General features: G+C 26.5%; 46 protein-coding genes, 7 tRNA genes and 1 rRNA gene (1 of these 54 only partly in view). 22 read left to right on the forward strand and 32 right to left on the reverse strand.

Translation table 4 applies throughout. The features are described 5' to 3' along the window. Positions 1–6: 6 nt before the first annotated feature. From HTZ87_RS00235 to HTZ87_RS00305, 15 genes are all read right to left on the reverse strand, one after another. Complete coding sequence (locus HTZ87_RS00235) at positions 7–867, reverse strand: ABC transporter permease (RefSeq protein WP_174892578.1); 861 nt, start codon at positions 865–867, stop codon at positions 7–9. Then, the gene (locus HTZ87_RS00240; RefSeq protein WP_174892579.1) at positions 860–1825 is read right to left on the reverse strand and encodes an ABC transporter ATP-binding protein; all 966 of its coding nucleotides are present in this window, start codon (positions 1823–1825) and stop codon (positions 860–862) included. The genes HTZ87_RS00235 and HTZ87_RS00240 overlap by 8 nt, the downstream gene beginning before the upstream one ends. 88 nt (positions 1826–1913) lie before the next feature. Next, positions 1914–3263 (reverse strand): trigger factor, encoded by a 1350-nt coding sequence (gene tig, locus HTZ87_RS00245; RefSeq protein ID WP_174892580.1) that lies wholly within the window; start codon positions 3261–3263, stop codon positions 1914–1916. A gap of 48 nt (positions 3264–3311) precedes the next feature. Beyond that, positions 3312–4313 carry an NAD(P)H-dependent glycerol-3-phosphate dehydrogenase gene (locus tag HTZ87_RS00250; RefSeq protein ID WP_174892581.1) on the reverse strand — a complete coding sequence of 334 codons (1002 nt, stop codon included), beginning with the start codon at positions 4311–4313 and terminating at the stop codon, positions 3312–3314. Between the two features lie 43 nt (positions 4314–4356). Next, positions 4357–4431: transfer RNA gene (locus HTZ87_RS00255), tRNA-Trp, on the reverse strand. 147 nt (positions 4432–4578) lie between these two features. Then, the gene (locus HTZ87_RS00260; RefSeq protein WP_174892582.1) at positions 4579–5661 is read right to left on the reverse strand and encodes an Atu2307/SP_0267 family LLM class monooxygenase; all 1083 of its coding nucleotides are present in this window, start codon (positions 5659–5661) and stop codon (positions 4579–4581) included. 19 nt (positions 5662–5680) lie between these two features. Then, positions 5681–6808 carry a trigger factor-related chaperone gene (locus HTZ87_RS00265; protein ID WP_174892583.1) on the reverse strand — a complete coding sequence of 376 codons (1128 nt, stop codon included), beginning with the start codon at positions 6806–6808 and terminating at the stop codon, positions 5681–5683. Between the two features lie 288 nt (positions 6809–7096). Continuing rightward, positions 7097–8164 carry a hypothetical protein gene (locus HTZ87_RS00270; RefSeq protein ID WP_174892584.1) on the reverse strand — a complete coding sequence of 356 codons (1068 nt, stop codon included), beginning with the start codon at positions 8162–8164 and terminating at the stop codon, positions 7097–7099. A 76-nt stretch (positions 8165–8240) separates the two neighbouring features. Continuing rightward, a complete protein-coding gene (gene rplS / locus HTZ87_RS00275) occupies positions 8241–8594 on the reverse strand; it encodes a 50S ribosomal protein L19 (RefSeq protein WP_174892585.1) in 354 nt (117 codons plus the stop codon). Then, complete coding sequence (trmD, locus tag HTZ87_RS00280) at positions 8584–9270, reverse strand: tRNA (guanosine(37)-N1)-methyltransferase TrmD (RefSeq protein WP_174892586.1); 687 nt, start codon at positions 9268–9270, stop codon at positions 8584–8586. The genes rplS and trmD overlap by 11 nt, the downstream gene beginning before the upstream one ends. A 5-nt stretch (positions 9271–9275) precedes the next feature. Beyond that, entirely contained in the window at positions 9276–9503 is a 228-nt protein-coding gene (gene rpsP, locus HTZ87_RS00285) for a 30S ribosomal protein S16 (protein ID WP_174892587.1), read from the reverse strand. A 124-nt stretch (positions 9504–9627) separates the two neighbouring features. Next, positions 9628–13950, reverse strand: coding sequence for a hypothetical protein (locus tag HTZ87_RS00290; RefSeq protein ID WP_174892588.1), 4323 nt, complete (start codon positions 13948–13950; stop codon positions 9628–9630). 170 nt (positions 13951–14120) lie between these two features. After that, complete coding sequence (gene tuf, locus HTZ87_RS00295) at positions 14121–15308, reverse strand: elongation factor Tu (RefSeq protein WP_174892589.1); 1188 nt, start codon at positions 15306–15308, stop codon at positions 14121–14123. A 285-nt stretch (positions 15309–15593) separates the two neighbouring features. Further along, positions 15594–21374, reverse strand: coding sequence for a ZmpA/ZmpB/ZmpC family metallo-endopeptidase (locus HTZ87_RS00300; protein WP_174892590.1), 5781 nt, complete (start codon positions 21372–21374; stop codon positions 15594–15596). 108 nt (positions 21375–21482) lie between these two features. Continuing rightward, positions 21483–24044 carry a DNA topoisomerase IV subunit A gene (locus HTZ87_RS00305; protein ID WP_174892591.1) on the reverse strand — a complete coding sequence of 854 codons (2562 nt, stop codon included), beginning with the start codon at positions 24042–24044 and terminating at the stop codon, positions 21483–21485. A gap of 208 nt (positions 24045–24252) precedes the next feature. Here HTZ87_RS00305 and HTZ87_RS00310 point away from each other — a divergent pair, with 208 nt between their 5' ends. From HTZ87_RS00310 to HTZ87_RS00320, 3 genes are all read left to right on the forward strand, one after another. Beyond that, positions 24253–25848 carry a hypothetical protein gene (locus HTZ87_RS00310; protein WP_174892592.1) on the forward strand — a complete coding sequence of 532 codons (1596 nt, stop codon included), beginning with the start codon at positions 24253–24255 and terminating at the stop codon, positions 25846–25848. A 343-nt stretch (positions 25849–26191) separates the two neighbouring features. Beyond that, positions 26192–27712 carry a hypothetical protein gene (locus HTZ87_RS00315; protein ID WP_174892593.1) on the forward strand — a complete coding sequence of 507 codons (1521 nt, stop codon included), beginning with the start codon at positions 26192–26194 and terminating at the stop codon, positions 27710–27712. 107 nt (positions 27713–27819) lie between these two features. Next, entirely contained in the window at positions 27820–29613 is a 1794-nt protein-coding gene (locus tag HTZ87_RS00320; protein WP_174892594.1) for a restriction endonuclease subunit S, read from the forward strand. A 498-nt stretch (positions 29614–30111) separates the two neighbouring features. Here the strand turns inward: HTZ87_RS00320 and HTZ87_RS00325 are convergent, their stop codons facing one another. Further along, a complete protein-coding gene (locus HTZ87_RS00325) occupies positions 30112–31089 on the reverse strand; it encodes an ORF6N domain-containing protein (RefSeq protein ID WP_217481414.1) in 978 nt (325 codons plus the stop codon). A gap of 407 nt (positions 31090–31496) precedes the next feature. On the opposite strand from HTZ87_RS00325, the gene HTZ87_RS00330 reads away from it, so the two are divergent. The 7 genes from HTZ87_RS00330 (at position 31497) to rsmI (ending at position 37523) form a co-directional block, all read left to right on the forward strand. Further along, the gene (locus HTZ87_RS00330; protein ID WP_174892595.1) at positions 31497–32039 is read left to right on the forward strand and encodes a restriction endonuclease subunit S; all 543 of its coding nucleotides are present in this window, start codon (positions 31497–31499) and stop codon (positions 32037–32039) included. A 387-nt stretch (positions 32040–32426) separates the two neighbouring features. Next, positions 32427–34310 (forward strand): DNA polymerase III subunit gamma/tau, encoded by a 1884-nt coding sequence (dnaX, locus tag HTZ87_RS00335; RefSeq protein ID WP_174892596.1) that lies wholly within the window; start codon positions 32427–32429, stop codon positions 34308–34310. Positions 34311–34348: 38 nt separating this feature from the next. Beyond that, positions 34349–34624, forward strand: a complete 276-nt coding sequence (locus HTZ87_RS00340; protein ID WP_371813977.1) for a YbaB/EbfC family nucleoid-associated protein — start codon at positions 34349–34351, stop codon at positions 34622–34624. Next, entirely contained in the window at positions 34624–35205 is a 582-nt protein-coding gene (locus HTZ87_RS00345; protein WP_174892598.1) for a recombination protein RecR, read from the forward strand. The genes HTZ87_RS00340 and HTZ87_RS00345 overlap by 1 nt, the downstream gene beginning before the upstream one ends. Positions 35206–35223: 18 nt before the next feature. Continuing rightward, positions 35224–35874 carry a dTMP kinase gene (tmk, locus tag HTZ87_RS00350; protein ID WP_174892599.1) on the forward strand — a complete coding sequence of 217 codons (651 nt, stop codon included), beginning with the start codon at positions 35224–35226 and terminating at the stop codon, positions 35872–35874. A gap of 1 nt (position 35875) precedes the next feature. Beyond that, positions 35876–36814, forward strand: a complete 939-nt coding sequence (locus HTZ87_RS00355; RefSeq protein WP_174892600.1) for a hypothetical protein — start codon at positions 35876–35878, stop codon at positions 36812–36814. Then, positions 36807–37523 (forward strand): 16S rRNA (cytidine(1402)-2'-O)-methyltransferase, encoded by a 717-nt coding sequence (gene rsmI / locus HTZ87_RS00360; RefSeq protein WP_174892601.1) that lies wholly within the window; start codon positions 36807–36809, stop codon positions 37521–37523. Before HTZ87_RS00355 ends, rsmI begins: the two co-directional genes overlap by 8 nt. On the opposite strand, the gene HTZ87_RS00365 is transcribed toward rsmI, so the two are convergent. From HTZ87_RS00365 to HTZ87_RS00385, 5 genes are all read right to left on the reverse strand, one after another. Further along, positions 37520–39394 carry a S41 family peptidase gene (locus HTZ87_RS00365; protein WP_174892602.1) on the reverse strand — a complete coding sequence of 625 codons (1875 nt, stop codon included), beginning with the start codon at positions 39392–39394 and terminating at the stop codon, positions 37520–37522. The genes rsmI and HTZ87_RS00365 overlap by 4 nt on opposite strands. Before the next feature lies 1 nt (position 39395). Beyond that, a complete protein-coding gene (locus HTZ87_RS00370) occupies positions 39396–41177 on the reverse strand; it encodes a S41 family peptidase (protein ID WP_174892603.1) in 1782 nt (593 codons plus the stop codon). Further along, positions 41170–42090, reverse strand: coding sequence for an alpha/beta fold hydrolase (locus HTZ87_RS00375; protein WP_174892604.1), 921 nt, complete (start codon positions 42088–42090; stop codon positions 41170–41172). Before HTZ87_RS00375 ends, HTZ87_RS00370 begins: the two co-directional genes overlap by 8 nt. 2 nt (positions 42091–42092) lie before the next feature. Then, a complete protein-coding gene (lysS, locus tag HTZ87_RS00380) occupies positions 42093–43559 on the reverse strand; it encodes a lysine--tRNA ligase (RefSeq protein WP_174892605.1) in 1467 nt (488 codons plus the stop codon). 239 nt (positions 43560–43798) lie between these two features. Then, complete coding sequence (locus HTZ87_RS00385) at positions 43799–44524, reverse strand: hypothetical protein (RefSeq protein ID WP_174892606.1); 726 nt, start codon at positions 44522–44524, stop codon at positions 43799–43801. Between the two features lie 60 nt (positions 44525–44584). On the opposite strand from HTZ87_RS00385, the gene ftsY reads away from it, so the two are divergent. Beyond that, positions 44585–45640 carry a signal recognition particle-docking protein FtsY gene (gene ftsY, locus HTZ87_RS00390; RefSeq protein WP_174892607.1) on the forward strand — a complete coding sequence of 352 codons (1056 nt, stop codon included), beginning with the start codon at positions 44585–44587 and terminating at the stop codon, positions 45638–45640. After that, positions 45633–45848 (forward strand): sigma factor-like helix-turn-helix DNA-binding protein, encoded by a 216-nt coding sequence (locus HTZ87_RS00395; RefSeq protein WP_174892608.1) that lies wholly within the window; start codon positions 45633–45635, stop codon positions 45846–45848. Before ftsY ends, HTZ87_RS00395 begins: the two co-directional genes overlap by 8 nt. A 147-nt stretch (positions 45849–45995) precedes the next feature. Here the strand turns inward: HTZ87_RS00395 and HTZ87_RS00400 are convergent, their stop codons facing one another. The 7 genes from HTZ87_RS00400 to HTZ87_RS00430 all read right to left on the reverse strand — a co-directional run bounded on the left by HTZ87_RS00400 (position 45996) and on the right by HTZ87_RS00430 (position 52310). Continuing rightward, the gene (locus HTZ87_RS00400) at positions 45996–46265 is read right to left on the reverse strand and encodes a hypothetical protein (protein ID WP_174892609.1); all 270 of its coding nucleotides are present in this window, start codon (positions 46263–46265) and stop codon (positions 45996–45998) included. A gap of 61 nt (positions 46266–46326) precedes the next feature. Further along, complete coding sequence (locus tag HTZ87_RS00405) at positions 46327–47106, reverse strand: hypothetical protein (protein ID WP_174892610.1); 780 nt, start codon at positions 47104–47106, stop codon at positions 46327–46329. Between the two features lie 410 nt (positions 47107–47516). Next, on the reverse strand, positions 47517–48782 hold the full coding sequence (gene serS, locus HTZ87_RS00410; protein ID WP_174892611.1) for a serine--tRNA ligase: 1266 nt from the start codon (positions 48780–48782) through the stop codon (positions 47517–47519). Positions 48783–48881: 99 nt separating this feature from the next. Beyond that, on the reverse strand, positions 48882–49817 hold the full coding sequence (locus tag HTZ87_RS00415; protein WP_174892612.1) for an energy-coupling factor transporter transmembrane protein EcfT: 936 nt from the start codon (positions 49815–49817) through the stop codon (positions 48882–48884). Next, positions 49817–50767, reverse strand: a complete 951-nt coding sequence (locus HTZ87_RS00420; RefSeq protein ID WP_174892613.1) for an energy-coupling factor transporter ATPase — start codon at positions 50765–50767, stop codon at positions 49817–49819. Before HTZ87_RS00420 ends, HTZ87_RS00415 begins: the two co-directional genes overlap by 1 nt. Continuing rightward, positions 50743–51558 (reverse strand): energy-coupling factor transporter ATPase, encoded by an 816-nt coding sequence (locus tag HTZ87_RS00425; RefSeq protein ID WP_174892614.1) that lies wholly within the window; start codon positions 51556–51558, stop codon positions 50743–50745. Before HTZ87_RS00425 ends, HTZ87_RS00420 begins: the two co-directional genes overlap by 25 nt. Positions 51559–51704: 146 nt before the next feature. After that, a complete protein-coding gene (locus HTZ87_RS00430; RefSeq protein ID WP_174892615.1) occupies positions 51705–52310 on the reverse strand; it encodes a ribonuclease HII in 606 nt (201 codons plus the stop codon). A 204-nt stretch (positions 52311–52514) separates the two neighbouring features. On the opposite strand from HTZ87_RS00430, the gene HTZ87_RS00435 reads away from it, so the two are divergent. The 3 genes from HTZ87_RS00435 (at position 52515) to HTZ87_RS00445 (ending at position 54451) form a co-directional block, all read left to right on the forward strand. Continuing rightward, positions 52515–53285, forward strand: a complete 771-nt coding sequence (locus HTZ87_RS00435) for a nuclear transport factor 2 family protein (RefSeq protein ID WP_174892616.1) — start codon at positions 52515–52517, stop codon at positions 53283–53285. Between the two features lie 55 nt (positions 53286–53340). After that, positions 53341–53793, forward strand: coding sequence for an Rrf2 family transcriptional regulator (locus HTZ87_RS00440; protein ID WP_174892617.1), 453 nt, complete (start codon positions 53341–53343; stop codon positions 53791–53793). Between the two features lie 127 nt (positions 53794–53920). Then, positions 53921–54451, forward strand: coding sequence for a hypothetical protein (locus HTZ87_RS00445; protein WP_174892618.1), 531 nt, complete (start codon positions 53921–53923; stop codon positions 54449–54451). A 26-nt stretch (positions 54452–54477) separates the two neighbouring features. On the opposite strand, the gene HTZ87_RS00450 is transcribed toward HTZ87_RS00445, so the two are convergent. Then, complete coding sequence (locus HTZ87_RS00450; RefSeq protein ID WP_174892619.1) at positions 54478–54951, reverse strand: hypothetical protein; 474 nt, start codon at positions 54949–54951, stop codon at positions 54478–54480. Between the two features lie 222 nt (positions 54952–55173). Between HTZ87_RS00450 and HTZ87_RS00455 the strand changes: the two genes are divergently transcribed. The 6 genes from HTZ87_RS00455 (at position 55174) to HTZ87_RS00480 (ending at position 55850) form a co-directional block, all read left to right on the forward strand. Further along, positions 55174–55248: transfer RNA gene (locus HTZ87_RS00455), tRNA-Asn, on the forward strand. 8 nt (positions 55249–55256) lie between these two features. After that, a tRNA-Glu gene (locus tag HTZ87_RS00460) sits at positions 55257–55332 on the forward strand. Positions 55333–55337: 5 nt separating this feature from the next. Further along, positions 55338–55413: transfer RNA gene (locus HTZ87_RS00465), tRNA-Val, on the forward strand. 7 nt (positions 55414–55420) lie between these two features. Continuing rightward, positions 55421–55496 (forward strand) — tRNA-Thr (locus HTZ87_RS00470). A gap of 32 nt (positions 55497–55528) precedes the next feature. Then, positions 55529–55613, forward strand: a tRNA-Leu gene (locus tag HTZ87_RS00475). A gap of 161 nt (positions 55614–55774) precedes the next feature. Then, a tRNA-Thr gene (locus HTZ87_RS00480) sits at positions 55775–55850 on the forward strand. 77 nt (positions 55851–55927) lie between these two features. Here HTZ87_RS00480 and HTZ87_RS00485 read toward each other — a convergent pair. From HTZ87_RS00485 to rrf, 3 genes are all read right to left on the reverse strand, one after another. Then, positions 55928–56509 (reverse strand): hypothetical protein, encoded by a 582-nt coding sequence (locus HTZ87_RS00485; RefSeq protein WP_174892620.1) that lies wholly within the window; start codon positions 56507–56509, stop codon positions 55928–55930. Positions 56510–56663: 154 nt separating this feature from the next. Continuing rightward, entirely contained in the window at positions 56664–56975 is a 312-nt protein-coding gene (locus tag HTZ87_RS00490) for a co-chaperone YbbN (protein ID WP_174892621.1), read from the reverse strand. Between the two features lie 130 nt (positions 56976–57105). After that, positions 57106–57211, reverse strand: a 5S ribosomal RNA gene (rrf, locus tag HTZ87_RS00495). A 133-nt stretch (positions 57212–57344) separates the two neighbouring features. Here rrf and HTZ87_RS00500 point away from each other — a divergent pair. Next, positions 57345–57671 carry the 5' end (the start) of an ABC-F family ATP-binding cassette domain-containing protein gene (locus tag HTZ87_RS00500; protein ID WP_174892622.1) on the forward strand. It continues 1302 nt past the right edge of the window, so only the first 327 of its 1629 coding nucleotides appear in the window; the start codon lies at positions 57345–57347; its stop codon lies beyond the right edge, outside the window.

The raw sequence follows: 57671 nt of genomic DNA on the forward strand, positions 1-57671 counted from the left end.
CATTTCTTACCTAATTTTAGGTACTTTAATCGCAAAATTAAGTGTAAACATTAATGCAATTCAACTAGTTGCATATAGTAATGACCCTCACCATTTAATATCTTGTCCTAATAGAATATAGAATTCAAAACTTGCGTTACTTTGGTTTATAAATGACAAGTCTTTTAGTGCGAAATATTTAATTAAATTACTAATTTGGGTGGCAGGTATTAAACTTGATATCTCAGCTAGTGCTCTTGGGAATGTAATTAGTGGGACAAATGCACCAATTAAAAATCCTGCGATACCACTTAAAGAAGCGCTTAAAGCACTAAATGCAGCACTATTTGAAACATAACTGAATATAAATACAAATATAGCACTATTTAAGATACATCCAATTATAACGCTAAATCAGATATACATTCCTTTTTGGAATGGAATGGTAGTTTGGTTGTTTACAATGAATGTTTTGTTACCTAGCATTCAAAAAATACTTATTAGATACATTAGTGTTGTAATTAAGATATTTAAAAATATGTTAAATAGCAGGTAACTTAGACGTATAACACTAGTTTTCACTGGTGTCATATATAAATCATTTAATATTTTTCTCTCAGAGTCAGTAACCATAACACTTGATAAACTAATTGCGTTTGTAAATGTGGTTACTGATAAAAGTCCAATCATTAAACTTATATCGGCATATTGGTTTTTAATGATTTCTGGGGTTTGTTTTGGCATTTGGCCAATGTAAATATTTCTTGCGAATAAAGCAAAACATAAAAGTACAATCATAGGGCTCATGAAGGTAAAGAAAATTCTTTTTTTATCTTTTGCAAAGATTAAAAAATGCCTTTTAAATAAATTGCTTAACTGACTAAACATTTTTACCTCCGAATTGTTCGGTTACATTTAAAAAAACTTCATCCATTGAACCTTTGAAAAATTCGTAATCTTCAATATCTTTGATATGTTCTTTAATTCATTTTGAACCTTCGTTGTAGTCTTTAAATTTAATGGTATAAACATTATTATCTATTTTAAAATCTAAGTTTGATTTTAAAATAGAATCGTTTAACGTACTTGACATTTTATAAATTTTAATATGAGAACTTGAATATTTTGACTTAAGTTCTGAAGGTGTTCCTTCAACTAATTTTTCACCTTTTTGAATAATTATTGCTCTATTACAATTGTTTGCTTCTTCCATGTAATGTGTTGTTAATAAGATAGTTAATTTACGTTCTTTTTGTATTTTATTAAGTATTTCTCAAACTAATTTTCTTGAATTAGGATCTAGTCCAGTGGTTGGCTCATCTAGAAATAGAATTGAAGGTTTGTGAACTAGCGCTCTTGCGATATCAACTCTTCTTTTTTGTCCACCACTAAGTGCTGAATAATTTCTGTCTGCAAAATCATTTAGTTGGAACTCTTCCATAATTTGTTCTACAACTTGTTTTGGGGTTTGATTTTTAAAAAATGATTTGTATAAACTTGCTCTTACTAGTAAATTTTGGTAAACATTTAGACCTGGATCTAAAATGGATTCTTGGAAAACTATACCGATTTGATTTCTTATAGATACTATGTCATCATCGATGCTTTTACCGTGTATTAAAACATCACCGCTATCGCGTTTAAGTAGACCTAAAATAATATTCAGTGTGGTTGTTTTACCTGCTCCGTTTAGACCTAAAAAACCAAACAATTCGCCTTTTTTAACGCTAAAAGAAATGCCTTTAAGTGCTTTATATTTCTTAAAGCTTTTGACCAAGTTTTTAATTATTATAACTTCATCATTTTCATTATTTTTTATACTTGCATTTAATTTATTTGATTCCATATTTTTATTATATAACTTTTAAAATAAATATTATTTAGTTCATAAAAGTTTTAAAAAAATTAGGTTCGAGCCTAATTTTTAAATATTATTAGAAAGTAAATTGTAATTTTAATGCTAATTTTTTAAGTTCTTCAGCATCTTTTTCTTTTTTCAATAATACAAGTAATTTGTAGTTAAATGTAACTGCTTTTACAATTTCTTGTTTTGTTTTTTCGATTTCTTCTTTTGAATTACCTGGGATACCTTTTTCTCCAGTTAATTGTAATTTTTCTTTAAATTCTTGGAAATCTTTATCTTCATCATTTACTTTAAGTTCACCAAATAAGTATTCGTGTACTAATGATTTTTTAAGTTCTGAACTAGCGATTTTATTGAATTCATCGTTTAATTCTTCTTCTGTAGTTTTAACGAATGAAAGGTATTCTTTTCTTTTTAGACCGTATTGTTTTAATGAATTGTTAAAGTCTTCTTCCAATTTAGCAATTCTATCTTTGATTAATTGGTGGTTAATTTGTAAATCAGATTTTTTAATGATTTCTTCAACTGTATCTAATTCAAATTGTCTAATTGAGTCTAAGAAGAATTCTACTTCTTTTTTGTTTTTTAATAATTTTTCGAAATCTTTTAATGTTTCAACACCCTCAATTTTGAAACCTTTAACAAATTCATCGTTAAAGTCAAATTTTGATGGTCTTTTAATTGCGTTAATTGTAACTTGGAATGTAGCTTCTTTATCTCTATATTCTTTTACAAAGTAATCAGATGGGAATTTAACAACAACATCACCTTTGTAACCAACTTTTTTACCAATTAATTGATCTTCGAAACCAGGAATGAAAGTTTTAGAACCTAATAATAAATCATGTCCTTCAGCTTCTCCGCCTTGGAAAGCAACATCATCAATGAAACCTTTGAAGTCGATGTTAACTGTATCACCTTCAACAGTTTTTTCGTTTTTGTCAGTTACTTCAGCTAATCCGTTAAATTTTTCTGAGATTTCTAATTTAGCATCTTCGATTTCTTTTTTACCAACTTTTTTAAAGTTGAATTTTGTTTCAATATCTTTTAAAGAAAGTTTTTTTAAGTCAGGTAAAATTGGGAAGTTGTAGTTAATAACTACATCACCGTTTTCTTCGTTTTTAACGTCTAATTCGTAAATGTGTGCAATTACTGATAATTTATTTTCTGAAATGTGTTTTGCAACTTCTGCAAATTTATTTCTTGCTAAGTCGTTAATAAGAGTTGTGAAAACTTCTTCTTTGTTTACGTATGATCTTAATTTATCAATTGGAGCTTTACCTGGTCTGTAACCTTGTACTTTAACCTTTTGTGCTTTTTTATCTACTAATTCGTTAAATAATTTTTGAAATTCGTCAGATTTAATTGTGTATGAAACAACAACTTGAGAATTTTTATTATCTTGTGTATGTTTAATCATTTTACTCCTTTTTTATATTATAAATATAAATATAATTTTACATTATTTTTAGCTATTTTTAGTTATAAAATCACATATTTTCATATGCTCTTTTTTGTCTGAAAGTATTTGTATAATATTTTCAAAAAACGGTGCATTTATATTGCTATTTTTAATAATTTTATCTAGTGATTTAGCAGTTGTATAACCTTCAACTGTACCATTTGTTTTCTCTAAAGCTTTATTTATACCGAACTCACCAATCATTGTTCCAAATGTATAATTTCTACTTTTAACTGATGTACATGTTAAGAAAGTATCTCCAATACCTGCGAATTGATATACAAAATCATTATTATAATCATTTGTTAATTTCTGATATATAGTTATCATTTCTTGTATCCCAATTGTTATTAAAGCTGCATTAGTGTTTCTGCTTTCTGTCGCAATAGAAGCAATTCCTAAACCTATTGCAAGAACATTTTTAAGTGATGCAAATAGTTCCAATCCTATCTCATTATTATTTTCAACTAATTTAAAGTAATTGTTATTAAAACAATTAACTAATTCATCATTGTATTCTTTATTTTCTCCGACAATATTGATTACAGTTAGTTCTTTATTAAAAATTTCTATAGCGAAAGAAGGACCTAATAGGGTAGCTAAATTTTTTAAATTTTTACTAAATTTTTTCTTAATAAATTGGCTAAAAAAAAGTTCAGTTGATGGTTCGATACCTTTTGATAAATTGATTAAATTTATTCTTTTAAATTTAATCACATCACTTATTTGTTTTAAAACCACTCTTATTGCACTTGAAGGTATAGCTAAAACAATATAACGTGAGTTTAAAACCACTTCTTCTAAGTTATTAGTTGCAAAAATATTATCCTTATTAAAAAAATTATTGGACCCAAAATATTTTTGATTGTGTCCATTATTGATATCTTCAATTTCTTTTTGGTCAATGCCGTACATTGATATTTTTTTATTATTATATGATAGAACATTTGCTAAAGCACTACCATAAGCACCTGTTCCAATAAAACCAAAGTCGTATTTATATTTCATACTATAATTATAGTCTAATAATATAAAAAAAGGTATAAAAAAATGGCAGGGGTAGCAGGATTCGAACCCACAACACACAGGGTTGAAGCCTGTTGTTCTACCGTTGAACTATACCCCTAGCAATTTAAGTAATAATATTATACATTATTTTAATATATACCATAAAAATTTATATCAAAAATATCACTTTAAAGTAATTGTATATAGGTGCTTTAAAGTGATATATAAAAAACGAACACAACTTTATATGTTCGTTTTTGCTTTATTATTTCATGTATTTTACTGCGAAATCTTCTTTATCTTCAAAGTGTTTTCTAACGATTGGTGCTACTTTTTCACCGAATAATCTAATTGAATTCATTATATCTTTATGATCCATTGAACCTACTGGTAAGTGAATTAAGAATCTGTTTAATTCAACTGTTTCCATAACGCTAATAATTTTCTTAGCAACTGTTTCAGGGCTACCTACGAATACAGCTCCTTCTGGACCTATCATTCTTTCGTATCTTTCTTTAGTTAATTCTGTTCAGTGAGGTCTTTCACTTGCGATACGGTCAACGAATAATTTAACAGGGTGTCAGTATTTTTGTGCTGCTAATTCATCTGTTTCATCGATGTAACCTCATGAGTGTGAACCAACTTTCATGTTTTCGAATGAAGGGTTTTTGTCAGCTTTAGAAGCTTCTTTATAAATTGCACGGTAAGCTTGTACAAGTGGTTTAAAGTCGTGTGGGTTTCCACCGATAATTGCGTAAACAATTGGTAATTTACGTGTTGCGATATCAATTGTTGAGTTAGGGTTTCCTCCTGTTGCAACTCAAATAGGCATATTTAATGCTCTAGGATATACTGGTCTGTTTTCAACAGTCTGTGTATATGTTCCTTTTCAATTTAGATTAATGTCACGTTTAATTTCAAGTAACATGTCTAATTTTTCATCAAATAATCCATCATAATCTCTTAATTGGTAACCAAATAATGGGAATGATTCAGTGAATGAACCTCTACCAACCATGATTTCTGCTCTACCATCTGACATTAAGTCAACATGTGCGAAGTTTTGATAAACTCTAACTGGGTCGTTTGATGATAAAACTGTTACAGCACTAGTTAAAATAATGTTTTTTGTTTTAACTGCTCCTGCAGCTAAGATCATTTCAGGGCTTGAAATTGCAAAATCATCTCTGTGGTGTTCACCTACCGCGAAAACATCAAGTCCTACTTCATCAGCTAACACCATTTCTTCGATTAAATCTTTAATTCTTTTGTGGTGTGATTCAATTTTTCCTGTTGATTCTAATTTGGTTGTTTCACCAAATGTTGAGATACCTAATTCTATTTTCATAACTACTCCTTAAATTGATTTATTTTGTTTCAAAATTTTGTTTATAAGTATTTGGTTCATATTTTTGTAAATATACTAAACCTATTTTTTTAATTAAGATTATATCTATTACCTTTCTGATACTAATTCGGCTTGCTTCAGCTGGTGTCATAGAAGCATTTATTTTGTTTATTTCTTCATTCATATCAGTTTGAGATGCGTTTAATTTAAATCTTTTAATTAAAATTCATTGTGCAACAAATCTTTCATAAATAGTACTTGCAACTTCTTCTGGTTTTAAGTTAGCAATTTTTTGTGGGTCTATTTCTGAAATTTTATCTTCTAGAAGTTCGATTGGGAAATTAAATTTCTTTAGGTTTAATTTACTTACTTGGTCAACAATTTGAAAACCGTATGTAACTAAACTTTCATCAACCATTCCGCTTTTTATAGTTCCATATACATATTTCTTTGCATCATCTAAATTTTTGATTTCTGGTATTTGAAGTTGATTTACATTATCATCGCTTAGAGGAGTTTTTACAACTTCTTTAGCATTTAATATATGTATTTCATATGTTTCTTCTTCAGTAAATTTGTAAGTAAATTTATCACCTACTTTTTTACCGATTAATGCATATTCAAGACTTTTTTGATCATTATTATTAGCGATTAATACAATTCTATCTTTTCTGTTGATATCAGCTTTATATATTTCTAATCCAACTTCATTATTAAGTTTAATTTCACCTTTTATATCATTTTTAAAGCTGAAATTTTGAACATAATTATCTACGAATGTATTAATTTGTGCGTCATAATTTTCCGGTAATTTAAAATCTGGTCTATTGGTTAAGTCTGAAGCAAAATCGTTATATTCTTCTTCTGTGATGTAAAAGACTTTAAATTCAAGTCCTGCTTTTTCAACAGTAATGTCTTTATTAATTAAAATTGGTGCTAGATAAACGTTTGGATCATCATATTTAGATAATAATTCTTCGTGTAATTTCATTTTTTCGAAAAATATTATTGTTCTAGTTGATTCATCTAAAATTTTAGCTTGGTTTATCCCTTTTTCTTTTTTAGACTCCAAATAATGTAATGCCTGATTTTGAACATTAATTCAAAATTCTTTTTCTAAAGTTACTTTTCTTGTAATTGATTTCATTTTTACTCCTAATATTAAATTAATAAAAGTATTATAGATTAATTATTATTAATTTACCAAAAATGAAGCTCATAATTAATAATAGTGTCGCTGTTTAATCTATATTACTTTAAATTTAATGTTAATTAAAAAAGTAACTATTGGAGTAGTTCAAAAGACCACTTAAAAACTTTATTACTCTTAACTTAACGTATTAATTATATCACTTTTTAGCAAAAGCGTTATTTTTTTGCTAAAAAAGTGCCTTTTATTGACTTTTTCCTTTTTTGGTGCTTTTTTAGTTCTTTTTTAGTACCCAAAAATAGTATCGGCAATAGAAGGTAATATTTCTTCTTTAATTGTTTTTATTTCTTGTTTTATTTTATTTAGCTTACGACTGTTCAATTTAATGTTTTTCAAAATAAGTGAATTAGATTTAAATTCTGTATTCAACAATGGTAAATAATTTTCAAAAACTTTCTTACTTTGATTATTTTTATTTTCTTCCAATTCAAAGAATTCGTTTGCTTTGTTAACGGCATATTCAACGGTTGAATCTTTATCTAAAGTAACAATATTATTTATTACCTTTAATATACTTTTTAATTTACTAAGTTTTACTTCTTCATTTCTTAATTTATTAGTTTTTCAAATGTAATAATAAATTTGATTTTCAATTATCTCTTTTTTATCTGAATTTTTATGTATGAAAGCAATCTTTTTTACGTCATCTCTATTATATTGTGAGATGCAATCTATTATTATGTTTTTTTCATCATCATTTAGTGGTCTGTCATATGCTTTATGTTGATATGAATTTTTAAAGTTATTTAGTATTAAAATTGCACCTAAAACTGCGCACATTGCACCACTTGAAAAGTCTGGTTTTAATTTTATAGTCGAACCTTTATAAAGAGCTTTTTGATTTTCGATAGCTTCCATTTTTTTGAAGTAGTTTTCATTGAATAATTTAGATGGAACAACTTTATCAATTGAAATACCAGAACCTTTTTGAATATTTTTGGTTTTAAAACCAAACATTGGTTCAATGATGTTATCTTCTAGTGAATTTCCTCAAACTAAAAAATCAATATTATGTGAATTGATTTCAAGGTTTTTTATACCAGTGATTTTTCTAATTGATTTTGTTAACATTCATTTTAGAGTTGTTTTTGATTGGTTAATTAGATTCTCTAAATTTCAAATTTTTTTAAGGTTAATATAACCTGTATCTAAAATTAAATCATCATTTTTATAGTAGCCAACTGTATATATGTAAGGGAACTCGAAATTATGTGGTACATTTTTAAAAATTCTTCTTAAGAAATTGGAGGTAATTGCTTCAAAGTCAATGTAAATTTCTATTTTTTTATCCATTTTTCCTCCTTTGCTTTAATTATATTATGTTTATTTAAAAACACCATCGAAATGGTGTTTATCAAGATGATATTTATTATTTTCTTTTAATTTCTTTAAGACGTGCACTTTTACCTTTACGATCTCTCATAAAGAATAATCTTTTTCTACGAACCTTGTTTGAACGAACAACTTCAATGTGAGCAATTAGAGGTGAGTGAACTGGGAAAGTTCTTTCAACTCCAATACCGTAAGAAATTTTTCTTACTGTAAATGTTTCTCTTGTTCCTGATTCTTTTTTAGAAATTACTAATCCTTCAAAAATCTGAATACGTTCTTTTTCACCTTCACGGATACGTACTGAAACTTTAACGTTATCTCCTGTTGTAAATGCAGGAATATCTGTACGTAATTGTGATTTTTCAACAGCTTCAATTAATTTATTTCTCATTTTTAATCCTTTCAATAATATCTGGTCTATTTTTTAATGTTTTTTTGATCTGAAATTCTTTTTTTCAAGCTTCAATTTCCTTATGATTTCCACTAAATAGTACTTCAGGAACTTTCATTCCTTTGTACTCTCTAGGTCTAGTGTATTGTGGATAATCTAGTAATCCATCTCCTTGAAAGGAGTCATAAATATGTGATTCTGCTTTAATAACGTTTGGCACTAAACGTGCTATAGAATCTGCCATTACCATTGAAGGTAATTCGCCACCTGTTAATACATAATCTCCAATTGAGAGTTCTATATCTACTAAGTCAACAATTCTTTCGTCAAAGCCTTCATATCTACCGGATATAAATGTAATTTGATCATATTTTTTTGCTAAATCATTCGCAATTTCTTGAGTAAATTTTTTACCTTGTGGCGAAACTAATATTTTATAACCACCTCTATTTGGTAGTGAATCAAGCGCTAAATCAATTGGTTCTATTTGTAATAATAACCCATGTCCGCCACCGTAAATTTCATCATCAACTTTGCGATGTTTGTTAGTACTAAAATTTCTGAAATCAACTACATTTATTTCTAATAAGTCATTTTGAACTGCTTTATTAATAATACTTTCATTAATAAAGGGTTCAAAATATTTTGGAAACAGAGTCAAAAAATTAAATTTCATATTAATTATTTAGAAGATTTTAATAAGTTTGCAACTGTTAAAGTAGGTTTAGCACCTTGACTTAATCATTTAGCTGTAGCTTCTTTGTTTAGGACTAATTCTTTTGTTGAAGGGTTGTAGTGTCCAAGTGCTTCAATAAATTTACCATCACGTGGAGCTCTAGCGTCAGCAGCAACTATTTTGTATACTGGTCTGAATTTGCTCCCCATTCTTTTTAATCTTAATTTTACCATATCACCTCCTAATAAGTGTCAAGCAAAAGTGCTTGACAGTAAATAGTAAAATTATTATATACGATATTTTGATAAATTGAAATATTTTTTTTACAAAAAAACACCCAAAATGGGTGTTTCAATATTATTCGTTATTTAATTTTTCTCAGTTAGGCATTTCTGTAAATTCTTTTGGACTATATTTGTTAGGGAATAAATAGCTCAATAATCTCATACGTTCATAGAATGAACCAGGATTTTGGGTTGTTTTACCATCCCCTAAAAAGGCATTACTATTAGTATCAATCATCATAACATTTGAACTAATTGATTCAGTTTCTGTTAGTAACCCTGTTGGATTTCCTTCTGAATCGAACACCATACTTCCTGAAGAACCTTTTTGTAAGTCGAATATTTTTGAGTGTAATGGAACAGAAGGTAATTTTGATCTTGCTCCACCGTAACCTAATTCGTTAATACTTTTATCCGCCATACTTCCAATTATGTATTCACGATATCTTTTGTTTTCGAAACTATCTTTATTTAAAGTATTTTGTTGGATTGGGAACGATGCAATACTTCAATTTAAGTTTACAAGTCTTGATACGTGTAAGTTATGTCTACTTGGTTTTAAGTTTTTTAGTGTTGGAAGTTTTTTAAAGAAGTTGTATGTTCTCATAACTGCTTTATCATTTTGATCGATTGGTCTACCGTTATAATATGCAACATCTCCTACTTGATCAAATGCATTGAAGAAGTCTTTAAAGTCTGCTATACCAACAATTAAATCAGCATTAGAAAGTGAATGAGATGTATTTCCTCTTGTGAAAATACCTCAGGTACTATTGTCATTTATATCACCATAGTTATTTCTAAATTCTCATGCTGAATTAGGGAAAATAGCGTCATTGTGAAAGTTAGCAATTAAATCTACTTTAACTATTGCTTCTGTTCATTCTTTTTCGTATTCAACACGACCACTTGGGTCTGATTTGTCCATCGATCAACCACCTGCAGGTTCAAAAATTTCTAATGGTAAATTGAAATTATTATTTTTAAATTCTTTAGATGAACCAGCACCTCAAACGTGTTGATTTGTAGTTATATAATATCTATAGTCATTTGGATCTTCGGTCACTTTACCAATAACATCTCATGTCCCTTCGGCGGCCAATGGTTTAGGCGCGAAGTTAAATGCTCTTTCTCTAGCGTTTAGTACATTTTCGTGTTTTTCACCAAAGTATACACGTTTTGATGAACCTTCCAATGTAAGTTCTGTATGTACATAACTATCTTTGAAATTAAGTTGATTTAAACCAACTGATAATATATTTGGTTTTTGCTTAGGTACATATGTAATTTGAGTTGGGTTGTTACCTAAATCAGCTCAATGCGCAAAGAAAAGTGAGTTACCTAAAAATGTAGAGTTGTTTATTGATAAATAATGGTCTCCAAGTCTATCAAAAATCTTGGTTTTATCATTTTTTGATTTAATAATGTAAGTTAGTTCCTTTGTAGAATTATTATATTCAATATCAAATTGATATCTACTTGCAATTAATTGTTTTAATTTTAATTCTTCTTCTTTTGAATTTCTAATTGCTAAATATTCAAAACTTACATTACTAATTTTAGATTTTGTCAATAATTCTTTATAAGGAATTGCTAGATAAACAAATGATTTAGACATATTTCTAGTTGAATCATTTGCTGAAGCACGTGTTACGTTACCATATGTAACAAATGGCTCGGGTTCTATTAAATCAATAACTTGTCTTTGTTTTGGATCGAATTCAAAACCAATTTCGAAGTATGCATCATTTTCGTGAGCATCAATCCCGTTGAAAACAGAAATATCTTTTGTTATTTTTGCTTCTGTGAATTTATCATTTATTTTTCATGTTAAATCATTAACAATTTCTCTTGGTGAAATAAAATGAGTTTGAATTTCTTGATTATTTTGTGTTAGGTGAACTTTTGAAGTTAATTTATTTAACTCTTCATGTTTATAAGCTAAAGAATTTGATAATTGACCTTCATAAAGTGTTGCTCTTTGTTTATATCATAATTCTCTATTAAAGTTATTTAACGCGTAATGATTTTGAATAGAATAATCTACATTAATTCCTGATTCATTTACCTTTTCGAATAAACTATTTTTTGTTTCCCCGGTATTAGAACCTGATATATAGTTATTATCGTTGTTTTGGTAGTTAAAATTGTATAAAAATCTTGTTTTATTTTTAAAATCATTACTAAATCTAAAATGATTTTGATTAATAAATTCTATTAGTGAATTTTTATCAACTATTTTAACAGACTTAAGTTGATATTCTGTATTTTCGTAAAACCCATTTAAATTAAATTTTTGTAGTTTACTAAATGGAACAACAACTTTTTGTTCTCTCAAGAATAGATTACGATAGATACTTACTTCTCTTTCATTTTTCTCTTGTCCTATATCACCTTTACGTTCAAATACTATTTCTAAATTTTTATTTTTAAATAATTCATAGTCATCTTTTGTAAAATTAATACCTATTGAACCGTAAATATTTTTATTTTCTGAATCTAAATAAAAATTTAGTTTTTCTACATTGAAGTTTTTTTCAACCTTATGATTTGTAATAATCATATTTGTGTTGGTTGCATTACTTTCAATTAATTTATCACCATATTGAACTCTTGTGAGCATAAATTTAGATATATCTTTAGGTAGATTAGGATTAGTTATAATAAATTGATTTCCATTTTTTGTCCCTGTATAAACTTTTGAAAACGGACTGAACGGATCCATACTTTTAATTTCAAATTTTACTTTTGTAGAATCTATTGAGTTATCTATATTGCTAAAGTTAATTCCTAAGTTATTGTCATTTCATTGAATGCTATTTATTGTTGGTAAATCAGAAGAAGATGAACTTCCTTCTGTGCTTCCGTTTATTTTTATTTCTGGTATTCCGTCTACTTTAACTCAACCTTTTTGAAAATTGTTATCCACAAGAATTTCTAAACCTAAAAATTTATCAATTTTAGATACATCAAAGTAATTTGCGTCAGCAACAACTTTAGCGTAATTACTTTTATTTACAACTCTGTTTCAATCATCTTTTCTTTGGTAACTAAATCCGGCATATTGAATTTCTTTATCTTTAGTAATTCAAATAAATCTTAATTTATCAATAATATCACGTGGTGTTGTTCTGTCTTTCTTTTGGAAAATAAGGTTGAATGTATGATTATTACCATTTCCTGTTGGCCACGTTGTTCAACCGGTGAAGTTTTCAATTTTATATTTAGAAGAATCTAATCATGATTCGTTTCCTAATAAGACATCACCTTTTGAAGTGAAATTTATGTTTTCGTTGTTTTTTGTAACGTTAACTAATCTAATTTTATAGTTTTTATCTATGTTTGATATTTTAGCAATTAAAGTACGTTTTGAATTATTAGATAATGTTAACGGTAGGGTAATTTCTTTGTTATCTGTATCATATTTATATATTAATTTATACTCATCATTTTGTTTTATATCAACATTAGATTTTATTTTAATAGTTAATGTTCTGTTAGAGTAAATATCTGATAAAAGTGAATATTCTGTAAATTGTGAATTATCAATAATTTCGTTTGTATAATTTGTTTCTGTTTTATTGTTTAGCCATTCATTATAAACACCAAAATATGGGTCATTTTTATTGTATGATGAAATATTTGATACATTAATATTATTTTTTTGTTCGTAAACCTCTTCTCTTAAACTATATTTAGAATTAAAATCTGAAGTATTTGTCCCGGTGTTGTTATCTCCGCTATTCCCTGAATTATTACCTGTACTTGGTTTAGAAGGCTTTTCATCTGTATTATTTTTTTTACCCTGATCTGTTGTAGGTGGTGTAACACTTGTATCTCCGCCATTGCCATTTTCAGGTTTTTCAGGGCCAACTTCTGTTTCTCCGCCTTTTTCAGGTTCGCTAGGTGTTTCAGGTTTTGTTAACGGTGGTGTAACTTTATCATCTTGATTTCCGGTTTCTGAACCACCTTGATCTGTTGGTGGATTTGTGGTACCACCATCAGTAGTATCACCTTTATCCGTTTCGCTAGGTGTTCCTGAATTTGTACCTTGATCTGTTGTCGGTGGTGTAACACTAGTATCTTCACCGTTGCCATTTTCAGGTTTTTCAGGGCCAACTTCTGTTTCTCCACCTTTTTCCGGTTCGCTAGGTGTTTCAGGTTTTGTTACCGGCGGAGTAACTTGACCTTCATTATCTATAATGCTTGGTGGTGTAACTTTATCATTTTCTTTACTGTTAGTATTATCATCAACCTTTGGTTTAGGTGTTATTTGATTATCTTTGTTACTTGGTCTGTATCTATTGCTTTGTGTGCCACATGCAACTAACATCGGTAATGCTCCGGAAGAAATTGCAATTGCACCTAAAATTAGTCATTTATTACGTTTTTTCATTTTTAACTCCTTGTAACTATCACAAAATAATTATATAACTTTATTAATTAATAATAAAATTACGAAATAAATAATAACCATTATTTTACACCCTTATTGTTAAGTTTATAAATAAAAAAATAAAAGACATAATGAATTTCACTTTGCCTTTTATTTTGATTTTTGTATGATTATTTAACGATTTTTGTTACTGAACCAGCACCAACTGTACGTCCACCTTCACGGATTGAGAATTTTGTTCCTTCTTCAACAGCGATAGGAGCGATTAATTCAACAGTTAAGTTAACGTTTTCTCCTGGCATAACCATTTCACGTCCATCTTCAAATACAACTCCACCTGTTACGTCTGTTGTACGGAAGTAGAATTGTGGTTTATAGTTTTTGAAGAATGGTGTGTGACGTCCACCTTCTTCTTTTTTAAGTACGTAAATTGCAGCTTCGAATTTTGTGTGAGGAACGATTGAACCTGGTTTAGCTAAAACTTGTCCACGTTCGATGTCTTCACGGTTAACTCCACGAAGTAATAATCCAGCGTTATCCCCTGCAAGTGCTTGTTTTAAGTTTTTACGGAACATTTCAATTCCTGTAACAACTGTTTTTTTAGTTGCGTGTAATCCAACGATTTCAACTTCTTCGTTTAAGTTAAGTGTTCCACGTTCTACACGTCCTGTAGCAACTGTTCCACGTCCTGTAATTGTGAAAACGTCTTCAACAGCCATTAAGAATGGTTTATCGAATTCTTTAACTGGTGTTTCGATGTATGAATCAACAGCGTCCATTAATTCCATAATTTTTTCTTCGTAGTGAGAATCACCTTCTAATGCTTTTAAAGCTGATCCACGGATGATTGGAGCGTTATCTCCATCAAATCCGTATTCTGAAAGAAGTCCACGAATTTCCATTTCAACTAATTCGATCATTTCTTCTTCACCTTCTAACATATCGCATTTGTTTAAGAAAACAACGATACGAGGAACACCAACTTGTTTAGATAAAAGAATGTGTTCACGTGTTTGAGGCATAGGTCCATCTGTTGCAGCAACAACTAAGATAGCACCGTCCATTTGTGCAGCCCCTGTAATCATGTTTTTAACGTAGTCAGCGTGACCAGGACAGTCAACGTGTGCGTAGTGACGTGACATTGTTTGATATTCGATGTGTGATGTGTTAATTGTAATCCCACGTGCTCTTTCTTCAGGAGCGTTATCGATAGAAGCGTAATCACGAGCTTCTGATAATCCTTTTTTAGCTAATACTGTAGCAATAGCAGCTGTTAATGTTGTTTTACCGTGGTCAACGTGACCGATTGTTCCAACGTTAACGTGTTCTTTACTACGATCAAAATCTAATTTTGCCATATTTTAAATCCTTTCTAAAATTTAATTATAATATACTAATTTGTAAATATTTGTTTTAGCGCTAAAACCACCTTAGTCTAGCCTTTCAACTAGAACCCGTCCTTAATTTGTTAGCAAAAATATTTTACCAAAAATAAATAAAATAAAGTTAATTTTTAATTTGCTTTTATTTTTTATATTTTAACATATTTTTAAAAATATTATTTTATATTATATATAACTTGAAAATAGCATTAAAAATAAGCACAATCGTTTTTGATTGTACTTATTAATATTTTATTATTTCTATTTATTTGCTTTAAAAATGCTTGTTCTAAAGTTATCTGTTTGTAAGTTAAATTGTGTTAATATATCTTTTTTAACTGATTCTCTCTTAATAAATCCAAATTTTGGTTTTAGTAAGTCATCATTTATAGCAATTCTTAATAGATCTTGAATTTCTTTTGCATTTGTTAATTTGTATGCTTTATTGTTATAAGTTACTGTAATAGGATTAAAACTATCTTTTTTAGCTAATCTTTCTTGATACATTGCTTTTCTAAAGTCTGAATATTTATTGTATTTTGATCCAAAAATATTTTTGTAAACATATGTATCTGATAATATTTCGCCTTGTTGCAATCCTTTTTCTAAAACATTAGATGTATATTTTACAAATCCGTTATCTCAACCGTATTCTGCTAATAATTCAAATGCATTTCTTCTAAATGTTAAACCACCTGTTACACCTTTGTCGTTTTGATATGCTGCGTAAATAGGATCGAACATAGAAATTCAGTAGTAGTTAAAATCGTTATCACGAACCGCTAGTTTCTTATCGATACCAACGTTAAATTTGTTTCCTTTGAAAATAATATTTTTATCTATTAAGTCGTTTAATGTTCTTAATGAAGAAATATCTTCGATTGTTGCATCAACTCACTTATCGTTTGCGTGGTGATATCCTTTATCAATATCATTTGCAGTAATTTGTTTTCCATCAATTGTTCTATAGAAGTTTCTATCTGTTTTCATATCGTTTGTATCTAGAGACATTTCTAATTTTGCGAAGAATTTAGATTTAGCATCTTCATTCATTGATAACAATACTTCAGCTTCTAATCCGTCAATTAAATATGTAACGTCAAATAAGTTATGTAAGTATGTTTGGAAATCATTTTTATCGTTGAATCTACTAATGTTATTGTTTGTTGTTACAGGACCGTTTATTTCTTCTATGAAATTAAATCCGTAGAAGTATGCATCTTTACTTGAAACTGATTCAAATAACCCTAAAGCAAATGCTTCTGGACCTTGACCTGGTCTATATTCATTATTTTGTAGTCATGTTTTTCTATCGTACGCGTGAGTTAATTCGTGTGTTATTGTAACAGCACCTTCAGCTTCCAACATGTTTACACTATCTAATTTTATAAGTTTTGTAAATTGGTTGGCGTAACCAGATTCTTTACGTGGAGATTGGTTGTAATATCTTCCAATTGGTCCGAAGAAATCGTTTATTGCAGTGTAATTTTGGTCAAATGCAGACGCTCATCTACGTTTAATATCTCAACCATCATGAATAGGTTGACCATTTTCGCTTGATAGAACTCAATAACCATCAAATACTTCAACTATTGTATTTTCTAATTCGTTTCTACCTGCTTCGTTAGAAATAGAGTATAGAAGTTCTGTGAATTTCATGAATTTTTCAGCACTAACTCTTATTTTGTTTTTTGTTTTTTCTAATTCAACATCGTATTGTTCTTTATCGTGTCATATTTTTTCGTCAATTGATCTACCGTAACCACCAAAATACATTGTTGCAAGTGTTGAAATAACGTATACGTTATCTTCTTTTAAGTTTAATAAAGGTAAGATAAATCTGTTTGCACTTGCTTTTTTCTTTAATTTTGAGTAAAGCGAAATATCTAATGTATCAAATTTTGTTGATTTAAGTTCGTAAATATATGCTTTTGATGATTCTTTTAATCATTCACCCATATTTTGATTGTTGTTAAATATTTCGTTGTTCATTTCTAAGAAATCAAATATAGTTCCTGATTTGTCTTTATTTAATTTCGCTAGATGTTTTTTGAATACTTCGTCATTATTTTGTAATAATAAATCTTTGAATTTTAATGATCCTATTTCTTTTAATAAATCAATATTTTTAATATCTGAATTATAGAAATCAGGTCTAAATAACACTAAGTTTTTAATGTTGTATTTACCAAATTGTACTTTATATAATCTATCTAGATATGTTAAAGCAAGCATAATTTGATGTTTATTATCTAAAATTTCTTTTTTAATTACACTTCTAATGTTTTCGTTAGAATAGTCTGCAACATTATAGTTAGCAATTATTGATTCTAAGTAATCTTTTATATTCTTTTTAACTGATGAAAATGCATCGTTTAAGTATAAATATTGCATTGTAATTTTATCTGTTTTATTTTCGGTATTGTACGCAGCAAGATCAACTAAAGTTTGAAATTCGTTTGAATTTAAATCTAATGAACTAAATTCTTGTACTAATTCATTAATTAATTGATCGTTTTTATTTAAGAATTGTCTTGGTGAAAACTTAAGAACATTATTAAATGTATATTCATAAATGTTAGTATTTTCAAATTGTACAGGAGCACTTAAGTCATAAACTTGAATAGTATTATCATTAAATTTAACAAATATTTTCTTAATTGCTTCTTTGTTGTATAAGTTTGTAGCAAAATTATTATTTTCATCTAACGGAACTACATTGTTAATTTCTTTTGTGAATAATACATCTGAAGTACTTACTAAGTTACCTAACTCAACAATAGTATTTCTGTCGTGAAGTGGTAATAATTTAGCCATATTTTTGTATGCAACTTCTCTAGTATTATCATAATTATTTACTTTTGAGTAATTAACTTTATCGAAGTTATTTAATTTTGCTTCGTTTTTAATAATTCCTAAATCAAGTAGTTTTTGATGTACTTTATCTTTCGAAATATGTGTATCATCATTTATATTGTCCGTAACTATGTAGTTGTTTTCCATTGTAGTATCGTTTCAATTAGAGAAAATTTTATTATTATTGTCATTGTAGATTACATTTATTAAGTTTTCGTTTAAAACATCATAATTTCATGTTTTACCTAATAATAAACCAGTATTATTTTTTGTACTTTGGTTATTTGTAATTTCTCCTAAAAAATAGTTCTTATCTAATTTAACACCACCAATTGTTTGAGATGTAAGTAATCCAAAATATTGACCAGGAGAACTAATACCATTAATTATAAAGTTAATATTTATTATATTTCTATTAAGTGATGCTTTAATAGGGTTATCTTTCGTTGTAAATGTTGAACCAAAAAGACCCCCAACATAATCGTTATTTTTTTGTACCGCTCTATAATTTACATTTGCATTAATTTCTAAATTATTAATAATAAAATCTTTGGCAATAACCGCAAGTGCACCACCAGATTTTGTCAATTGGATAGTAGAGTTATCTATCTTAAAGTTTTCCAATGTTGCACCATGAATTTCATTGAATAATGGTTTATTTAGTCCGTGAATTGTGAATTTTTTGCCATCAACACTTTTTAGTTTACCGGTAAATTTATTAGTAATATATGAATCGCCATTTGTATTCTCTGCATATAAATCTGATCCTATTATAAATTCGTTAGATGGGTTTGCGTTTATTTTTGTCACCAACTGACTAAATGATGTTATAACAGAGTTGTCATTGATTATTTCTTCAACTGAAAAAGTAAAGTGTTCAATTGCATCGTTATTAGAGTTAAAATATGCTAATTTCTCGTTATTGACTGTTATATCGTATTTACCATTATTTCTTACTATTTGCTTAACTGGTAATTCGTAAACGAACATAGAATCTTGAATTTTAACTAAATAATTATTTTTATCTAAATCATTACCATTTAAGCCTGCAACTTTTGTGATTGCTCCATTGTTTATTTTAAATAATTCAACGCTTTTAATATCTTTAAAATCTAATGATTTTTTATTATATTCACCACTAAGGTTGTCCATTGCTTCCAATAATAACTCAGTAGATAATGCTACTTCTTCTTCTGTTGCGTTTTCGTTATTGTTTAACTCTTTAGAATTTGTTAATTTTTCATCAAAATCATTTTTAACATCATTATTTTTTTCATAAATATATGTTGACGATTTTTTCTTTTCTTCAGCTAATCTTACAGCTTCTATTAATTTAGATTTATCTACAACTTTTTTAGGTTTCTGTTTGAAGTCAACATAGCTGTTAAACATACTTCCAGATACCACTTTAAAAAAGACAAAATCTCCTCAAATATTTTTTGATACGTCAACAATTTCGTTTAGATTAAATAAATTTGTTATTTCAACTCTTTCTGCTTCAAATAAATCACTTGGACTTTTTATTTTGAATAAAACTATATCATTTTCTCTAAACTTTGTTTGCGCATTAGGATTTTCTATCGTTTGTCCTGATTGGTAAATATAAAGTCTACTTCCATCATTGTTTTTATTTACAAATATAGTTATATTTTGTTGCCCTGAATTTTCTCTATTTTTAAATGTAACATTTACATTCTTACTTTCGTTCATTGTTATATCAATAAACGCTTTCGAATCATCTATATTTGCTAAGTTGTCTTCTCCATTTATTGTTAATGTAGATACTTCTTGTCCTGATGGGATATCGAAAAATACTCTTACTACTTTATCTCCAAGAATATTTTGAAGATCTATATCACTTGATGTAACTAAACCTTCACCTAATGTAAGGCTATATTTTTTTAAAGCTGTAACTGCATCTTTGAATTTAACACTTATTTCTGTATTGTTTTTAATGTTAAATACAAATTTATTTTCACTTGTTACTTGTTTTCTTTTGTTTGAACCATTAACGATTAATTCATCAATTTTTTTACCTTCTGGTACATTTATATTAATTGTAACTTCATTATTATAAGGAATTTCTGTTTTATTAACGTTTGTTTCTAATGATAATTCTGTACTGTTTAATGTTAAAGAATATTTATTTAATGAATATGTAGCACTAACGTTGTGAGTGTCTTTATTTGGTGTAAAGCTAAATTGTCCATTTACAATTTCGCTAGTTTTATCAACACCATCGAACATTAATGTTTCTATATGGTTATTTGCTGGTATTTCTAAATTAAGTGTAACAATTTTATTTTGTTCTACTGTTTTGTTTGTTTCTGTAAATCCGGTTAATGTTAATGTTGATTCTTTTGCTTTTTCTTCTGGAATTTCTTTTTCTATTTCGTTTGTTTCACTATTATTTCCAGTGCTTCCAGAATCTGTACCTGTATCGGTATCAACTTCACTACCTTCAGTTGAATCGCCACCATCGCCACCATTATTAGGTGTTTCTGGATCTACTGTATTTCCACCGTCTGTATTATTGTTAGGGTCAACCGGATCAACTTCTTTGTCTCCGCCTAAATCTGTAGTAGCTTCAAACACAATACTAATAACCGTATTTGAATTTATTTGAACATTAAACGAATCATTGTTTACTTGATTTTTGTAATCTTGATTGTTTACTGTTAATGTTTGTATTTGTTGTCCGCTAGGCACTTGTATATTGAAATTTAAAATAGTATTTTCAACAACACTATTTAAATTAATGTTTTCGTTTGTGACTGTAACATTATTAGGAACATTAACTGAATATTTACTTAAATCTACATAAGTTACTTCAACTTTTGTATTTTTATCTTTTATCACTCAATTAAAGGTATTTTCGTTTGATAAAGTTATTGTTTGAACTTTGTCATTGATACGAATTTCAGAAACTTTTTTACCTGTTGGTATAACTAAAGCAAATTGAACCTGATCTCCTATAATGTGTTTTGTGTTTTTATCATTTGAAGATAAAGTTGCACCATTTAATGTAAATGTTGCATTTTGTTCATTATCTTTATTTGATGTTTGTTTTTTTGTATCTTTTTTAGTTAAAAGATGTGTTGTAACTCCTGCTACAGCACTTACTGATATTACTGATGCAATTACGCTACCAATAACAATTTTTTTCTTTTTTTTGTTTAATGACATAAAACTCCTTATTTAATATAACTAATTATAGCATACAGAAAATTTCAACCCTTTAAATGTATATAAAAAGATAAAAAATTAAATTTTTCATTTTTTTAATTTTTTATCTTATTTTTTGTTTATGAGTTTTTCAACTCTACTTAATAAATCTGTAAGATTCTTTTCGCTTTGACTAATATTTTTTTCTATCTTTTCAACCTTATTATCGACGGCTTTAAGACTCTCATTACTAAAATCAGAATAACTTTTTAAATCATAATCACAGTTTTTACGTTTGTATATACCTACATTATAGTTATCTGTGTTAATGATTTGCTGCTTGTTAGATGTTTTGTAAGGTGTTAAATCGTCTAAATAAGTTCTATTATCATTAGTTTTGACTATTATCTTCTTATCATTATTTAAAATATTTAAATCAATAATATTTCCAAATGATTTGATGTCTATTATTTTTTTACCTTTGTTAGATTTTGAAATTTGTGGAATTTGACTTGAGTTCATTTTCACTATTTTTGCATCTTTAGAGATAAAAATTAAAGTATCTTCTTCATTATTAAGTGTAAAGTTTGCAACTTTATCATCTAAAGATAAATAAACACCTTTAACACCTTTAGCTTTAACACCTTGAACGCTAATATTTAGTTCAGAATATGAAGATACTAGTCCTTTTTCGGTAATAATTGTAATATTATTTTGATCATTACTTAAGTAAGAATTTACTAATAAATCATTATTTAAAAGGTTAATTGCAGTGTACATTTTGTTTAATTTTTTAACCTCAAAATCACCTAATTTTGTTCTCTTAAAGTACCCATTTTTAGTACCTAAAACAACATTAAGTTTACTATTTCAATCTTTTATTTCAAAGACATTAATAACTTCTTCAGTAGGTCCAAGATTTACAATATCTCTTAATGAAGTTCCATAATCTTTTCATTTATTTTCATTAAGTTTATATATTGGGACTATGGCATAATTACCATAATTTGTGAAAATTAATAAGTTATGCATTGTATTTGCTTTTTCGTAATACATTAAATTATCATCTTCTTTTAAATAGTAAGTGCTAATATTATTTGATTCGTATGTTTTTTCAGAAAATCTTTTAATATATCCTAATTTAGAAACACCTAAATAAACATCTTCCTCTTTTATTAAATCAATTTGATTATAAGAAACATCAAATTCATTTTTTTCGATTTTAGTTTTTCTAGGAGTACCGAATTCTTTTTTGATTAAAAGCAAGTTTTCAACTATAAATTCATTAAATTTATCTTCATTGTTTAATAACAATTGAATTCTTTTAATTTCTTTTTCTAATTCATTTTTCTCGTTTAGATAAGCAACTTTATCAGTTTTACTTAAACGATAAAGTTTAAGTTCAGCTATCGCAGTTGCTTGTAAGTTTGTGAAACCAAAATGTTTAATTAAGTTTTCAATAACACCTGCTTTTGAACCTTCAGAATTTCTAATAACTTTAATAACTTGGTCAGGGATTTCAGCTACTTTAATAAACCCTAAAACAATTTCATGTCTAAGTTGACTTTTTTCTAAATCATAGGTAAGTGTTTTTGTTTTGATATCTTTAACATGAGTTATATACCCATTTAAAAGTTGTTTAAGGTTAAGGGTTTTAGGTTGGTCATTATCAATAGCTGTGTTGTTGTATGAATAACTAATTCTTAAATCAGTTTTAGTAAATAAGTATGATAATACACTATCTATGTTTACATCTTTATCAAGTGTAATTAAAATATTAATTCCGTTACGATCCGAACGATCTTTGATATCGATTACACCATCAATATCACCATTTGAAATTATTAAATCAATTTTATAAACTAATTCAGATTTATTTATTCCAAATGGAATTTCGTTAATTTCTATAAATTGATTATTTTTTTCTGAATATGTTTTGTAATTACAGTATAAATAAATTCTTTCATTTTTGTTTTGTCCGTATTCAAAGGCTTCAACAATTCCGGCAGTTCCTTTAATAACTCCGCCAGTTGGGAAATCTGGTCCTTTAATGTATGCCATTAATATTTTTGTGCTTATTTGTGGGTTTTTAATAAGTTCAATTGTTGCATCTATAATTTCTGATAAGTTGTGTGGTGGCATTTCTGTAGCCATACCTATAGCAATACCCTTTGTACCATTTACTAATAATGTTGGGAAAATAGAAGGTAAAATACTTGGTTCAGTTTCACTATCATCAAAGTTAGGAACAAAAGCAACGGTATTTTTCTTTAAGTCATTTAATATGTATCTTGCTACTTTTGAAAGTCTAACTTCAGTATAACGCATAGCAGCAGCAGGGTCATTATCCATTGAACCAATATTACCGTGCATATCTAGTAAAGGAATGTTAGATTTTCATCACTGGCTTAAGTTAACCATAGCTTCATAAACCGAACTATCACCATGTGGGTGATATTTACCAATTACATCACCAACTATTCTAGCTGACTTTTTATAAGGTTTATCTGCGTCTAAACCTAAAACGAACATAGAGTATAAAATTCTACGTTGTACGGGTTTTAGACCGTCTTTTACATCAGGAATAGCTCTATCTTGGATAACATATTTAGAGTACCTTTTAAACCTATCCGACATTATTTTATCTAATGATTCGTTAATTATATTTTCTACAATTTGTTTATTTTTCATATTACCCCTTATTATTTCTAATTATATTATATTAGTTTATTTGATTTTACTAAAATAAGTGTTTTTTAAGTTCTTTTTTAGTTTTTAGGCTTGTATATTTTGTATTTCGATTTTTGATAAATAAAAATATATTTATAATTTGTAAAGCAAAAATGAAAGCTAAATTAATTTTTAAATTAAAAATATAACTTTACAAAAAGGAAATATTATGAAAAAAGTTAAAAAAATTTTTATTTTGGGTGCAAACATAATGTCGATAGGACTAGCACCTTTATTAATTTCTTGTTCAAGTGATAAAACTAATCAAAATGTTTTTAAAAACAAGAGAACAACTGAAGAAAATCAAAAAAGCAGTACAAGCAATAACGAAAAAATAAAAGAAGAATCTAATGAATTAATTAATAAAATTAATGAGAGTTCTAATTCTGTAAACGAGGAAACTAAAAGCAACTCTAACCAAGAAATACATAATAATAATGACTTAAGTGATAATGCCTCAAATACACAAGATGAAAATGAACAAACTACGGGTTCTAATCAAAATGAATCTAATCATGAAGTTAAGAAGGAAACAAAACCAGATTCGGAACCTAATCCGTTTGATAATGAAAACTTAACTTCAAATGTTATTAAGTTTTCAAATTCAAACAGTGATTTAAATATTGAGTTGAAAAATCCATTATTTTATGTCGATTTAAGCCAAGAAAATATTTTAAATTCATTTAGAAACTACGCAATTCAAAAAGATGAAGAGTTCAAAAATATTAAATCTTTTGAGGCTGAATCAAAAAATAAAAGAACACAAAACTATAATGAAACTAATGATTTTAGTGATTTTACTATTTCATATAACAAAGATTCTAATGAGTTAGATTTAACTTTTGATAACTCTATTTCTGCAAGTGAAATAAGAGTTATGATTAAATCAACAAATTATTTAATGCCTTATTCTAAAATTTTTACTTCTAAAAGAAAAGAAGCTAACAAGTTTGTGTTTGACTTAAACGAACTTCCAAAACATATAAATAACTTTATTATTACTTCTTATGCTTCTACAAATAATGCTTATTCATTGAGTAATAATCCAAAATACGAATTTGCAAAAGAGTTCAAATTTAATAGTTTGAATTTAGATAAGTTTAATGCTTTTAGAAAAAATGACCAGCTTTATGGTTCTATTAAATTTAATATTGATGAAACAAATAAAGATTATTTATATCAAAAGACCTTTGCGTTGACTTTTTCACCTGTTCTAAACAATCAAAATGATGTATTCAAAAGACAAATGTTATTTCCGCCAAGAGTAATTTATGTTAAAAATTATCAATTAGATAAATTTGAATTAAACAAATTGTTCAAACATGTTGAATACAAGTTAGATAAAATTGAAATTTTAGAAGGCGACTCTAAAATAAAAACTGATATTAATGTTAATTTAGAAAATGCAGTAAATAATATTTTTGTGGATAATTTAGCTCTAAAAGATTATGATGATAATTACTTTTTAAGTAGAAATCAACTTATAGCTAAAAACCAAGTTGATTACACTTATAAAGATAATTCTGAGTTATCTCAATTGGTTGATTCGCAGTTAGACACATATTTTAACTTTACATTTGAAAATAACTTTAATAAGTATGATTTTAATTATGAAAAACAAAATCTTAATATTTTAAAGGATGGAGAAAGATATAAACTAATTCCATTTTTAGGTAAAGATTATGTACGTAATAATTACTTTAAACTATCCGAAAATAATACTATAGCGACTCTGGGAAAAAGATTTATCTCTATATGAATTTAAAGATACTGACTTAAGCAAAATAATAGTTACCTTTGCTTTTGAATTTGATCCATATCAAACTAACCCAAGACATTTTGGTGAAGTACAAAAAGCTAGATCTATTTTAAAAATTTCTTATCCATTATTAGAAATATTAAATAGTAATAAAATTAGCAATCCACATTTAGATATTACTTACATTGGTGAAAATACACAAGTTTCAAAAAATGTTTTAAACTACATACATAATAATTATGATTTTTCAATCGATATATCTAAAAAAGATAATGAAAACAAACTAAATGACGTTATTTTAAAACTTAAAATAACTTCAAAAGAATTAAAAAATAATTTTAAACCTAAAATGTATGAAGTTGCTTCACAGCATAATAACGATTATCAAGAATCGGCTTTTATAGGTAACAGTTATATGTTTATTCATCGTTTTCAAAAAGTAAATGAGAATATATCAGAGTATATTAGTTATCGTTCATCAAAAGTTGATCAACTCTCAGAAAATAAGCTAACAAAGGCTAATTTAGATAATGCTTATTACCCTAATATTGATTATCGACTAAAGAGTGCTGATCCACTAACATTTGCAAAAAGATTAACTAAAGAAGATGAGACAAATGGAATTAAAAATGTTAGATCTAGATCTTTTGCTATTGATAGTTACAATGGTGGAAGTTGAAGTGTTATTGGTAGAAGTAATAAAAAAGACTATAGATTTTATGTTTTAACTAATTCACATGTTACAGCACCGATTATCGTTGGTGAAACAAATAATTTTATTAAAAACTTATTTGAAAGCCCTTGAGCTAAAGAACCTAAAGTAGATAGTATTTTAGTGCCTACTTTAATTGGTAAAAATGATATGGAAAGTAATAATAAAAAACCATATTATGAGTTTAATAAAATTTATGGTGTAGATGATAAAAACAATGTTAATAGATTATGATTTACTAATTTAAAATTTAGTTCTAATGATTATATTTCAGCTAATAACATTGAAAATCTATATCTTTTCAATAAAAACAAAGAAGAAGCAAGATCTATTAATGAAGTTATTGGGAGAATAAAAATTCCATTAGAAGATCAAATTAGTTTTAAAGTTATTAAAGATTTTAGAATTAAAGATGAAAAAGTTAACGGCAAGTCAATAAATGAAAACTTACGTTATTTACATGGTAAACAACTAGATAATGAAGGTAATTCATTACTCGAAAGAGATAAAAATAATAATATGGACTTAAGTATAGCCGAAATTGACTTTAGTTTCTTTTTCAAGAATTTTAAAGATCAAAAAGGTCAACAGAACTATACTTTTAATGGATATACACTTAAAAATAGTGAAAAAGCAGTTGTAGATTTTATTCTTAACTTAGAAGATTTAAAACCTTTAAAGATTAGTGATGAAGTATATCATTATAATGATTATTCATCACTAAATTGATATGTTGGATCATTCCCAATTGAAAAATCTACTAATAAAGATGCTTTAAATTATATTAGACGTTATAGAGAGTATTTAATCACAAATATATCAGAATTAACATCATATAGAGCCCCAATTACATTTGGTAATTATTTCGCTAGAATATTCAATATAAACCAAAAAGCAGTTGATTTATCAGGTGGTTCATCTGGTACATCTGTATTTGATAGTTCTGGAAACTTGGTTGGTATAATAAATTCAGGTTCAGGAGTAGTTTCTGATCCTGAAAACGGATATATTGCATTTTTAGTTTTTGATGATCAAAAGATCTCATTCTTCGGAGATACTAGAAATTTAAATAATCCTAATTCTTTTATTTCGGAAACTAAAAAATTAGCATATTTATATCCTGGATTTTACGATGATATTTACAAAGAGGAAAATTAAGCTATCAATTAATTGATAGTTTTTTTCATAAAAATTTGTGCTGGTAGTGTCAGTTTAATAATGTGGTAAAATATTTATAAATTTAAGACATTTAACGGAGAAATAACATGAGTAAAAATAATGATTTAAAGCCTGAAATTAGATTTAAGGAATTTACAAACGCTTGAGTACTAAAACGTATCAATGAAATTGGTTACAAATTTAGTGGATTAACTGGCTTAACTAAAGATAATTTCGTGGGTGGAAAATCAATTTATATTTCGTATCTAGATGTCTATAAAAATAATATTATTGACTTTTTACCTGATAATTATGTAAATATTCATAATCATCAAAATAAAATTAAAATAGGTGATATTTTAGTACCTACTTCATCAGAAACAATTAATGAATCTGGAATGGCTTCTGTTTTTAATTTTGAAACTTCAGAAAATGTTTACTTAAATAGTTTTTGTTTCGGAGTAAGACCGTACGATGTTGAAAGTATTGTTCCTAACTTTTTAGGATTTTTAATGAGATCTAAAAACATCAGAAAAGAAATAATAAAATTATCTCAAGGTATTTCTAGATACAATCTTAATGTTAATAATTTTTTGAGTCTACAAATAAATATTCCAAATGATAAAAATGAAATGAAAAAAATCGCTTCTTTAATTGACGAAATTAGGCAATCAATTACACTTCTTCAGCGTAAGTTAAAGAAACTTGAAAATATTAAAGAGTTTTTATTGAATAAAATGTTTGTGAGCGGTCAAGCTAATTTTCCGGAAATTAGATTTAAGGAATTTACAAACGCTTGAGTACTTAAGCCTGTCGATGAAATTGCTACCGTAAAAACAGGCTCAAGTAATACAGATGATGCTACTCATAATGGTATATATCCGTTCTTTATTAGATCGGAAGACGTTAAAAAAAGTAATAAATACATTTTCGATAAAGAAGCAGTTATTACTATTGGTGATGGAAAAATAGGAAGTGTTTTTCACTACGTAAATGGTAAGTTCGATCTCCACCAAAGATGTTATGGTATATTTGATTTTAATTATGTAAGTGGTAAATATTTTTATTGATACTTTTCAAGTCATTTTTTAGAAAGAGCACTATCTCAATCAGCAAAAAATACAGTTGATTCAGTTAGAATGGAAATGATTACAAAAATGGATATTCAGTATCCAAATGTTGAAAAAGAACAAAATAAAATTACATTATTTTTTGATAATATTGACTCATCAATTACACTTCTTCAGCGTAAGTTAAAAAAATTAGAAGAAATGAAGGATTTTCTCCTTAAAAAAATGTTTGAAATCGGTCAAGAAAAAATTCCTGCAATTAGATTTAAAGAATTTAATAATACTTGATCTAAAAAACAGGTTGGAGACATTCTTTACGAAAATAATGTTAAAGGTTTCAAAACTTTAGAAGTACTAACTGCAACTAAATACGATGGAATGCAACCTAGAAAGAATTTAAACCTAACAATATCATTTAACATTGATAATATTGTTAACTTTAATAAAGTAGATATTAATGATTTTGTGTTACACTTATCAACATTCCAAAATGGTCTAGCGTTTTCTGAATATGTTGGTGTTACTAGTCCGGCGTATAAGGTTTTAAAGATTAAAAATGATAATGAAGATTATGCAAAATATTTTGAAATAGTATTTAAGTCTAAAAACTTTATTAATAAATTAATTCCAATAACTTATGGATTAAGAATGGGTAAAACAATATTATTTAAAGATTTACAAAACATTGAAGTAATAAAACCTGAAAAAAGAGAACAGGAAAAGATACATTTATTAATGAAAAATTTACTTTCGTCAATAAAACTTCTTGAAAGCAAGAAAGAAAAACTAGAAAATATTAAATCGACTTTATTAAACAAAATGTTTGTTTAATTTATAAATATTGAAATGTGCTAATTTTCCTATCTTATAGGGATATTGGTACATTTTATTTTAAATTAATTTACAATACCCATTTAGAGTTATGAATACTCTATAACACTTTAGATTTTTATTATTTACTAAAAATTTATGTAACTTTACAAAATTAGTGATTATCCTAATGCTAACCTTTATGGTCATATCATTTTTCAAAATCGATAATAACATAGCATTTATGAACTCTGTAAAATAATACGAATTATTACTAAATAATTTAGTTTTTTGAATCGGTTGCATTTTGCAACCGGTTTAGAAATTTTTTTATTGTTTAGTTGAAATCTAAAATCTATTGGGATGTAACAGTTGTTTTATATATTTATATGACGCATAGGTGAATATTAAATTTTTATCAAAAAAAATAATTCTTTTTCCTATATAACAGGCATATTAGTACATTTTTTTAAAATAATTTATAATACTTCTTTAGGGTTATAAACACTCTATAACGCTTTAATTATTTAATCTAACTAATATATCGGCAATAATTTGTTTATCTTCAATTTTATTTATAGCAAAACTTTTATTACCTGCATCTTTAATTGATGCTCCAATATGAAAGCAAATATTTTTATCTAGTATCAAAAATCTATCATGAAATGTATTGATATAGCTTACTGTTAGATTTTTATATTGCTCATTGAATTTATCCGTATCTGTCTTTGTTAGTTTTGTGTTTTTGGATGTATATATTTGTATAGTTACATTACTATGCTTTTTGGATAGTATATCAAGCGTAATTGTATCCACATAGTTATCTATTAAAATTATATTCTTATTAGCTTTTTTAACTATATTCGTAAGCAAACTATAAGCATCATATATTTGTCCGTCAAAAAACATTTTTTGTGATACTTCTTTGTTTTCTGCTATATAATCAAAGACTTTTTCAAATTTTTGCTCATTTTCTAATTGTTTCAACTCTAAATTAGATAATCTTGAAAAAAGTTCTTGATTGTTTACTAAAAATTTACGTAACTCTACAAAAATAGTAATTATCCTAATGCTAACCTTTATGGCTATATCGCTTTTTAAAACCGATGATAACATAGCAATCCCGGACTCTGTAAAACAATACGGATTAGCACTAGAATGTTTTAGTGTTTTAAACCGGTCGCATTTTGCGACCAGTTCAGAAGTTTCTTCATCATTTAGTTGAAATCTAAAATGTGTTGGAAAGCGTTCAATATTTCTTTTGACTTGTTCATTAAGTCTTTTAGTTTCCACTTTATAAAGCATTGCTAAATCTCTATCGATCATTATTTGTTTACCTCTTATCGTGTAAATAAGGTCCTTTATAGCATCGACATTCACTTCTGATAGAGCATTTACTTCATCATGAGATATATCATTATCTATTAATGTAATATTTGATTTTTCATTTATTAAATTATTATTCATTTTATTACCTTTTCTATAATATCTATCCACTCTTTTTATGTATTTTAAAAGTAAAATTATTAAAAAATATTGTATTATCATCTTCTATTATTAATACATTCATAAAAATGGAAAACAAAAAATCATGACTTATTTACTAAAATTCATTCATCGTTAGAAATGTCCAATGTAAACTTGAAAATTCAAAATATTAAATTAAGCTTATTAAAAAAATGTTATCAAACATGTTAAAATTATCTAATTCAGCCATATCAAATGTATATTAGTGAATTTTATTTTTGATAATAATACAATAATTGTTTTATATATTTATTATAAAACATGAGTGAATGCTATTTTTTTACTGTAAAAATTAATTCTGATCGGTCAAACTACATCTTAAGAACAAAAAAATAAAGTAATTTGCAAACGCTTGAGTACTTAACAAAATTGAAGAATTGTATGATGTAGCACGAGAAGGAGGAACACCTAGTACAAGTGTTTCTTCGTATTATTTAAATGGTGATATACCCTTCGTTAAAATAGAAGATACAAAAGATAAATACATAAATAAAGTCGAAACAAATATCACAATTGAAGGTCTTAAAAACTCATCTGCTTGAATAGTTCCAAAAAATAACATAATCTTAACAAACGGTGCAACTGTTGGTAATGTTTCCATAAACAACATTGATGTCTCAACTAAGCAAGGAATAATAGGAATGGTTTTAAAGGAAAATTTAAATCCGGAGTTTGTTTATTACTTATTGAAAACTAATAAAATTTGAGGTGAAATGATGTCTAAATCATCAATCGGGACTTTTAGATATGTTCTTTTGAAGGATTTAAATAAAATATTATTTTCGTTACCTAACGAAAAAGAAAGAGAAAAAATCTCGGCAACATTATCTAATTTAGACTCATCAATTACACTTCTTCAACGTAAGTGTGAAAAACTGGAAAAAATTAAATCTATACTACTAAAGAAAATGCTTATTTAATTGCTAACGACTAATTTAATATATCACTTAAGTCCAAAACTATATACCCCTTCTAATTTTTGTTTTAAAAAATTAATTTTTAATGTAAAATTTTTATATTACACAAAAAGTAAAATAAAACCCGAATGAAAGGATTAAAATATGAGAAAAGTTGTTAGATTAAAAAACAAACTTCGTGCTGAAAAAAGAGCTAAAAAATTATCAAAAGAGCGTGCAAGAGATTTAAGAAGACAAGAAAAATTACAAGCTGCTTAGTCCTTTAAATCAATTTAATAATATTATAGATAAGGTAATTACCTTATTTTTATATTCAATTTTTAGTTAATAAAACATAATAATATATAATTAATATTATTTAAAATAATATATTTTAAATTATGGAGGTATATGAGTTACAAAGCACTTTATAGAAAATATAGACCAACAAAATTTAGTGAAGTTGTAGGTCAAGAATTTGTGGTTGAGACATTAAAAAATATTTTACAGAGTCGTAAAGTAAGTCATGCCTATTTATTTTCAGGACCTAAAGGTACAGGTAAAACTTCAGTAGCAAAAATATTTGCATCAGTATTAAATTGTTCGCATAGTAATGATTTAACACAAGCATGTCAAATGTGTTTAGATAATTCACAAAATAATTTAGACATAATCGAAATGGATGCTGCATCAAACAATGGTGTTGATGCGATTAGAGATCTAAAACAAAAAGTGGAACAAAGTCCAATTAATAGTCCTTTTAAAGTTTATATAATTGATGAGGTTCATATGTTATCAAATACCGCTTTTAATGCGTTATTAAAAACTTTAGAAGAACCGCCCAAGCATGTTATATTTATTTTAGCTACAACTGATCCACAAAAAATTCCTTTAACAATACTTTCTAGAGTTCAAAGATTTAATTTTAGAAGAATGACCGAAAATGATATTGTAAACCATTTACAATTTATTTTAGATAAAGAAGGTGTGGAGTACGAAACTAGTGCTTTAAGAACTATCGCTTCTTTATCAACAGGTGGTATGAGAGATGCTTTATCAATAGCTGACCAATGTAGTTCATTTAACAATAAAACAATTCATGAAAAAGATATTTTTAATAATTATGGAATTATCTCAAATGAAACCGGTATTAAAATAATTAACTTAATTATTCGGAATGAAATTTATGAACTAATTAGTTTCTTAAATGATTTAAATAAATCTGGAGTTAACATTCACCAATTAGTTGTTAGATTATTAAATATAACAAAAGAATGACTTTTAGCATCTCAAAGTGGTAATACTGATTTACTTTCATATTTAAGTGACGTGGAAGTTAAACAATTGAATTTAAATGTTCGTTCTGCATTAAGATTAACAAAGGCCTTTTATGATATTTTTACTAAGATATCTAAAAGTGAAATACCTTTTGAAATCTTACAATTAGGATTAATCAACGCCATCGACTTAGACGAAAAAAATATAATAATTCCACAACAAATAAATGTTGTAAAAACTGAAATTAAACCAAAAGAGGAAATAAAGTCTGAAATTCCACCTAAACCAATATTAAAACAAAAAATTGAACCTATCGCAACAGTTAAAGATGATTCGGATTATTATAACCCTAATATTTTTAAATCAAAAACTAGAATCGAAGAACCTTCAAATGTTGATTCAATTGTTGAAGATTTAGAACAAAAAACAAGAGAAATTATGATTAATACTGAAAAATCTATTAATAAATTAGATGATGATGTTACTGATTATAATGATATGCAAAATAATCTATTAAACAATGGTTCAAACACTTCAGAAAATATGTTTATAGATACTCATCAAATTAATTTAAATCAAGATAATATTGAAGATGAATTAACTAAAATAACTAAGCTTGTGCTTTTAGTTAAAAAACAAAAGATACATTTAAACAAAACAAAAGAATATCAAGCAATAATTAGAGATTATATAGAAAACAAAAATTATAATGAAGAGTTTTTTAATGTTGTTAAACAATTTAAAAATCTTAAGATAATTTTAGCAACACCAAATACAATTGTTTTCTCAACACCATCAGATAAAGTTTCATATCTAAAAAGTAAAAAGACAAGTTATGAATTTCAAACTTTTATAGACTTTATTTTTAAAGATGGTTATAAACATTTATTTTTTATAGATTCCGAAGGTATGGAAAAAGTAAAAGAAATGTTTATGAACGAATATAAATTTAAAATAGATGAACTTAAAGATAATGATGATTTACCAAAATTAACTTTAATTGAGCCGAAAAAATAATAAAAACAAAAGAAGAGGTATATAAAATGAATCCAGAAATGATTAAAAGATTAAAAAAAATACAAAAAGATTTTGAAGAAACACAAAAGAAATTTAAAGAACAAGAATTTACATTAGAAAAACAAGGAATTGAATTAGTAGCAACAGGAGATTACGAATTCAAAAAAATTAATATTGATGAAGCTTTAATTGACCCAGAAGACAAAGAATTATTAGAAGACTTATTACTTGTAGCAATTAATGAATTATTCGAACAAATTCAGGCTGAAGAAGAGAAAAACGCACCTTCATTACCAGGTGGACTTCCATTTTAATGTTTGATTCTGAAATAATCGAAGAATTTATTAAAAAGGTAACAAAATTACCTAGCATAAGCAAGAAAACAGCAGAGAAAATAGTGTATTGAATTTTTGAACAAGACTATCAGACTGTTGGTTTACTTGCAAATTCATTTAAGCAAATAAAAGAAGAAATTATGTTGTGTGAATTTTGTTCCAGGCCAAAAGAAAAAAATGAGTGTTCTATTTGCGGAGACATAAATAGAGAAAATAAACTTTTAATAATTGAAAGCTTACAAATATTAGAAAAATTTGAAAAAGGAAACTTTTACAAAGGTAAATATTTTGTTTTTAATAAAAAATTAAACACTCAAAATGATATAAATAATAATAGTGAACTTATTGCTAAATTAATTGATCATGCAAAAAACTTTAACGAAGTTATCTTAGGTATTTCGCCTAATCTAGAAGGTGAGATAGTAAGTGCTGTCTTAAAGGGTTTTTTAGAATCGCATAATATCAATGTTACACAAATAGCAATAGGTGTTCCTATCGGTGCCTCAGTTGATTATATTGATCAAGGTACCCTTAATTTTTCACTAAAAAACCGTAAATAAATAGAAAAGAGAATAGATATGTTTATAACTTTTGAAGGACTTGATGGTAGCGGCAAAACTACTATATTATCAAAATTAATTACTTTAATAAAAGAAAAATACCCTACCGTTGATTTTTTAGTAACTAGAGAACCGGGCGGAAAAGATTTAAAAGAAGCTGAAAGAATTAGAGAAATAATTCTAGATAGTTCTAGTGATTTATCACCAGTTGCTGAAGCTATGTTGTATTCAACAAGTAGAAGAATACACTTAGAAAAAGTTATTTGACCTGCACTAAAAAGTGGGAGACTTGTATTTTGTGATAGATATATAGATAGTTTCTATGCATATCAAGGCTTTGCAAGAGAATTAGGTTATAAATTTGTAAAAGACCTTACAAATTTAATTATTGATAATGCTATCCCTGACTTAACAATCTTTCTAGATATTACTCCTGAAAAAAGTAAGGAAAGAAGATCTAAAACAAGGCTTGTTGAAGACCGTTTAGAATTAGAAAACATCGAATTTCACAAAAAAGTTTATTTAGGTTATAAACAAATTATCGATGAATATCCAAGTCGTTTTATAGTAGTAGACGCTTCCGGAACTCTCGAAGATGTTACAAATAAAATTTTTGATAGTTTAATTAAAAACCAAAAGTTTATAAGTTATTTAAAGAAAGGCAATTAAAATGAATGATAAAAATTTTGATTACCTTAATAACGCTGTAAAAAACAATCAAACATCACATTTATACTTATTAAATTTACAAAATCAATTCAATGATGATTTTGTTATTTTTAATATAATCAATATTCTTAATCAAAAAAATGATATTGAATTCTCAAACGAAATTAATTTTAACGACTTGTATCCCAATGTTTTTTACTTAGATGGTAGCTCAAAAAGTATAACTAAAGAAGAGTATCAAACAACTTTTTATAATATGACTTTTGCAAGTAGCGAAAACAAAAAGATACTTGTAGTTAAAAATGTTGATAATAGTTCAGTTAATGCACTTAATTCTATATTAAAATTCATTGAAGAACCTGTTGATGATACTTTTATAGTTTTAACTACTAAAAACTTAAATTTAGTATTGCCAACAATTAAATCTAGATCTCAAATTTTAAATTTTCAAACATCTGATAAGTTAACTTTAGAATGAATGAATAAAACATATGGAGTTAATGACTTTAATCCTATTTTAATAACTTTATTTAAGAATAATTATCATTTATTAAATAAAGTCATTGAAGAAAAAGAAAAGTATGTAAGAATTTTTAATGATGTTTCTGGTTTATTTATCAAAAGTTTAACTTCTAGTAAAAATAATTTTTATAAATTACATATACTTTTAGACAATTTATTAGTTAAAACAGATGTTCAACAATATACTTTTGTGATCAATTTATTATTACATTTAATTATGTCAAGTTCATCTTTTATTGACTCGAATAATAAATATATTAAAAAAATAAAAGATGCAAATATACTTGTTATTGATAAAAATAAAAAAATGTTAAATTTTGTTGAAGAAATATCTAATTTCATCGGTAGTTTATCTTTTTCAGATTTTAATTTACAAAAAACAGTTTTATTAATTAAGTTGGAAGGATTATATGAGTAAAATATATATTGTCGGTACACCAATTGGTAATCTTAAAGATATAACTTTAAGAGCTATAGAAACATTGCAAAATGTTGATATTATTGCTTGTGAAGATACAAGGGTTACTTTTAAATTATTAAGTAAATTAAATATCTTAGGTAAAAAATTAATAACTTATAACGCTCATACAGAGTCAAATTCAGCTAAAGGTATTATTAAATTAGTAGAAAGCGGACAAAGTGTTGCTTTAGTTTCTGATGCTGGTATGCCTGTTGTTTCTGATCCGGGATTTGATTTAATAAAATTAGCAAGAGAAAAAGAAATTGATCTTGAAATAATACCTGGAGTTAGCGCTGTCATCACAGCTTTTGCAGGTTCATCATTTTCAAATAATTTTACTTTCTGCGGATTTATTAAAGATAAAACTATTCAAAGAATTCATGAATTGGAAAAATTAAATGTAGGTACTTATATTTATTTTGTTTCACCTCATAAATTATTAAAAACCCTTGAAGATATTCATACTGTTTTTAAAGGTGTAGAACAGCTTTGTTTAACAAAAGAACTTACAAAAATATATGAAACTTGAGATTTTGGTAATGCAAGTGAATTATTAGCTAAATATCAAGAAATGGATAGCATAAAAGGGGAGTTTACATTAGTTCTTAATATCCCTAAAATCAAGCGTGAAAAAGTGAATAAGTATAAAAAAAGCAATTTTAATTAATTGCTTTTTTCTTCACTTTGTTTTGATAAGATTTCTTGAATTTTAGCTTCATTGTAGAAGTCATCATATTCAATTGATATATCTGGAGTTACTCCATCTTCGATTGATAAACCATTTTTATCAACACTACCATCTGCTGAGCTTATTGTAATTGTTGTACCATCTGGTAATACAATTGGCATAATTGAATATGTACCACCACTACTTTTTTGACCTATAATTTTGGCTAATTTATAGTCTTTTGCATATTGAGCTAAGTAGTTTGCAGCACTAAATGTAACCGGACTAGTCATTACGTATCATGTAATACCTTCTAAAGCGTCATTGTCATCGAAATTACCGTCAGTATTAGCATCAACTTTCATTTTTTGGTAATATTCTTTGCCTGTTTGGCTGTTTTGTCTTCTGTGTTTGATATCATCATTTGTCATCAAACCAAGAACTTTTTCAGCTTGTACGATTTCACCACCTCTATTTAGCGATAAATCTAAAACAACTTTTTTAATTTCATCTTTAGTTTTTATCATTTTATCAATTATATATTTAACACGTGCAAAAGTGTCGCCGATTCTACTATATCTTGTTCCTTGAATAGGAGTTGGTTCTTCGTTACCAATTGCAAAATCATTAATTCTAATAATTGCTAGGTCATTATGTGTTAGTACATATGGAACACCTGCATCATCTAGATTTTTTAATGTTGGTGAATTTTGATCTTTTGCCGGATGATTTTTAAGTAATACACCATTTAATTTTTGTGTATAAGATGCAATATCATTTATCTTAGTACCTTCAGAACTTTTGACATTTAAGTTTGGTGTACTTTCTGTTAAATAATATGAAAAATCAACAAATCTTGAGTGAGGGTCATTTAATACATTATCAAAAATATTTATATATTCTTCTGTGTATTTATTAACACCTAAACTCAATAGTTTATCTTTGTTAATTGTAGGTAAGTTTTTAAATCCGCCTGCAACTTTGTTTTTAAATCCATAGAAATTGTCCATAACAAATGCTAAAAAGTTTAAGTTATGTTCTCTGTCTTGTAATGTTTCTTTTGACCTTCTTGTTTGGTTAAATAATTTTTTACCTTCAGGACTAGTTGGTGGTAAACCTATTGTTGCTCCAAAAATTTTGTTTCCTGTAATATAGAATAGAATTCTGTTTTTAGAACCAAATAATAGATTTAAAACATCAAAAGGAACGTATAATTTACCATTATCATGGTGAACTTTCATTCCATAATCTCCTAAATTAAGTTTGATTACTGGGTTACCTTCTTTAATTACTTCATCGTTTAAGTTTTTATAATGTTTATTGTATGAAGCTGTTTCTTCTGTGTTTCCTGAACTTTCATATGCATTAAAAACTCATTCAGAATTATATTCAATTGTGTTATCTTTATAGTTAAATTTTAAATAAGGTGTTACACCGTCTTTTGTATCTTCATTGTAAGGTTTAAATGTTCATTCTGAATGCTCTTCATCTTTAATTGGTGTATATTTACTTTTTGTAATTAAACCGTCAATCATAGTTAAAAATTCATTTATTTCAAGATAATCAGTTGCTTTATTACTTAAAACTTTTAAAGAAACGTTTTCTTTGAAAGGTAAGGCATTTTTAGGTAATAAACTTTCAAAAACTACTTGACGCTCTGCGAATACATCGCTATTTGAAACGTTTGAATTACCGTTATTAGTATTTTTATTATCAATTGGGTTAGATGCTCCGTTATTATCTGTTGGATTATTAGGAGTTACTGGTTTTTCTTCATTTGTTGTTTGATTGTTACTACATGCTACAGAAAGTGGTACCAAACTAGTTAAGGTACCAAATCCTAAAAATATTTTTTTAAAATTTGTTTTCATTTTACCTTCTTTTTTGATTTTGTATAATTTTACCAATTTTTTCTGGATTATAATAATCTTCATAATTTATTCATATATCTACTTCTGCACCGTCTTCAACAAGTTTTTCGTTTTTAAAAGTAAACCCTGCATTAGAACTAATTCCTAATGTGGTTCCATCAGGTAATACAAATGGGAATACAGAGAATGTACCTCCGGAACTTCTATTACCTATTATTTTAGCTATGTTATTATCTTTAGCATAAGTTGCCATAAAATTAGCTGCACTAAATGTAATTGGACTAGTCATAATATATCAATTATATTGAGTAAATGCATCATTATCATTAAAATCACCATCATCATCAGAGTCCACTTTAACTTCTTTATAACCGAAGCTATTGGTGATTGTATCAATTTGATATTCTTTTATGTTGTCATTAGTCATCATACCTAATAATTTAAGTGCTTGTACAACGTGACCACCAGTATTTGTAGATAAGTCTAAAACTATATTTTTAACTTCCTTATAGTCTTTTTGTATTTTTCTAATACTATTTAGAACTCTATAAAAAGTATCGTATTCATAAGCTTGTTCTTTGTTGTTTTTAATCATTTCTCTACTTGCTACAACAAAGTTATTAACTTTGATTATTGCTAAATCGTTATAATGCATTATATTAATTTGATTTTCTCTATCTTTTAAATAAAACTCCGGATTTAACTGTGATAGATGTCTATCTAAAACTCTATAATATTTTCCAATATTATATGATTTATTATTCATGATTTGATTTTCTTGGTATTTACTGAAATCAACACGTGGTTTAACACCTATTGATGTAAAAATTTGAGCGTGCGGATCATTTAAATCAATAGTAAATAATTTGGCATATTCTTGGAGATATAAATCTGGATTAGTATCCATTAATGCATCGTAATTATTTTTTGTATATGATTTAAAACCATTAGGCATTTTAAGATCTTTGAATCCATAAAAATTATCAAAGACAAGAGCCATAAAATTATAGTTAATTTCTCTAGTTCTAGGTGTTTCTATTGTGTATCTATTTTTACTATAAAACTTTTCTCCTCAAGGTACGTTTTTTCCACCTAAAATATTTGGTAAAAAATTACCTACGATTTGATCTTTATTTAAATATAAATTGTAATAATTGTTTGAACCAAATAATAAATTAAGTACATCATAAGGAACTAACAACTCTTTTTGATATTCAAACATATCGAATCCATAATTTCTTAGTTGTATTTTAGTAACTTTGTCACCTTTTCTTACAACTTCAGTTTTTACAAAATTTATATTTTTATTATAATCTGTACCACTATCTACTCCGTTTATTGATGCGCCAAAAACAGAATTATCATTAAATTCGATAGTTGCATCCTTAAAGTTAAATTTAACGTATGGATAATCTTTTTCATCTTTTCCGTAAGGAGTAAATTGTCAGTATTCGTCAGTCTTTTCTAAGTTTTTTAAATATACATCTGTATAAATAAGACCATTAATCATTTTTAAAAAATCATTTAAATTTACATACTGAATATCTTCAATATCTATAATACTTAAATTTGTACCATCTACTATTTTAAATTGTCCTTCTTCATAATTTTTAAATTTTACTTGATGTGCATAGTAATTTTTATCATTTATTTGCACTTCATAATATGTGTTTAAATCATATTTTTTATTAATTGATGAATTAGTAAAAGAACAACTCGCTAGAGTTGTTATTGGGGTTGTTATAAAGATTAAGGATAGTAATTTTTTTATTTTTTTATTCATATTTCTTATTTATTTCTTTAATTATTTGGTACATATCTTCAAAAACATTTTCTTTTTCAATGTCATGAATAATATTATGTCTAGATTGTGCGTAAGTTTTATGGTTAAGGTGTTGTAAACCAATTTTTACTAGATTTAAATATAATTTTTTAGGACCTTTACCAAATTCTCCTATAGCGTCTTTTTTTCCATTAAAAATAGAAACTGTAATGCTTTTATTAATATTTTTTAAAATGTTTAAATCATATGAATTTTTAGCAAATTGCATTATTGCATATAGTAAATGAAGCGAAGGAATTCTAAATTTTTTATATTTATTATTTAAAATGTATTCTTCATAGTAGTTTTTGTCACTTGATAGTCACTCAAACTCGTTTTTTGGATTTTTGATTTTTCTGTTTAATCTTTTATCGACAAAGTTTTTAAAACCTGTATATTTATAGTTTTTACCATATTTTTTCTCTAAATACTTAACAATATTTATAGCGAAAGAACCTTGTATATTACTATAATATGGAAATCCGACTAAGAATAAACCATCAATATTATTGCTATTTTTAGTTGCAAATAATAGAGATATTAATGAACCCATTGAATGTCCAAAAAGATAAATTGGTAAGTTTGGATATTTCTTTTTAATTAAAATGTTTAAAGTAGTTACACTATTTATCATTTCGTTAATATCTTCAGGAATAATACCCAATTGATCATCTAAATCAACAGTGTTACCATGACCGTAGTTGTCATTACCAACTACAATATATCCTTTTGAATTGAAGTATTTTGCAAATTCTTCATATCTATCAATTTGATCACCTAAACCGTGCACGAACTGAATTATACCTTTAGGATTTTCGACTTTTCATTCAGCTACATAAATGTTATTTTCTCCGTAAAATGATTTACTTTTCATTATTATTTTCTACTTTTCATTGTTGGGAATAATAAAACATCTCTAATAGATTCTTTTTCGGTTAATAACATTGTTAGACGGTCGATTCCAATTCCACATCCACCTGCGGGAGGCATACCGTATAATAATGAATCAACAAAATCTCAATCTATATCACTTGCTTCATCATTACCATTGTTTTTCTCATCTAATTGATCTTCAAAACGTTTAAGTTGATCAAGTGGATCTGAAAGCTCTGTATACATATTTGCATATTCTTTTGTATTAATAAAAAGTTCTGCACGTTCTGTAAATCTTGGATCTTCACTCTTAGCTGTAAGTGGTGAAATTTCGATTGGGTGACCAAAAACAAAAGTAGGTTGTATTAATGTTTTTTCAATTAATTCTTCAAATAATTCATTAATTATGTGACCTAATTTAAAGTATTTTTGTACTTTAATCCCATGTTGTTTAGCTACCTCAACAGCTTTATCAAGGTCAATTTCTCTAAAGTTAACACCTGTTGCATTAGAAACAGCATCAACCATGTTAATTCTGTTGAATGGTTTTGTTAAATCAATTTCAACACCTTTATTAGTTACTTTTTCTGCACCTAATTTAGTTGCTAATCTTTTGATTAATGTTTCAGTTCTATTCATCATACCTTCTAAGTTTGAGTATGCTTCATAGAATTCTATTGATGTAAATTCTGGGTTGTGTGTTGTATCGATCCCTTCATTTCTAAAAATTCTACCGATTTCATAAACTCTATCAATTCCACCAACTAAAAGTTTTTTTAATGGAATTTCAGTTGCGATTCTTAATACAAATTCTTGGTCTAATGCATTATGGTGAGTTTTAAATGGTTTTGCTGAAGCTCCTGAAAGATAATCATGTAAAAATGGTGTTTCAACTTCCATGTATTCTAATTCATCGAAAAATCTTCTAATTTCTGAAATTATTTTAGTTCTTTTTCAGAATACATCTTTAACTTCTTCGTTAACTATTAAATCAACATATCTTTTTCTGTATCTTTCTTCAATATCTGTTAAACCGTGATATTTATCTGGTAATTGTTTAAGTGATTTTGTAAGTAATTTAATTGATTTAACTTTAACTGAAACTGCACCTGTGTTTGTTTTAATTACAACACCGCTAGCATACATAATGTCACCTAAGTCGGCAAGTTCAACCACTTTTTTGTATTCTTCTTCAGCAGTTTTAGAGTTGAAGTATAACTGTATTTTTGAGTGATAATCTTTTAAAACGATAAAAGGCCCTCTCATCGCAACAATTCTACCTGCAACATTTACTTCATTGTTTTGTTCTTCTAATTCAGCTTTAGTGAATGAACCAAATTTGCTTTCAATTTCATCTGAATAAGTAATTTGTTCTAATTTGTCAGCATTTTCAAATGCGTTAATATTATTGTTTTTATATTCTTCTAATTTATTTCTTCTAATTTGTTCTTGTTCTGTTAATTTTTCCATTGCAAAACTCCTATTTAATTATTGTTAAAGCATTATTTTATGATGCTTTTTAAACTTTTATTTTGATTTTTAAGATTAGTAAAATAATCATTTTTTAATATATTCTTTAAATAATTAAATTATATATTATTATGCCTTTTTAATTAATAAATAATGTTATGCTTTTTAGCCTTTAATTCTTACTTTTTGTATAAAAAAATAAACGTTTTTAGTTTTTAACGTTTATTTAGTGTTTTAAATTATGCAACTTTTTCAATTTGGTTTTCTATATCTTCACGTTTAATAAATTTAGGATAAATATTGTTAACTACGTTTATTGCACTTAACATTAAAGCAATTGAAAGTTGATTTATATCATCATTATTATCTGGTTTTATTTTGATTTTTTTAGGGCCTCTAAGTGCAAAATTAATTGATTTTTTTATTAAACTTTTTACTAACATTTGCTTGCTAATTCTACGTCAAATAAATGTTTGATAAATAACATCTTTAAATCTAATTTCTTGATCTGAAACTTTTTTTCTTCTAGATTTAATGAATATATATGCTCTATCAATGCTATAATCTTGTAATTTATTTATGTCAAACTTTTCAACTTCTTCTTTTGTTATTTTAGTGTTCACTTTAACAACTATTAAATAATATAAATTCAATAAACTGGTAGGTAAATAAAACACAATTAAGGTAATTAAAGCAAGGTTGTAAGGCTCTCAAACTAACAATTTATTTTTACCTGTATTATCATTAATAATTGTTATATTTTTACTTAAAATTAAAGATAAAACAATTATAGCTACGGTAGTTACTGTTATAAGAACTAAAAAATTGATTAAAAATCATCTTTTTATAAAATTAAAAATTATTCCGTTATCGTAATATTTTTTAATTTTGAATACATCAAATAAAAATTTGATTGAAATTATAATCGTAATTGATAAAAGTATTAAAAAAGTATTTTGTGCCATTGATTCTCCTAAATAATTAAATTATATATTATTATATTAATAATTTAGTAAAATACTAGTATGGGATTTTTTAAAAATATAGTCAATAAAATTTTCAAAAAAGAAGATAAAAAAGATGCTAGTTTAATCGAAAAAGAACTAGAAGATAAAAAAGAAAAAGAAATACTAAATAGTAGTAAATTTCAAAAATATGAAACAGGTTTAAATAATAGTTCAACTTTTGGTAAAAAGTTATTAGAAATACAAAATAGATATGTAAAAGTTGATGAAGATTTTTTAGAAGAACTTGAAGAGCTTTTAATTATGTCAGATATTAGTTTACCATTAGTTGATATTATGATTCAAAAAATTAAACAAGAAATTAAGGTAAATGAAATTACAGATCCAAAATTAATTGGTGAAATTGTGGCCGATCAGATGTTTGTTATTTATACAAATAATTCGGTGACAAACACTAATTTGAATTTTGAAGATGATAGATTAAATGTCTTTATTTTTGTTGGAGTTAATGGTTCAGGTAAGACAACTTCAATTGCAAAGTTAGCTAATAAATATAAAAACGAAGGTAAAAAAGTTTTAATTGCAGCCGGTGATACTTTTAGAGCGGGTGCAGTTAACCAATTAGGCATTTGAGCAGATAAAATTGGTGTAAATATAGTTAAACCGGATAAAGAAGGTGCTGACCCTACTTCGGTTGTTTATAAAGCTTTAGAAAAAGCTAAAGAAGGTAGTTATGATTTATTAATCATAGATACTGCCGGAAGACTACAAAACAAAGTTAACTTGATGAATGAGTTAGGTAAAATGGTTAATATTATTCAACGTTTTGAACCTAGTGCGCCGCATGAATCATTATTAGTTTTAGATGCTACAACAGGTCAAAATGCCTTATCACAAGCTAAAAACTTCAAAGATATTGCGAATTTAACAGGTATTATTTTAACCAAAATGGATGGTACTTCTAAAGGTGGAATTGTATTATCTATTAAAGATGAATTTAATCTTGATGTTAAATATGTTGGTCTTGGTGAAAAATTAGATGATTTACAAGAATTTGATTTAGAATTATTCATTTATCAAATGACAAAAGATTTAATTGTTGAGCATAATGAGTAAAAAATCAATTGAAAATTTAAAAAAATATACTGTTTTATATGAAAAATATAAAGTGGCATTAACACAAAACCAACAACAAGCTTTTGAGTTATATTTTTATAATGATTTATCTTATGCGGAAGTTGCAGAAATTTTAGCAACAACACGTTCTGCGGCTTATGATTCGGTAACAAAAGCTATTAAAAAACTTGAAAAATTTGAAGAATAAAAGTGATTACATTAACTGTGTAATCACTTTTATTTAATTTCTAATTAATATAAGAATATAAAATTTTAAATTACTTAAACTTAGAATCAATTAAATTTTATTGTTATTTCAATGACTTTTTATAAGGAAGATTAATTATCTAAATTATTATTTTGCCAGTTTTTCTTCGATTAAAGCAATATATTTTTTAAGTTGTGGAATAACAAATATTTCACCAAATCTATTTAAAATAAATTGTGGCATTTTAAGTTTTAAATTAACTAATAAACTAATAATATTTCAGGTAAAAATTGATGCTTTAGAAGATATTTTATGATTTTTATCAACTAATATCGCTACTTTTAAAGTTTGAATTATTTTTTCGAATTTATATGCAAATTTTGATTCCGAAACCATTTTGTTTCACTTATTTTTCATTTTTCGAGTAAAACCACGATTTAAGTTTTCTTCCTTAATTCTTTCTTCGGTTCACTTTTCTTTAGAAGGTGTTTTTTTTGAAGTCTAACTTAATTATTTTGGAAAGTTGATTATTAACTGATAATTTTATATTTAAAGATCAAGCAGGAAATTTATTATAGTTAATTTCAACAATTTTAACATCATCAGAAAATGTAATCATCGAATTATCTAAAAGTCATTGTTTTAAAAATGTTACAACGGCTTGGTATTCATTCAATTTATTTTTTTGAATTGCTTTTTCTTCTTTTAAATAACCATTTTTAATTAGGTTGTAATCCGCTTTGTCAACTAGTGCTTTTAAATCTTGAAGAAAGAATTTGTCACTAACATAATAATTATTAAATTCTTTTTCTAAAAATTTTTCTATTTCGTTTATAGGTACGTCATTTCCAATGTTAAACCCAAGTTTTTTATCGGTTAAATTAAATTTAATATCAGTTTTAGCAATTGATGGTATTACTGTGTTTATAATTTCTTGTCTAGAAAATTTCTTTTGTATATTTAATTGAGGTATTTTAATTAAAACTTCATTGTATTCTTCGGGTAATAAGGGTACAGAGTTAATTTCGTTAATAAAATTAGCAAAAAATGGATCGTTATTATTGATACTATTGTTTTTAAGTGTAATTTCTTTTGTTTTATATTCTATTACTTTTGGTTTAGGTATTTCTCGTTTTATTTGTTCTTGTTTTGTGGCACTATTTGAAGAACAACTAATTGCAAAACTTAACGGTATTGTACTAACGGTAAATATTCCTAATAATATTTTTCTTTTTAATTTCTTTTTCATATTTTCCATTGATAAATTTTGTCTATATAATTCAATTTTATCAAGGAAACAAAAAAATAGTTAAAAAATCTAAAACAAGAGGGCAACGTTGATTTCGAATAAAAATCTTTATAAAAAATACTGTGGTTAATCCTTAAATTTGGATAGGTTTTAGAAATAAACATAGTAGAACTATTACATTAATTATATTCACAAATGTTAAACTAAAAGCATATTAAATAATTTCTGTAATATGTTTTAAAAAGCTTGAAAAAAATAAATATTGCAAAAACAAAAAATGATAAAGAAAAAAGAAACATGATTATACAATAGTTAAAATAAAAAAGTTGATTATTATTTTTGCGTAAAACATTTTATTTAAAAACCCACTCAATTTGGAGTGAGTTTTTAACATTTTTAATTGTTAATAAACATTATAATTATTTAATTAAATCTGTACCCATAAATGGAACTAAAACTTTTGGAACTGAAATTGTACCATCTGCGTTTTGGTAAATTTCTAAAATGGCCGCAACAACTCTATCAATAGCTAAACCAGAACCATTCATTGTGTGAGCGTATTCTGTTTTTCCTTCGCTATTTCTGAATCTAATCATTGCTCTACGAGCCTGGAAGTCACCCATGTAACTTACACTTGATACTTCTCTAAATTTTTGTTCAGAAGGAAGTCAAAGTTCTAAGTCGATTGTTGTTCTTGCTGAGAATCCCATATCACCTGTACATAATTGTAAAACTCTGTATGGAATTTCAAGTTTTTCAAGCACATCTTTTGCGTCTTCGACCATTTTTAAGTATTCATCATAAGCTGATTCTGAATTAGTAACTTTAACTAATTCAACTTTTTTAAATTGGTGTTGTCTTAAAATACCTTTGGTATCTTTTCCTGAACTACCTGCTTCAGATCTAAAACATTCTGTGTAAGCAGTAGCTTTGAATGGATTTTCTAAATCAATAACTTCGTTGTTGTAAATATTTGTTAAAGTAACTTCAGCAGTTGGAATTAAGTATTCGTTTGAACCTTCTAATTTGTATAAATCTTCCTTGAATTTAGGGAGTTGACCTGTACCAAATAAAATATTATCTTTAACAATAACAGGCGTACTAAATTCATCATAACCTTTACTTGCGTGTAAGCTTAACATAAATGAAATAAGTGCTCTAGTTAATCTTGAACCTGCATTTTTATAAATAACATATCTTGAACCGGATAATTTAACAGCTCTTTCGATATCGATAATGTCTAAGTTTTTAGCAATTTCGTAATGTGGTAAAACACCATCAACTAAACCACGACCAATTTTATCTTGAACTTCTAATACAACGTTATCATTTTCATCAGCTCCCACAGGAACACTTTCTAATGGAAGGTTAGGTATTTTTGATAATAATTCATTAATCTCAACATTTAACTCATCAGCAACTTTACTTAATTCTTCTTCTTCGTTTTTAACTTCTGCAATTTTTGCTTTTAATTCTTTTATAGCATCAGGATTATTTTTAAGTGTACCAAATTCTTTTGATAACTTACCTAATTCTGCTTTTTTGTTTTGCGCCATAAACATTTTAGAACCACGGTCTTCTGATATTGAAATTAATTTATCGAAAATTTCAACATCGAAACCTCTATTTTCAAGTCCTTTACGTACAATTTCTTTGTTTTTTTGAATAAACTTTAAGTCTAACATATAACCTCAATTTCTTTTTAAATTATACTATAATGTTATGTAAAATTATTTTGTTTTTTATTAAAAATAATAAAAAAATATGCATTTAGCATACATATTTTAACCAATTATTCTTATATATTTATATAATTCAATATTTCTAAGATCATAAATATTTATATTCATATTTTTGCTTAAATTTAAATAATTCAAGATTAGGAATGAAGCCACTAATAAAATTATTAGAAATAATAAAATATCTATGAATCTAGGTTTTATTTGTCTATATTTAGTTCTCTTTTCGTAAGGATCATAACCTCTTGTTTCCATAGAGTTAGATAGATCATCAGCTTTTTGAAATGATGAAACAAATAAAGGGATTATTAATGTTGTGAAAGCAATTATTTTTTCTTTGAATTTACCTCTTTTGAAGTCAACTCCACGTGATGATTGAGCTTTTATTATTCTACCTGCTTCATCAACTAAAGTTGGTATAAATCTAAGCGCAATAGAAATTATTGTAGCTATAATGTGTGTTGGAACAAATAAAAATTTAAGTGGTCACATTAAGTCTTCAATTGATTTATTTAATAAAATTGGTCTTGTTGTATTTGTTAAAAGAGTTGTAATTAAAATCATTGTATAAATTCTTAAAAATAAAGCGGTTACACGATTGACATTGTTTAATGATAAACCATATTTAATTACTGTATTTACACCATTAATTGTCTTGTTTGTTTGAATTAAAACTTTAAAATATTCTGGGAAATAATTGTCTTTAGCTATTATTTCAGAGTTAATAGTATATATATTCACAAAAAATATAATCACACAAATGAAAAAAGGTAGTTTCATTAACTTGATTAGTGGTCTAACTTTTTTTGTTGAATATATATAAGCAATAATTGCTGGAGTTAATATGATAAACATATCGATAAAATTACTTATTAGAAAGGCTAGAATAATGTATAAAAGAGCTATAAGTAATTTAATTCTTGGATCTATTTTATATAAAAACGAATTACCAGGAATGTATCTACCAAAAACACTTTTCATTATTTACCTCCTTTATTAATGAAATCAACCAATTCATTAATTGACTTTACTTCAGGGACTTCAATCCCTCTTTGTTTTAGCTTAAAAATAAAGTTTAAAAGTTTTGGAGGTCTTAAATTATTTTCTTCTAATAATTTTATATCACTTAATATTTTGTACGGATCGCCGTCTTTAATTAACTCACCTTTATTGAGTAAAAAAACTCTTTTAGCGTATTGTAAAACATGATCTAAATCGTGTGTTACGTTTATTATTGTTTGCCCTTTTTTATTTATTTGTTCTATTATTTCTAAAATATCTTTAACACCTACCGGATCTAGTCCTGCGGTAGGCTCATCAAATATCATAAAATCAGGATTAATCGCTAAGATACCAGCGATAGCAACACGTCTTTTTTGTCCACCTGAAAGTTCAAAAGGACTTCTTTTAAGATATTCTTTTGGCAATCCCACCATTTCTAGACATTCGGCAGCTCTTTTGTAAGCTTCTTCTTTTGGTGCTCCAAAAGCAATTGGACCATAGGCGATATCTTCTTCGATTGTGTTTTTAAAAAGTTGATATTCAGCAAATTGGAATACAATACCAACTTTCTTTCTTAAATTATTAATATTTTTTATTTTGTTTTCGCGTTTTAATTTATGTAATATTTTTTGAAATTTATTTTCATTTCTATCATTTTTCGGAAATTTAACTACAGTAGTCTGATTTTTAATTTCTTTTGTTTTTTTATTAATTATATCTTCTTCAAAAATTCATTGAATTTCACCTTCAGTTGGCTCTAAAAGTAAATTTAAGTGTTCTATTAAAGTAGTTTTACCAGAACCTGTTGAACCTATAATTCCAACGTATTCACCTTGTTGAATACTTGCATTAATTCCGTTTAAAGCCTGGAATTCTCAAGGAGTTTTTTTGCTAAAAGTATGACTTATTTTTTTGATTTCAATTTTCATATTTCTTCAATTAACTCCTCTTCATTGTATGTTGGTTCAATTCCTTTTATTTGCTCGCTAACTTGATAAATAAAAGGCGATTCAATTTTTGCTATATCCATTATTTTAGGATCATTTAAAATAGATTGTGGGTCACCATTTGCAATTAACTTTCCATCAGCAAAAACTAAACAACGATCAGCTAAAATAGCTTCGTCCATATTATGTGTTATCGAAATAAGTGTTTTATCTTTTTTATCTCTAATTTCTTTTATTATTTCTAAAACTTGGTCTTTACCTTTAGGATCTAACATAGATGTAACTTCATCAAAAATTATAACGTCAGGATTTAATGCTAAAATTGACGCAATAGCAACTCTTTGTTTTTGACCACCAGATAAGTTTTCCGGCTCACGTTCAAGGTGTTCGAGCATTCCGACTTTTTTTGCGTAATGAACGATAATATCTTTCATTTCTTTGCTTGCTACTTTCCTATTCTCTAAACCAAATGCAATGTCATCTTCTACTGATGAGCCAACAAATTGGTTATCAGGATTTTGGAAAATAATCCCGATTTTTTTTCTAATTTCCATTAGATTTTTTCTGTGGTATTCAATCCCGTCAATATGAATTGATCCCTCTTGTGGTTTCAATAAAGCAACTAAAACTTTTGATAAGGTACTTTTACCACTACCATTATGTCCTAAAACAGCTATATATTCACCTTTTTTAATACTAAATGAAACATTATTTAATGCTGGTTTTAAAATTCCTGGTTTATAACTAAAAACTATATTTTTTACATCTATCATAATATATATTTTATTAAAAAACTATATTTTTTGTAATTTTATTTAGTTTATTTTAATAATCAAATCTTAATAAAATCAAAATAAAAGACACCCAATAATTTTTGAAGGATGTCTAAAAATTGATTAATTATTGAATATAAAATTAATTATAAATTAGATGTTTTAATTAATTTTAATATTGGTTTATATTTTACTCTATGTATTTTAGGATTAACCCCATGAATCAGAAGTGCTTCAGAGTGCTTTTTAGTCCCGTATCCTTTATTGTTTTTGAAATCATATTGTGAAAATTCTTTGTCTAATTCAACCATATAATTATCCCTAAAAACTTTTGCTAAAATTGAAGCGGCCGCAATATTAAATGAAATTGAGTCACCTTTGATTAAGTTTTCTTGTGGTAAATCAATATTAATTTTTTCAAAATCGGTTAGAACAATATCCGGTTTATTTTTCATATTTTTAATTCCTAATTCCATTGCCATTTGAGATTCCTTTTTAGGGTTACTATTATTGATTTGTTCTACAGATCTTACTATTATTTGGTATTCAACTGCATTTTCAATAATTTCTTTATATAGTTCATCTCTTTTTTTAGGAGTTAATTTCTTGGAATCATTAATGTTGTTGTTTGTATAATCCGGCTTCATAATTACACAGGCAGCAACAAGCGGACCTGCTCAAGAACCTCTACCAGCTTCGTCGCAACCTGCTATTAATGCACCTTTATCAAACTTTTTTTCGTAATCTAACATAATAGTATTTTACACTATATATTTTGACTTTTATCATATACATTAATATAAATTAGAACTTTTTATTCTAAATATTTTAAATGCGTAAACTTTGTTTAAAAATATTTTTTTGTTGTAATCATTGTTATTACAACATATTGTGTTATAATAATTTTGTTGTTGTAATAACAATGATTACAACAAATACAAAAATTAGGAGATAAAATGACAAATAAAGAAAAAGCATTAGCATTAATAAATACATTCACAACAGGAGATACTAAATTAGCAAAAGAAATTTTAGCTACAGATTATATTCAACATAATTTAGCTTATGGTACAGGTTTGGAAGCATTCTTAGGAGCAATTTCATACCTTGCAAGTGCACCGGTTAAAACAACAGTAAACAACATTCGTGCCTTTGAAGATGGTGATAAAGTATTTTTACAAACAGTTTATAATTTCGCAGGCCAAGGGGAACAAGTTGCATTTGATATTTTTAGATTTGATTCTGAAGGTAAAGTTGCAGAACATTGAGATAATTTAATTTCATTATCAGGCCCAAATCCATCAGGTCACACACAAATAGATGGTACTTTAGAAGTTAAGAACACAGATAAAGAAGAAACAAGAAGAGTAGTTACAGGGTTTGTAACAGACATATTACATGGTAAAAATTTAGATAAATTTAGCTCATACTTTGATGGTGATAATTATATTCAACATAATCCAAGCATTGCAGACGGTGTCTCTGGACTAGGCGCAGCCTTAGAAGCAATGGCTAAACAAGGAATTCAAATGGTTTATAGTAAGACATATTTCGTGCTTGCAGAAGGCGATTTTGCTTTAGCTGTTAGTGAAGGAACATTTGCGGATGCACCTACATCTTATTATGACTTGTTCCGTGTTGAAAATGGAAAAATCGCTGAACACTGAGATGTTATGGAAACTATAGCAGAAAAAAATACATGACAAAATCAAAACGGAAAGTTTTAATGTAATTATTAAATTTACAACATTAAGAATGTATAATAATATTAGGAGGAACGCTATGCAAATATCAAGTAGATTTACAGTAGCCCTACATATTTTCGCATGTATAGATACTTATCAAGATGATTATAAAATTACAAGCGATTTTCTAGCAGGGAGCATTAATACAAATCCTGTTATTATTAGAAAAATTCTTAGCCAACTTAAAAATGCCAAATTAATTACTGTTGCAAGAGGAACTGGTGGAATTGAAGTAACCAGGCCGTTCAATCAAATAACCTTTTATGATGTTTATCAAGCGATTGAACCTCTAAAAAATGGTGATCTATTTAATTTTCATGAAAACCCTAACCCGCAATGTATTGTTGGCGGTAACATTCACACAGTATTGGATAATAAATTAAAATCAATCCAAGAAGCAATGGAAAAACAAATGAAAAGTTTTACTATTGATAAAATGGGTGTTGAAATTAAAAATATTTTGCTAAAACAGCAAAATAAAAATAAATAATAAGCATTTTAAACTTAAACCAATATTAGTTGATAATGGTTTAAGTTTTTTAATACACTATATTATTAATAAAACGGACTTATCTACTTTAATGATATAATAACTTATATAAAGAAAAGAGGTAAAGATGGCATCTAAAGTTACCGCACATTGTGCAAAATGTAATATTAATTACACATATTTATTCGGAGAAAGTGATCAACTAATATTATTTAATATATTTTTAGATGAATATAAAAAATCACAAATTGAATTATTTGATAAAGAAAAATTTATCAATTATTTTAAACCTATTTTCCTTGAAAACATTCAAGAGTTTAAAGAATTTAGTGAAGAAAAACAATTAGAACTTCTAAATGATAATTATGCAAAAATTCTAAACTTTTTCTTCCCTGAAGAAATAGAATTAATTAAGAAAAATATTGTGATGAATCATAATATTGAAGTATTTCCAATAATTAATACTAATTTAACAGAAACTGAAAGATCAATTATTTCAGTTCCAATTATGAAAATTAAATTTTTAACAGGTGAGGAATATGTACGTCAATATAGCAATAATGTCGCTTATGTGCAATTTACTCCCGATCAACAATTTTTAACTTGTCCAGTTCATTTAGATTTAACTGCACAATTTATTAGTGAAGAAAAAGTTTAACACTATATTAAAAGTGTTAAACTTTTTTATATTTCTAGATCACCTTTATAACTTAAAATAAATTCTTGTTTGTTAGATGAATTTATTTTAACTAAATATTCTTGCAATGTTTTGATATCAGAAAAATAAACATTATAAAATTCTAAATATTTATCGCCAAATATAGTAGCAAGCTCTTTTTGACTTACAAATGTTGTGTATACATCAACCATAGTTTGAATTAATTCGATAAATTGATCTTTTGAGTATATTCTAGATTGATCTTCTGTTCAAGATGCGACCACATTTTGATATAAGTATCATGCACCTATACTTAAACTGTTAAAATTAAATTTTGCTTCTTTTGAAGTTGTGTTGTTGTGGTATTCAGAAAATAATGTTACATTTAATATAAAGAAATGTTCTAATTGCTTTTTGCTAAAAAGCGGTTCATTTAATGTTTTATATAATAATTCTATGTTTTGGTTAGTTAAACCTTTTCTAAGTTCTAATAATTCCATAATATAATTAAAACATTTTTAATTGAATTTATTAATAAAATCAGTTGCTTATTGTGACTTCAATAAAAATTATTTAATATTTTTAAAAAATATTTTTTGTTTATCTAAAAAGCGTGTATAATAAATTTACCTAAAAACGAATTAGGAAACGAAATAAAAAATATATTATAATTTTTGTTGAATTAAAAAATATATGCTATAATATATTACGCAAACGCAAATGCCGATTTAGCTCAGCGGTAGAGCAGCTGGCTGTTAACCAGTTGGTCGCAGGTTCGATCCCCGCAATCGGCGCCATTTTATAAGGTCTGTTGGTGAAGCGGTTAACACACATGGTTTTCATCCATGCATACACGGGTTCGATCCCCGTACAGACTGCCATTTTTGGAAGATTAGCTCAGCTGGGAGAGCGTCGCCCTTACAAGGCGAATGTCATGGGTTCGAGTCCCTTATCTTCCACCATTATTGCGCCGTCTTAGCTCAGTTGGTAGAGCAACTGACTTGTAATCAGTAGGTCGTAGGTTCGAGTCCTATAGACGGCACCATAGTGTGCTTTTTTTATTTATTATTTACACCTGCGCGGATGGTGAAATTGGCAGACACGCTAGATTTAGGCTCTAGTGCTTTACGGCATGAGGGTTCAAGTCCCTCTTCGCGCACCATTTGAACATTAATACTTAAAAAAAGTATTATTTTTTTAAACATTTTTAATTAAATTTAATAACAAACAAAAACTAAGAGTGAGAAACTTAGTTTTTTTATGAAATAAAAGCAAGAACAACACGTATTCTTACTTTTTATGTTAAAATATATCTATATATGTGCCGTCATAGCTCAGCAGGTAGAGCACTTCCATGGTAAGGAAGGGGTCGCTGGTTCGAGTCCAGTTGTCGGCACCATTTTTTTATATCAATTTTTGAAATAAAAATTAACTTATTTTACTATGTCATAGTTAAAAAAGTAAAAAGCAGGAAATTTAAAGTTCCTGCTTTTTATTCTTCTCTTTTTCATAATTAGAAACTGAAATAACTTTTTCGTTTTCCAAATCATAAATTTGATATCCGTCAAATTCTTTTACTTTATTTATTGCTTCGTCTACGTTTGATACAACTGCAATATTATCTAAAATAAGTTCTTCTTCATCTGTGTTGTATCTAAAACCTCAATTTATGTCATATTTTTGTTTAGCTTCGTTTATGAAATTTATTAATTTATTTCTTTGATCTCCAGAGAGATCATCTAATTTATCGATTCAATTCAAATTAATTTTTAATGTTCCTAAATTTTCGTTTTTAAAAGCTACAATATAACCTTTTTTGTCAGTAAAAACATTTCATCCAACTAAAGGAGTATTATCTTTTTGATTAGAAAGTCTTATATCATATAATTCTTTTTTAGCTTTAATATCCCATGTATTTGCATTAAAAAAACTAGCCATATCAATAAATAAATTATTAAGATGATATCTAAGTGATTTTCCTCTTAAAAATTTTACAAACCCTTGTGTGTGCTCTCTTTGTTCTTCTATTATTTTTTTCTTTACTTCTTCTTTTTCCAATTTTTCTCCTTAAATATTTACATTTTTTATTAATCAACATTAAAAATTATATTACTTTTAACTTTTGATTATGATTAATATTTTTTAAATATACTAAAAATGAATATTATGGAAAAATAAAAAATTAACATTTTTTCAATGTTAATTTAATATGTTATTTAATGAAAGGTGCAACTTGTTCTTTTAAAATTTCGTATGGTACGTAACCTGAGAAATCTTTAACTTCTTTGTCACCTTTAAATACTTTAGTGTAAGGAATTCCTTGAACACCATTTTCAAGAGCAAATTCTCTGTTGTGATCAATATTAACTCTTAAAACTTCAACATTATCGTTAGAATCTAATTGTTCTAAAGAACCTTTGTACATTCTACATGGACCACATCAATCAGCGTAAAAAACAACTAATTTTGTTTTTTCACTTTTTAATGCTTCAGAAATAATTTCTTTGTTAGCTTCTTTTAGCATATTGCCTCCTTAATTTTTAATAATCATAATTATAGCATTTAAATAAATTTAGTCAAAAAGTTTATTTTTTTTATAAAAATAGGCTAAAAACGCTTTTTTATACTTTTTAATGACTTAAAAAAAGATATAAAAAAAGCAGCTCCCTATTTTCACCATTTGGCTATCGTCGGCGTAAAGAGGCTTAACTACTGAGTTCGGAATGGATTCAGGTGGGCCCTCTTGCTCTTGCTACTAAGAATAGTATACACCATATTTTTAAAAACCAAAAATATTTTTTTATTTTTTTTAAAATATTTTTGATTTGTAAAGATGCAAAAATAAAATTGCTATATAATTTATATTATTAGATCAAGAAAAAAGGAGTAAAACATGATTGAAGTTCAAAATATTAGTAAAATTTTTAGTGATAAAAAATTATTTGAAAATGTAAATTTAAAATTTACAGAAGGAAATACATACGGAATAATAGGGGCTAATGGTGCTGGTAAATCAACATTTTTAAAAATTTTATCAGGCCAAATTGAAGCTACAAGTGGTCAAATTGTAATTGAAAAAAACAAACGTATTTCAGTTCTTTCACAGGATCATAATGCTTATGACCAAATGAATGTAACTGAAGTTGTAATTATGGGTAATACTGACTTATATAATGTATTACAAGAAAAAAATGCAATTTATGCAAATCCTGATGCAACA

Origin of the sequence: Mycoplasma sp. OR1901 (genome assembly GCF_013348745.1) — a bacterium.
Lineage (GTDB): Bacteria > Bacillota_I > Bacilli_A > Mycoplasmatales > Metamycoplasmataceae > Mycoplasmopsis.